Genomic DNA, 55016 nt, shown 5'->3' on the forward strand with positions numbered 1-55016 from the left:
CGACTTCTTCGATGGGCCGGAGTCCGCGCCGTGGGAGTTCGAGCGGCCGACAGGCCGCCGTAACATGCTCCGGCAGCGGTACGAGGATCTCGCGACGGACATCTATCGGGAGGCGCTGAAGGAGTCGACCACGGCCGTCTACGACATCCTCCGGGTGATCGCAGAACACGATGGAGCGAACTACGATACCCTCGTCGAGCGGACGGGGCTCGCGAGATCGACGGTGCGGTACCACGTTCGCCGACTCGCCGAAACTGGCGTTGTCTCTCGCGAGGGCAACCCCGTGATGGTGTTCTTCGTCTCCCGCGTCGTCCTCGAGCGAGCCCGCGAGATCCTCCGCGAAGTCCGCCCGGAGGATACGCCGGAAGACATGGACGAACGGGCTGACGGACGCCGTGAGCGCCGTGAGGAACAGCAGGAGACCAACGACCGGCAGACGGACACGGACGACGAGGAACCCGACGAGAGCACGCACACCGAGACCGAGATCGGCTTCGAGTACCTCGAGCGACTGAGCGCGTCGATCCATGACCTTGCCTCGCTCCGCGATCGCGGGCGGATCGACGATCGCGATGTGAGAGTCCGCGTCGACGAGCTGCCGCCACCGCTGCAGTAGGCCGTCGTCGGTCCGGTTTGCGTCGCCGAATAGCTGCAGCACGCGCGTTCTTTCCTTCGTTTCTTGGCTTCCTACCAGTGAGAATTACATTCCCGATCAGGACAGCCCCTTTTCGAACGGAATACCACTTACACCAAGGTGTTAACGACGACAGTCGGCGAGATTTGGGCCAGTTTCGCCGACTCGAGGGGACAAGAGAACCGGCGAGGTAGCGCTGAATACGCGAAAATTTGGCCGTTTCAGCGGTTGGCGCGGGTATCGGGGTTGCCGGGTACCCCTACGGTAGGTGCCCCTAAGGGGGCAGGGTAATTGCGCGGCGCGCAGAGCGCGCGCCGCGCTGGCGAAAAATTGAGCGGGGCGATATCAGACGTAATAGCGGTGCTACCCTACTTGTAGGATTGAGGGGGACCTCGTTAACCGTGATTGTCGAATATGCCTACAAGGGTTTATCAGTGAAGCCGCGGCCAACCATGTGCAGATGCGACACCCACAAGATGACCTACTGATCGTTTACGCACTATCACTCCTTGCTAGGGAGCATAAAGGAACCGAGAGAGAAGACCGAGCATTGAATCTCGCGGCCGAGATCGCAGATCAACACGGACTAGCAGTAAGTGATGCAATTCGTCAGCTCGAGTAGAGAGTGTTCCCAAGGTGACAGCGCCAAAAATTACAGCGCCCCACCCTGCCTCCGCACGCAGATCTCCAGTTGAAGCACACGAAACAAGGGTCTGGGCATCTACTCCTTCTCACATTTCGAAGCCATATCATATGTTAATAGATATTGATGCCCAAACTAATACTAGGAATACTGTCCAACGATGGCTACGTCCTTGAGCAGTAGTTTTGACCCACTGCTCTACGTCTTCTAACTCAAGAACACGTTCCACTTCAAAACGGTTTTGGAGGAGCTTATGGGTGTTTCCATTGACATCCACCACGAGTAGAGCAGTTTGGTCTGTACGGCTGGCTCCTCCGGGACCGAACCCAATACCTGAACTATTTGAATCATCACTAATTAGAGCTATTTCTACTAAGTCACGATCAACTGAAGTATTGGCTTGTATCGCTTTCTCAAGCTCTCGAAATCCTCGATCACCTGGATGAAGAACACCTGCTTGCATTTCATCATCTAAGTCGTCATCGTCTTCAGACAGAGATTTCAACTCTTCAATTCCCACTTCTGCTCTTTTCCGGTAAAACGAATGTCTTGGATATAAAATGGGAACCACCGCAATAACACCTGAAAGGACTATATTCACTATCTGAAGTATCTCCATCGGTACGAGCATTTCTCCGTATCACATTTCTATGAGTCCGGCGACATTGAAAAAGTCTCTCCGTCGCTATGGTACATAGAAGAACAGCCAATAACTGATACTTCCATAAACACCCATTGTTGCAAGATGGTGTGTGTTTCCTTGGAGGAACCGACTGAGCGATTGAGACCCATATGCTAGATACCAGAACCCAATAAGGTGCCGAACGGCCATAATCGCGGCCAGTAACAATAGACCACCTACTATAGGGAATCCAGTAAACGACAATATCAAGCTCACCGTACTGTATCCCACAGCGAGTATAATTCCGCTTCCGAAAAACATCCGAGCCATACTTGGGTGAGACCGTTCATCCTTGTCCATTTCCTTTACAAAATCATGAAGTGTGTTCCACTTCTCGATGTCCTTTTCAGGAATGACGCCTGGTTCCTTCAAAATAAAGTATGCGAGTTCAAAGTGAAAAGTTGCGAGTCTGGATAGTAACAGACCATGTAACGGATTATCGGTCTCTTCCTTTCCGTTCTGAACGGCCAATCCTTTCGTGAAAAACGCCGAACCCCACCAGATTCGATAGTCTCTAAAAATGAGTTCCTGTAACACTACGATGAGCAAGACCATCACTATCAGTACGGAGGAAACCATGATGGTTCCTGTCGCCCAATCCCCGACTGCACTAAGAACTGTGGTGCTAATCTGAAGAACGCATACGATTGTTAATAACTCAATCAGTCGTAGAGTACCGCTTAGGATTGTCTCTTCTTCGGCGAATTTTCCAATAACCCCCATTCTACGAACGAGAGTTAAAACAAGCAAAGAGAGAGCGAAGAGGGTAATTATCAAGGAGTGTTCTGTTTCTGAACTTATAGAAGTAAGAGTAGCTGTTGCGATTAAGGCTGTGAACGCTATCTCGAAATCAACGGACTCCGGTTGCTCTTTCTCAAATATTAAATCGACTAATCGGTTAGAATCCGCCATCTCTCAGAACATTCTATTCGGACGATATGAATCCCCGCGTTTGTTCTGTATTGGCGCAACTCCGTATTGTCGCTATTCCAATCGTGGAGAGAACTTCCGACATTTACTGAGACAAATCACATCCAGAATGATAGACACAAACGCTGTATTCAGCAAGTCGATCTCGACAGCCTTCAGAGAACCGAGTCTCACCCCGATATCTGTATTACCTGTACTCATTGATGCAGTGGGTTTCTGTTATCTTGATTAGAAAATCGAGTCGATCGAAATCTTCGCCTGTTTGGTTCCGCGGTGATCGCCACCACCGTGCCACCGGAGTAACGGGAGATCACTCAAGCGGACCATCTTATCGCGGAGAATCGTGCACCCGGAGCGCCCGTGCGGCCGGTAGACGACGAAGCAATACCAGCCGTCGCGACGCCGGAGTTTCTCGTGATACTCCCTGTAAACCTTCCAGTTACCGGGCTGACCGTCCGCGTGTTCGTGCATCGTGCTCTTGATCTCGACAGGTGTTCCATTCCCGAATCGCGCATCGTGCCAACTGGCTCGCTCGAGATCGAACCGACGTTTCTCAGCCATCCGTTTCTCGACGGCTGTCCCGAAATGGTTCGCCCGCTTCGAGCGGTTCACGCGGACCACGCGCGTCGAGCGCTGTTATATATACTCCTCCGCTGGCCTCGAGCAGCGTGCCCATCGCTCGCTTCGCTCCCGGTCGGGAGCGAGCGCGGTGGGCTGTGGGCTGTACCTATCCTAAAGGGGGGTCGGTTACGCTTTACAGCTTTCCACCCCGACGCAGTCATGCAATCACCCGCTCGACGGTGTCAACCCAGTCGCGCTTTTCGCCTCCTTCGTCGATATCGTTCCACCAATTCGAGACGGTAGCGTGACTGTAGGGGACGAATTCGGCGGTTTCGCGCGCGGACATCCCCTGTTCTCGGCAGACTTCCATCGTCCAGGCGGCGACCCGTTTCACCTCGTCTTCGGCGATTGCCGGACCGTCGTCCTTGCTCGAGGGAGCGGACCAGGACCAGTCGGCCTCGTCGTTGGTGTGTGGCTCGAAGTCCGCGGGCGGAATGCCGGTGAACGGCCGCGGGTCCACATCTTGGAGCTTCCCGCCGGAGATCCGCTCGGCGACGATCGCCTTCCCCTTGTCGTTGCGATCGGGCTTTTTGATGATCGTTCCGACCCGCCAGAGCATCGGATGGATCGACGACTCGTCGTGACCGATATAGATCAGCATCCCGTTGTACTTGCGGATCTTGAACACGAGCGGCCCCATCAGTTTCCGGACTTTCTGGCCGTCCTCGCCGGTTCCCGAGGCGTTCGTCGAGAACTCGTCACCGACGAACGCCTTCGGTCGCTGCGCGTTCTCGACCGGGTCGCCGTCCTGGCCAACCCACTCTTCGAGGAGGGGATAGTTAGGAATCCAGCCGTCCTCAACGTCACCGTTGTCGCGGACCCAGTCGTCGTTTCGCGGGAGGGTACGAATATTCGAGCCGACGAGGAGATCGCCGTCGACCCACCGATCGCGCAGTTGGAGGAGGAGGCACGCGAGGTTCGTTTTGCCAGCACCCATTTCTCCCAGCACGACGATCACTGGTGCGGGACCGGCGACGATCTCCTGCAGGCGGGTGATCGCCTTGATTCCGGAGAGATCGGCCTGTTGGCTCGGGTCGCCGATATAGTGTTTCAGCGTCAGCGTGTCCCCGTTCTCGAGGGCGTCACGGGCGGTGTGGCTCCCCTCGCCACGGAGGATGTCACGGTTCTTCTGGACGTCCATGTACGTCGCTGCTGCCTTTCCTTCCCAGCGGTCGGGATCGTGGTGGAGCGCGCGGACGGTCATCTGTCGGTCGATCTGTTCGTCGCGGACGAATCCCGAGTGTGGGAGCACTTCGTCGGGATCGCGTCCGAGGTTGTCGTCCTGGTACTCTCGAAAACCGCCGACCGTGTAGTTGTCCTGTTCGTCGCTCATCGGGCAGTTCCTCCGTCGGTTGGCGCTGGCTGTTCTGGCGCTGATTCGTCCGCTGTTACGGGTGTGCGCGGGCCGTGGTCCTCGGTGTAATCGTCGACGTACTGTGTGATGTCCTTGATCTCGTCGATGTCACTATCTTCGGCGTTTTGCTTGGCCGCATCGAAGCGTTCCTTCACGGCCGTGCGCGGATTCATCATCCCGCGTTCGTCGGCCTCTGCCTCCTCGTTGACCACGTCGCGCTGGATTTCGAGACCCATCTTCGAGATCCTACCTCGGAGTCGATTGTACTCGAGAAAGGCGTCGACTAGGTCGCCGTGAACGTCCTCGAGCATGGCTTTGATCGTGATGAGTTTCGAGTCAGCGAGTTGGCTGAAGTAGCAGCCGCGGACGACGAGCTGGTCGGTGTCTTCGTGGTAGGTGAACTCGCGGACTTCGAAGGCATCACCGTCGTTGCAGTGATACGGCGAGGGACCTTCGACGGTCTTCTCTTTCCAGACTTCGGGTGCGACGTAGAGCTTTCGGCGGGTGTCGTCGACGCCGTTGATGTGGTATACGGTCTCCATTCGTCGGTTTCGGAGCTTCCGAGCGCCGGTGACGAAGATCGCGATCAGCGGCGGCCCCAGGAGGATCGCCGCTGCGAACCAACCGAAGACGATCGGCGGGATGCCGGGGACCGACGGCCGAATCCAGAGGATCGCGACGCCGACCGAGAACAGTACGGCGAAGACGAGAAGCTGTGCTTCGGCGACGACGTAGGTGACGCGGTCCTTCCAGTTCGCGAACGTGCCGCTTGTGTCGCTCATGCCTCGACCACCCCGGTTTCTTCGGAGCGAACGACGTACCAAGCTCCGAGTGCTGCACAACTGACGGTCATGGCAACGCCGGAGAACAGCCCCGTTTCACCGCCGAAGTGACGGAACGGGTTCGACTCGGTCACGCCGGTCGAGACGATCGCGCCGGTGCCCTGCTCGAGGGACTTCCGTGTGGAGATCGCGACGGCGGCACCGTCGCGATCGGCGACGACGAAAGTGACCGTCTGGGTGCCCCGGTCGAGCTCACGTTCGGCGTAGTTGAAGCTCGTCGTTCCCTCGTCGAAGGCCCCCGCCTCGGTGAGCGAGATCGTGGTCGGTTTGTCGGCCTCGATCTCGAGGGAGAATCGGCCGGGTGCGTAACTCCAGTCGATAACTCTCGTCTGGTTGTCGATCGTCTGCACCGAGTCGTCCGGGGCCTGTGCGACCGTCTCGTTGGTGACGTTACCGTCTTGCGCGGCGACTGGCCCAACGCCCATGCCCATGCCCATCGCGAGCGCCACTGCTGCAACCGTGGCAACAATGAAAAACCGGCGCATGGTCAGTTCCCCATCCCCGGAATAGCGTCCGTCACGATGCCGACGACGGCAAGCACGACGACACCGATGATACTGAGTCCGAGCCACTGACCGCCGCCCTCGAGTCCGAATCCGTCGGGTAACAGCGGGCCAGGGCCGTTATTTCCGCTCTCCTCAATAACCACCTCGATCGTCTGTTCCCGAGCCTGTTTCTCACTCTCTCGATTCTCGCGGAAAATCTCCTGCGCATCTGAGGGATCCGTATCGCTAGTGACGACGTCCCGAGCTTCGAACGGAAGCACGTTGCCACCTCCGTTAGTTCCCTCAATCGTGAACGGCGTTGTCAAGTGAACGACCTCACCGACCATATTGCCGTCCGAGTCCTCGTACTCCAAAGCCATGTAGAAATCTCCGGGGTAGCTGTCAGGGAAGATCTGAGACCCGACAGGAAGCTCGTTGCCCTGAACCTCATCGGAGATCGACCATGCGAGCTTCCCGTCGACGGTCACCACACCGTCATCAGGCAGGTCCGTGGCGTTGTCAGTGCTGTTGTTATCGGTCGTGTTTCCGTCGGTCTCGTTGCCGCCGCCGTCGGGAGTCTCAACCTCCGACACGTCGAACGAAACACGGCCAGGCTCAACTGCCTCAGAGAGACCCAACGCTCGGAAGTACAGCGCCGCCTCTTGCCACGACTCAGCCTCAGCAACCACGTCCAACATCGCATCGGTAGACAGCATCTCAGCCACAGACAGATCGCCCGCCGAGATACCGTCATAATGGGTATCGAGCAGGGCATCGATCTCGTTCATCACACCATTGTAGCCGTCCCCAATCTCAGCGAGCACGTCAGCGTACTCATCAGCGTTCGCGATCGGCTGCCGACCATCCACGTGATCAAGATCGTAGTCGTCGGCGTTGACACCGTCGTAATCAGCAGGGTCAGGCTCCTCGATCCCGACGACGACGAAGTCGTACGACGAGCCCTCATAGTTGCTGGTGCCGGGAGTGTTGAACACGTTCCACTCGATTTCGTTATCGGTGGTCCCACCGGTCTGGTCCTTATACATGACGGGCACTGTTCTGCCGTCATGCAACTCCTCCTGCTGCTCCTGCAGGTCGCCATGGTTTTCGGGGTTGCTGTGGGTTTGACCGGTGTACGGGTTCCGGGTGTAGAGCACTCCAAGATCGATCGCAGACTGGATAATTCCCTCTGAGATGGAATTAACACGGGTCGCGATCGACTCCTGGGGCACAGCGAACCTTTCACCGATAGCATCCTCTGCAGCAACTCGAGCCTCCGAACGGCTCGCACCAGTTGCGACAGACTCGTACATCGTCATAATAGCCGTCTCCCGGACGGCATCCTGCAGATTCCGAGCATCGCGTTTGAGCGATGCCAGCAGTTCGGGGTCGCTAACCTCGTAGATCTCTTGCGCCTCGTTGTAGATCCGTAAATGATCCTCAAACGCAAGCGGGTCTTGCACGCCCTCGATGTCCGACCCGTGGTAGCGACCTGCGATGTAGCTTGCAGCAGCCAGCGCAGCGACACCCACCAAAAGGTGAGGAAACGCAGCCGCGCGGCCGATCGGCGAGTAACGGGGGACGATTCGGTCAACGGCCACCGGGGCCGCGACCATCGTCCCGCCCGCAATCGCCGCGCGCTTGAACAGCCCGCGCCGAGTCATGCTCGAGCCGGCCGCGTCCAACTCGGTGGGCTGTGGGCTTTGGGTCATTAGAGCACCCCCGCAGCGATCGCCGCGTCCCTGTACAACTCAGCGTCCATCCTGTCAGAAATTCCCAAATTCATGGTTTCACCTCGTTAGTCCCGCATCGTGTACACAGCCGTCCCGATCACCGCGAGACCGATCACGCCGAGGCCGACGAGCATCCCGTTGCCTTCGAGCCCGCCGCCGCCGACCACGCCGCCGAGGAACCCAGAACTGTCTTCGATCGACGCGGTGTCGACCGTCGCGGGTCCGGTGACGGTCACTCGGTACTCGTTGCCCAGCTCTAGACCAGAGTCCGTTTGGTTGAACTCGGCCTCGGTCGTGTTGCCCGGATCGGACGGGATGACGCCCTCGAAGGCGATCGTGGCGTTCGCGGGGTCTGCCGCGTACTCGGTCTCGTTGTAGAACACGACCGCCGCGGAGGTATTCGCGGGGTCGGTGATCGATTCGTTCCAGTCAACCGAGACGGTGATCGGCTCGGTGTCGTTGGTGAGCTTAACCGTCTCGTTCGTGGTGTACTCGCCAGTCTGTGCGCCACCGATTCCTGCGAGTCCCGCGGTCACCACCGCGGCGAGCAGTAGCACAAAGCCGATTCGTTTCACCGTCGACGAGTGGTCGTTCATATCCCGAACCACCTACTTGTAGGCGATGAGGTAGAAGCCGGCTCCGTTGAGAAAGACCATGAACCAGCCCAGCGGCCACGTCGACTCGAGGGTGACGGCGACGGCCGGCACGAGCGCCGAGAGGATGTTCAGGATGAACATCAGCAGCAGGACGACCGTTTCCATGTCGGTGTAGTCCTCGATGGTCGTCTGACCGTTCGTGACCCAGGCCGTGACGACCGTGACGATCGAGACGACGAAGCCGTAGGTAATCTCGGTGCCGTGCGATGAGTACAAGACGCCGGCAAAACCCGTGTTGAACGGCTCGTTCAGACTGAACGTACCAACCGCGGCGACGGAGAACGTCGCGAGTACGAACAGCGGAGCGAGCACGCTGTCGATCAAGTCAATTCCGTCTTCACGCCGTACCGCGTTCGGCACAGCGTTTTGTGGCAGGCTAAGTGCCATACGGCCGATCGTCAACCCCACCCGTCTAATATTTCAGCTATTTGGGTAGTCATTAAGTATAATAGGTAACGAGTTGCCCGCCGGATATGGCGATTCGAAAACTGCAGGAAGTCGGTGGCGGGTCGACTGGTGTGACCATCCCGAAAGACGATCTCGTCCTCGAGGAGGTACTCGACAAGGACGGGCAACTCGATGGGGACTATCATGCTCATGTCAACTACGAGGGCGAAGGAGAATGGACGCTGAAGCTCATCGAGTTTGATACCGACGAATGAGAAAATCCACCGAAACCGGGTCTTTGAGACTGACCCCTTGGGGTCGCACTCAGATGTATCGGGAGACCTCGATGTATGCACCCTGCCGTGGGCGATGGGCTCGTGAGGTGCATAGAATCGGGGCCGATCCGGCCAGTCTCCGCCGTGATCACGCTGGGCCCCCGACTCCCATTCATAAAGCATCGACCGGCCGCTCACCTGCGAGCGACGCGAATCGACCCCCAGTGCATACCCTCGCTTAAACCATGACCAAACGCACCAGCCTGAAGCTCACCGATGAACGCCAGCGAAAACTCGACCGCGCGAGCGCGATCGTCGCAGAAGACGAGTACGATGACCCACCGATGTCCGTCGTTATCGATGCTGCACTTACGCATTTAGTAGAGAGTAAGCAGAACATCGACGATGCCCGTGGCGAATTCGATCCCGAGACGATCCAAGCGATCGCAAATACGTCAGTTATCGGACTTCATTATCGGACATCGATTGAAAGTAAGTGGCGATGATAACAAGTCGATCATTCACCACTCTCATCTAAATGAGTGTGGAGTATATCGAATTTGTTCATTAGATCGTCTCTGGCACACGATAGTATATTCTTGATTTCAAACCTCAAATCTTGGTTATATTCAATAACATTCACTAATTCATTAATCTCGCTCTCATATTGAGGGTCGGATCTTAATTCAAGTAGAAATTCAGAATGTCTCTCAAATATATTTTCTGGGCTAATCTCGATTTCTCGTTGAGTATAAGATCCCTCTGGATATTCTTCAGTATATATTTTAGGTTCTAAATCAGGTTCGGACTGTGTAGCTTTCAATATTAAATTTGATAGTTCTTGGGAGAAATCATCAACAACCTTACCGGGGTTATCTGGATAGGCATCATTCCAATTTCGTCCACCAAAAGCTTGTTCTCGATCTATTTTCTCTCCTGCATCATCCAATTGAGATATAAATTCATCCCTCTCTTCATCAGGTAGTTCGTTGTAAAATTTGTTCGGAATCTCTTCAGAAATGTCGCTAACAAGTGAACTCCTTTTTTGAGTATACTCTCTCCAATTTTCGTCATACGATTCCAGCTTCCCGTATATCTCTGTCTCTGCCTCTAATTCGATATCTACAATTATATGTTCTGGAACAGTTGATGAAACCGAACTTGGTGAAATTTCGGGTATTGGTGTGAATTCTCCATCTGTTTCGATAGTGTACCTATCCTGATCACGAAGCTCCTCGATTAAGCTATCGAATCCATCAATAATTAATACAATGACCGCATCACGTCGCTGTTGCTTTTTTGTCTCCTGAACCATATCTTTGGATGAGCTTACAGACAAATACGTTAGAGTCACTAACACTATGGTTGCAGTTGCAGTCACAAAACTTGTGAGAGCCGGGATAAAGTCAACAAGAGCTACGGTATTGTATGAAATATAAAGAAAATAAGCAGTAATAGACCAGATAATGGATAGAATCAAAAAACAAAACCCCCACCCTATTTTCGCCGTGTCCATATGTCATAAACGAACTTCCGCCAGATAGTAATATGTATTCCCGACTTCTAATCACTAGTCGGTTTTCATCTCAAGAACTAATCTTCAAGATTATTTGCACTAAACTCACCATCAAGGTACGCGCAACCTTGGTCAGTGATCCACCAGACGTACGTTCGTCCCGCTTCCTTCGATCCGAGTAGGTTAGAGTCAGCAAGTGGATGTAATCGTTTCAGAATACCTGAGTTAGAGAATCCGAATTGATCTGCTGTTTCTGCTGTGGTTACTACTGGGTCTGGAGACTTTGCTACGAACTCCAAAATCTGCTTATCATCCACGGTTTCCTCCCGGCCTGCCATTGCCGATTTTGGCGTAACCCAGCCTCATATTATCATAGGGTTTATGGTCCCTATTTGGAAATTGGTTCATATATGGAAATTAATTTCCACATAAGAACTAAGTGGTTTCCATATAGAAACTGATTCAGCGGAAGTCAGACGGACCCACCGGTACCCGGTCAGGTCCTCGAGAGAAATGCGGACCCGGTGTTTGGGCACCGGCCCGCCTGGCTTCCGTATCCAGACTACGGAAGCATGCACTTGCACGACGCTACGGGGAATAAAGCCCCCGATCGACCGCATAGCGCGGCCCACGGCCCACAGCCCACGGCCGCCTCGAGTAGTTTCGGAATCAGTTTCGGAAATAACCAAACCGGACATCAGTGCCCGCGAGAAGGGTTAATTCATGGATTCCTGAATTTTCGGAAAAACGGAAATTGCGCACCGACGACTAAGGCAGTTGGAAAGAGACAGTACGACCGACCGACGGACAGCAGCCGTGCGCGCCCCCGGTCCTACACAGTGGCGCGCACGGTGAGTCCGCGGTCCCACTACAGTGAGACCATGCCCGAACTAGCACGCTACCACGGTAAGAGTACCGGCAGCTGTAACTGTACTAACACGCTCGAGGTGGTTCGATGAGCGACGAGTTCCTCGCCCTGGAGGCGCAACTCGAAGTTCTCGAGCGCCAGGCCGACGTGGCCGAACGGCAGACTGCGGCTCTCGAGGCGATCGCGACCGAGATGCGGTACCAGAACGCGGTCCTCGTCGAGATGGTCGCCTGCCTCGACGACCTCTCGGCTCGCGTCGACGAGCATCACATGCCGGACCACCAACCGCACGATCGGTCCGGCCCCGCGCTGCAGACGTGGATTCAGGACCGCCTTTTCGAGCGCGATCAGCTTGAGGACGAGCGCCCCGAGTTCTGCTGGGGCAACCCGGAGAACTGGGACGGTGGTGATCACGATGAGTGACGATCTCGAGCCGATCGCACCGCGCGAAGCGGTAGACATGTGGATCGATCGCCTCCAGTCCACGCGGGCCGACGAGACACTCAAGAGCTACCGCTACCGTCTGAAGCCGTTCCTCGAGTGGTGCGAGAAAGAAGGGATTGACAACCTGAACGATTTGACGAGCCGTGATGTCTTCCGATTCGACTCGACTCGTCGAGCTGATGGACTGAAGGTATCGACCCTGAACAACCAGATCGGGACGCTCAAGCAGTTCATTCAGTTCTGCGAGCGGATTGACGCTGTGGAACAGGGACTACCCGTAAAGGTCGAAGTACCACCCGTCGAACTGGCCGATCGGGTCAACGACGAGCTGCTACCTGCTGAGCGCGCCGAGGCGATTCGAGAGAAACTCCACCGCTACGAGCGCGCGTCACGACGGCAAGCCATGTTCGAACTGCTGTGGCACACTGGCTGCCGACTCGGTGGGCTTCGCGCGCTCGACCTCGGGGATTGTTTCTTCGACGAGTCCGACCTCGAGCGACTTCGCCATCAGGACGACATTGATTCGGAGGCGCTCGAGGCGGTCGAACTGCCGTTCGTGTATTTCCGGCACCGAGAGACGACGCCACTGAAGAACAAGCGCGAGGGCGAGCGGCCAGTGGCGATCGACCAGGAGGTCGCGGACCGCATTCAGGATTACATCGACGTGAACCGAGTCGAGAGGGTCGATCCGGACGACCGTCGGCCGCTATTCACGACGGAAAAGGGAGATCGCCCGCGAGTATCGAAGTCGAGTATCCGGCGGGAGATCTACATCATGACCCAGCCCTGTCAGTGGGGTGGTTGCCCGCACGGCCGTGATACGACGAACTGCGAAGCCCTGAAGCATGGGCGCGAGGCGCGATGTCCCTCGAGCCGATCGCCCCACCCGATTCGGACGGGATCGATCACGCACATGCGTGACGAGGGCTGGCCGCCGGAAGTCGTCGCGGAGAGAGTGAATGCAACCCCTGAGGTGATCAGGGAGCACTACGACCACCCCGACCCGATTCGGCGGATGCAGTCCCGTCGGGAATTTCTTACGGAGGATTCAGAATGATTCGAACGGCTGATCGGATCTACGTGCGCAAAAAGCGAATCGATGACCTCGGCGGTCCCACTCGAAACTATCCAAGTGTTCAACTCCTAGCGTCTCAACCCCCTGAGACGGCCGAAAATCCAATTCTCGCTTTCGGTATATTTCCGGATAGTGTATATGTTTCTCAGGGGTGGTCCGCGTGACGGTTGCGCCGTGGCCGTCAGTGGACTGCTCGACGTGCAAGCACTGCGGTGCTCACATCACTGACCGATTCCATCGAGTCTTCGGTGACGACGACGATCTCACCCTCGAGCAGTCATGTTCGATGTCGAGACTGAAATCGGTGCCATCACTAATTAGCTCTGCTATGTATTCGAGATCCACATGAATGAAATCGCCGCTCGGTAAGACTGCAAACGTATCAGGCGATCCTGTAGAACAAGCCACATATTTATGTGGATAGGATACCCAATGATATCCATGGCGTACAACCAGCAGAGCGTGTTCGGTGTTCCGTCAACGTGGGAGGAACTGAACGCCAATGCGATAGAGCTGCTCTTCACCGTGACGCTGCTTATCGGGGCGGCGTCTTTCGTTTTGATGGCCGGTGGAGACCCTGAAACGATGGCATTGGTCGCACTGACCGGGGTCACAGTCGTTCTTCTCGGGACGGCTCTGGTTCGATTCTCTGAGTATCTTCGAACGACTGAGTCGTCCTCCTTCTGAGGGGACAGGGACTCGAGCTACCACTGCAACGCGGCGGTAAGTCATTCTCCTGTACTGAACGCGGGTTTCACCTATACTTCGCGATTCAGTGGATCGTGGGTAAGATCCAGAACCCACACTCTATTATCCGGCGTCGAAAATGGAGTCGATCGAGATCTTCGCCTGTTCGGTCCCGCGGTGATCGCCACCACCGTGCCACCGGGGTAGCGGGAGATCGCTCGAGCGGACCATCTTATCACGGAGGATCGTGCAACCGGAGCGCCCATGTGGTTGGTAGACGACGAAACAGTACCAGCCGTCGTGCCGCTGGAGTTTCTCGTGATACTCGCGGTAGACCTTCCAGTTGCCGGGCTGGCCGTCCGCGTGCTCGAGCATCGTGCTCTTGATCTCAACAGGTGTTCCGTTCCCGAATCTTGCGTCGCGCCAGCTCGCCCGCTCGAGATCGAACCGACACTTTTCGGCCATCCGTTTCTCGACGGCGGTCCCGAAGTGGTTCGCTCGCTTCGAGCGGTTCACGTGGCCCACGCGCCTCGCGTGCTGTTATATCCACCGCTGGCCTCGAGGCGCGCGCCCATCGATCCTACTCGAAATTATCTAAGTGTTCAACTCTTAGCGTCTCAACACCCTGAGGCGGCCGAAAATCCAATCCCGGTTTTGGTATATTACCACACGGTCGACAGGCTATTCGGCGGTGGTCGGTGTGACGGTCGCACCGTGGTCGCCGGTCGATTAGTCGGCCACCTCACTATCCGTACGCGCGACTGCGCCGTGGCTCCGCCGCTGGCGTCGTCGCGGCTGACCCAGATTCGGAACCGTCCCTCGGATGCCCTAAAGGTAAGGCCGATGCGCGACGAGTTCGTCCCGGAAAGTCGGCTGTACGATGTCGAGCGTCGGACGCCCATCGTCCGTCCACCCAAACCGACCGACGAGGACGTTCGTCGTGCGCTCGAGAATCGAGAACAGGGGCGTTCGAGCCGACGGTGGGATCGACCGCGGTTCGAGCGTGACGACGCGGACGACACTCACTCGGAGGAGTACTCTTCTTCCCTGGCCACCGCTTCGGTGGCGACGAATCCTGCCAGCTTCTTCTTTGGATGGTCGTGGAGCAGGTGTTCTTCGAGCTGTTCGCCGTAGCCGATTTCGTCGTGACACACAGGGCACTCGAAGGCGGTTTTCGTTGCCATGGAGTGGTCAGAACTCTCGCAGGCAAAAAGCAATAGCTGGCAGTTTCACGCTCGAACGATCGAATTCGATCGGCAGTTCGGGCAACGGCGTACGTCCTGACGTCGGTTCGGGGTTGCACGCGAACGGAGGCAGCATCCCGCCGTGGGAGATGAGGTCGCGGGGTGTGGAGAATCAGCGCTGCCCCGACCGGCCCAAGCGTGGTCTCCACGGGAGGCCGGCCGCGTTCAGACGGGATCGACCGGTCGTTCTCCCGCGAGCGGGATCGGTCAGTTCGCGTCGGCGAGTTGCTCGAGCGTACCGACCACTCTGTAGAGCAGATACGTCACGGACAGTCCGACGCCGGTCTAGACCCACGAGAGCACGACCCCTCCGTCGTTCAGTTGGCCGCTGGCAACGAATCCGATACTCGTGAAGACGACCAGTATCCCGGCGACGACCTCTCTGCTCTCGAACTGCTGATCGGAGGGCATGCGCCCTATTACTCAATCATCCGTCATTATCGTTTCGAAAATTTCGGCGGCCGCCGTGAATCGTCGAGTCCGTGGTCCCGAATCACGGCGTCCCGGTGCGATCAGTACTGGTTTCGTTCCGTCTCGTATCCTCGCTCGAGCGTCGTGACGGCGTTGGTCGCGGCGGCCGCTTCGGTGGTTCCGAACCCGAGCGCGACCTGCCACCCGGCGGCGTCCGCGGTTCCGATGTAGTTGCCGAACGCGACGTCGATCGGGCCGTCGTTGGACTCGTTGCTGTCGAGCCAGCCGTCGCCGTTTCGGTCGCGCCAGTCCGGGTGGTCGTTCTCGTCCTCGCCGTAGACGTCCTCCCAGGCGCTCTTTTCGGTGCCGTCGGTGCGGCCGATGCGCCGTCCGTCGAAGGTCCGCTGGTCGCCCGCGCAGTGGCCGACGGCGACGTGCCACTGGCCGTCACGGGCGACGACGAGGTCGTATCCGTCGCGATCGGTGACCCAGGCCTCGTTGTCGCCGTCGCCGAGCACCGGATTCCACAGCGTGTAGATCGTCCGCTCGTTGTCGCCGAACGCCGTCTCGTAATCGTCACCGTAGATGTCCTCGTCGGGCCAGAAAAAGGAGATCTCGGTGTCGATCAGGACCGCCGGCCGATCGCGGACGACCAGCGCGCGCTGTTCCACGTCCCCGACGTAGTACGTGCCGCCGTAGAGCGATCGGCCGCCGAACGCGTCGATCTGGGCCCACCCGTCGATCACGACCTCGGGGCTGTCGGTCGCGCGCTCGACGGTGACGTTCCGCCCGTCGTCTCGCAGGTTCGCCGTGTTCTGTTCGCCGTCGTCCCAGACGAACGTGTGCAGGTCGGCGATCCGGAGCGACTCGTCGATGGCACCGATGTTCTCCAGAACCCCGCCCGTCGTGTCGCGGTGATCGTGTTGACGCGCCGTCACCCGTCCGCCGTACGGGCCCGTCGCCGTAACGGAGCCCGAATCCGCCGAGACAGTGTTCGCGCCCGCGACGACCCCGGCACCGAGGACTCCGCTGACGCTCGCTCTCAGCATCGACCGTCGAGTGAATCTCCGTGTCATCACGTAACCCAAGCCCGCCCAGAATAATAAAATATTTGATGTTTTTGCAATGAATGTTTGTTATGGTAATTGTTTATGGAGAACGTGTCGCGACCTGTCAGCGACGCCGATTCTCGAGTCGCTCCTCGGCTGTGAGCGCCGCGATTGCTGCGTTACTGCGCCCTGTCGTTACCGGGAGCATCGTTAGGATCATTTGAGAAATTCTATGAGGTGTTCTCTACCCCATCGACAATTAAAAATTCGTTCTAACACACATCATATTAGGACCTAAATATGAGATTATTTATAAATAAAGAAGTATTTATATGCAATTTTCCTTCTAACTACGACTCACATAAGTACTTATGAACTCGAACATTCTTCTGATAATCCTCGATAGTACCAGAGCGAGAAACACGAGTCTTCACGGGCACGACAACAGAACGACGCCATTTCTGGAGGAATTTGCGGAGTCTGCGACGGTGTACGAGCAAGCACGGGCACCGAGTATCCATAGCATCGCCAGTCACGTCAGTATATTCACTGGACACCACGTCGAAGAGCACCGATTGACCGAGCACGAATCGAATATCGATCCGAGCCACACGATCTGGGACTCCCTTTCGACGGAGTACGGGCATCGAACCGGTCTATTCACCCCGAACACGGTACTGACACACGCATCAAATCTGGCAGACTGCTTCGAAACGGTCGACGCAGCGTCCGTCACGGGAGACAAATCCACCTCGAGTGACCGACTGTTTACGGACGCATTCGACCCAGTCGACCGAGCAACCAGGGAGGGTATAGCGGGGAACCTCCGGCGTTGTGTCGAAGACGATTTCCCCGTTCGTTCCTTCGCGAACTGCGTCAATCGATTGTACCAGGATTACAAGGAAGGCGACGATTTCGATCGCCAGATCGAGCCCGCGTTCGGGTATGCAGATTCCTTTCTCGAGTGGAGCAGCGACTGCGACGGCCCGTGGGCCGCGTGTTTGAACTTCTTCGATTCGCACTATCCCTACTATCCGCTGGAAGAGTACGACAGATGGGGCGGTGACCGACTGCGCGAGCTACACGACAGCCTGTCCGGTGCGATCGCGCCGGAATTTCTCAGCGATCGTCCGTGGGGTGAACTGCGTGCCCTCGAGGCGCTGTACGACGGCGGAATCCTCCAGGCCGATCAGGCCGTGAAGTACATCGTCGAGGCGCTCGAGGAGCGAGGCGACCTCGACGACACCCTCGTCGTCGTCACCAGCGATCACGGCGAGGGGTTCGGTGAGCGGAGCCTCGTCGAACCGGGCGTTCGGATGGCCGATCACAGCTGGGGGATCCACGAGGTGCTCACTCACGTTCCGCTCGTCGTCAAGTATCCCGGGCAGCAGACGGCACGGCGCTACTCCGACGTGGTCAGCCTCACCGAATTCCCCGAGGCGGTTACAGCATCGATGAACGAGAACTGGATCGGCGATCCCTTCGTTACTGACGAGCCCGTGGTCGCCTCGACGTACCGTCTCCTCGAACGGCAGGCGGAGAAGCACGCCGACTGCGAGAATATCGATGCGCACCTCGGTCCGTGGCGAGCCGTCTACGAGCAGGGAACGGCGGACGTCGTGACGAAGTTCGTTCGGCGACAGGACTCGACGGCGACGATAGAGATCGAGACCGCGCAAGCGAGTACCCTGGTAGCGGCGGACGACGGCGGTCGGGTCCAAGAGGTCTTCGATACGTTCGAACCCGTTTCCCTAACCGACGACGAAGCGGTCGGGCAGGCCTCGGCGGCGGTGGAAGAGCGACTCGCCGACCTCGGGTATATGCGCTAGCGTTCGGTCCCGACCTCGAGCGTCCCCATGGAACGGGGACGGGGAGCCAACGGCCGGACGCTACCGGACGTGCTGGTCGGCGCGGGTGCGCCGCGACACGGGAGTCCCGTGTCCCGTCCGAGGACTGTTTTCGGGACGGTCCCGAGCCGGCTCAGAAGACGACGTCCCAGACGTGCTCGCAACGGTCGCACTCGAAGGTGATGCGCAGCCCGTGCTCGGTGATCCTGCGGTCGATCACCGCACAGGGGGCGGACAAACACGCCGGGCACGGAGTGTCGTCCATCTACTAGAGAGCGGGTCCGAGGGTGATAAGGTGCACTCGACAGCCGACTGTCGCGATCGCTCACCGCCGGGTTCGGCGGCGAGCCGAGCGCTCGAGCGGCCGGCGAGGACGCGAGGCCGCGGCGCTAGTCGCGCTCGAGGGTGCCGGGGACGACGGGGCAGCCGCAGGGGGAGGCGGTCCCCTCGCCGGGGCCGATCGCGGAGACGACCCAGACGGTGCGGCCGCACCGCGGACAGTCGGGGAGCGCGGACTCGAGGCAGTCCATCGGCCCGTCGGCGAGGTCGTCGGGGTCGCCGCGCTCGCCGCGCTCGGCCGCGGAGTCGCGGCTCCCGCTCGAGGCCCGCGACGCGTCGCCGTCGTTACTCATCGTGGCCTCCGGCGGGGGCTCGAGCGACGCCGATGGTCGGAGCCGCGGCTGGTGATTCGAGTTGATTCCACTGTCGTGCGGGACGTTTATATTTGGGTAGGATGTACGCGAACATGGCTTTCGTTCCCTTCTCGGGATTGGAAGCCAAGTCTCGGGTGGTTCCAGCACCCGGGGCGTTTCAACGCGCGCCCCCTCGCAACCGGTCGGAGACCGACTTCCGATTGCAGCATTCTCACGAATTACCTTATATCTAATGCTAACAGCCGATAAGATATCCGTCGCTGGCTGTAAACTGTCGAATCCAGAACCCGACAACTAACGTGTGATGTCGATTGGCTCGGAGAGAAACGACTCACCCTCCACTGTCCGCCAAAATCAGAGAGAATGCGGCAGTTATGCCGTCGTAGCTTCGCCGATCTCCACGCGGGCATCTGCTCTGTCGATCGTCGAACCGGACCCCGTCGGCACGCTGCCCTGATACGCGTAGACCGTGTACGTAACTCCCGACTGAAGGTTACCACTCGTGGAGAAATCCTCGCTGGCACCGGTGTTGGAGAGCGACGAACTCTTGGCGTCGATTTCGCCGGTGCCTGTATTCACGAACGCGACTCCGTCGACCTGATCGCCACCACCGGTCAGTTCGACGGTTATCGTCGAACTCTCGTCGCCTTCGACGTCAGCGCTCGCACTCAGCGTGTTACCGCCGATCGACATGTCCAGTACGAACGCCGCAATGACGGCCGCGAGAATCACGGTGATCGCGACCATCAAAATCACACCGATGACGGGTGACACTGCGCGCTCTTCTTCCGCCCCAATCAACTTCTGCCGAATCGATTTGCCATCTAGCATTGGTCTCACACACCGGCCGTTCGCGGTGAGAAATTCTCGAGCGGTCGTGTACCCCCCACCGAAGAGAGACAGTAGACCCGCTCGTCGGATCTGCTTTCTCGCCGTCGTTGCCTGATGCTATCAGCACAAGTCCGATGCCAGTACATATAGGTAAAACATAGTGTATTTTAGATGTTCAACGGAAGATTCAGACTCGAGAATCAGCGGCTGCTATCCCCCGTCCAACAGGTGCTTGAAGCATGCCGTCTTCCGATTAGCGACGAAATGTGGGTATTGGTTGGACGATTTCGAATCCGAGACTCATCCACAGGAGAGTAGATTGACTCTATCTATCCTTCTGCGCTTTTTCGCTAAAAATAGAAATGCGATCCGAAATCCGTCAGAGAGTTATTTACGTGAGCGTGAACTCTCCGACCTTCACTGATGCGTCAGCAGCGTCTAACGAGTCACCGCCACTGAGGTCAGTGTCAACGGCCCAAACCTCGTAATCGGTGTCCGTGAACTGACCGGCACCACTAAGGAAATCATCGTTGTCATTACTGCCAGTAACTGAGTGGACGGTGTAGGATGCTCCCGTGTTTGCCTCCTCAGTTGTGCCAGTTGGAGTACCACCGTCAGCATTTGCAACCGAACCAGATCCTGCTTCCACAAGCACGAGGTAGTCCGCGTTTCCACCGTCATTAACAGACAGCTCTACAGTGTCGGTTCCACTGGCAGAAACGTCGACCGACGCCTGCACGGTGTCGCCGCCCGGCGTCATGTCCAGCACGAACGCCGCGATGACGGCCGCGAGGATGACCGTGATGGCGACCATCAGAATGACGCCGATAACTGGTGAAACTGCGCGCTCCTATTCGCTTCCGATCAACTACGATCTGTATTGCTTCAAGTCCATGTTTACCACAGCACCGGACTGAACGGTCGGAAGGGATGCGAGGTGAGCCGGACCGCGCGCCGCGATCCGAAATCACTGCTCGCGCGTTGGGGATTGGGGGAATTACTGCCAACCCGACGCGCTTCCCGCCGTCCGTTGGTGCTTGTCTTTTCGACCTGACCGCACCCATATATAGGTAAAGGTTCGTGAGTTTCTTCTGAACTGATAAGGTTTTCAGAACTGAGAATCAGCGGATGCTATATGTCCTACAGCACCCACTTGAAGCCCCGCCCGCTTGCGGTTTGCCGTCTGCACGGGATACGTGTTACCCAATTGATCTCTTCGGCGGAATCCGTCGATGAACGGAGTGAACCGATACCCGACGCGCGCGACCTCGCGCGGTCCTCCCGCTGACGTGATCTCCCGCGGCGTGACCCCCCACCGAGTGCGACCTGCACCGGTCCCCGACGCGTCCCGCGTGAAGCGTGAGCCGCCCCGTCCCGCTCGCGTGTGGCTCGAGTCAGCCCGTCCCGCGATCCCGTCGACGGCCGACCCGCCCCACGATCCCGTCGACGCTCTCCGTAACTCGAGCAGTCGCCACCGCTCGACGCGCCCGCAGCGCTGTCTCGGTTCGGGTTCGGACCGGTGGCTGCAATCGGAGTGACTCGAGCGGAGGAAGGCACGTGTGAAGTGCGGAGAGAACGGAGCAAAGCGATCGAGACTCGACCGCTCACTTGTTCTGGATATCGATCTCGTGGTTGACGACGTTGAGGTAGGTGATCTGCGGGGCAGGTTCGTATCCCGACGGGATCACTTCGACCTCGTCGCTGTCGACTTCGACACTGTCGACGTTGTTCAGGTTGCTGTCGATGTTGACCGACTCCGCGATGATCGACCCGGTGAAATCCGGACTGCCCTGGAAGTCGACTTCCCCGCCCGCGGCGTACAACAGGCCGGTGAACGAGGGATTGCCGGGTGCGAAGAGCACGTCCGTGTCCGACGAGCCGTAGACCTGGATCGTCGTCTCGTCGCCGTTGCCGCCGCAGTCCGGCCCGATCGTCCCGCCGTTGTCCATGTTGATGTCACCGGTGACGTACACGCGGAGCGTGTTGTCGTCGCCGCAGTCGGAGACGGTGATCCCGTCGTCGTTGTCGTGCGTGTCGATGCTGCCGTTCACGACGAGCATCGCGTCCCCGTCCGAGAGATCGAACGAGAGCTGCTCGTTCTCGATCCCGTCCGTGTAGTACTTCCCGTCGTCCAACTCCTCGGTCGGGTCGGCCTGCACGTCCTCGACCTTGTCGAACTCCGCGCTGTCCGTATCGTCCAGGATGGCCTGGATCGTCCCGTCGAGCGACTGGAACTCGTTGGCCGCGACGTCGTCGAAGGGGTTGTGCTGATCCTTCCCCGTAATGCTGTCCTCGCCGTTCGGCAGGCTCACGCCGTCGGAGAACGCGTTATCCAGTTCGTCGTACCCGAGCCGAACGGTGACCGATCCGTCCGTTCCCTCGAAACAGCCCTCTTCGATGGACGAGTAGCCGGCCTGCTCCTCGAAGTACGTCTCCCACCCTCTGCAGTACTCGCTCTCGATCTCGACGTAGACCCGGTAGTTCTGCACGTGCGTGACGGCGTTTTCGGTCGCGGTCTCGTGGGTGACGAGCAGGTCGCCCGAGGAGAGGTCCTTCCCATCGGTCATCGTGGCCACCGGCAGCGTGAGCGTGTTCGTCTCGTGATCGTAGTTAAACGGCGGCTGCGAGACGACCTGTGTCTTCGTCCCCGTTTCGCGGAACACCGCACCCGCCTCGTACGCGACCGTCGTTCCGTCCTCGCTCGTGTATTCGATCGTACCGATCGTACCGTTCCCGACCGATTCGATCTCGCTCGCGTTTTCGACGGTGATGTTGTAGCTCCCCGTCGCCTCCCGCGCGATCGCGCCGCGCTCGCCGGCGTCGAGGGTCGTCGATTTCGGCGCGTCGGTGCTCGTTCGCGCCGACGAAATCGTCTTACTCAGCTCGACGAACGACTGCTGGACCCGCTGTTCCTCGATCTCCTGTTGACCGCTGTCCATCATCTCGTCCCCCACCACGAGTAGGCTGACCGACGCGGCGGCGACCACCCCGATCAGTAATATGAGCCCAAGTACCGGACTCACTCCCCGTTCCTTCATAGTATCCTAGCCCGCGCTATGCTGTAATAAAACACACTCATCTATCCTGATATTTATTCCAAAAATTAACGCAGCACCTGTTAGATGCCCGTCTTTTCCGCCGCGAACGGCTGCGGAGTGCGGCGGCCGATGGAACGCGTGTCGAGAGCGACGACCGAATCGGTCCGGGAGTAACCGTGAGCGTTCCGTCTCCGTCGGTGGCTCGGCGGTCCACCATCGTCTCGTCGCCGTACGGAACGTGACAGCGCATCGTCCGACCGCGACCCCGCCGTTCGAAGCGGTGCCAGTGCTGCCGACGAGCGAACCGAGAGCGATCGGAAAAACCCCGTGCGAGCGGGAGCCGCGATCCGTAGCCGCTTCCGCGCCGTGTCGTGGTCCGATCGGTGGGTGAACCGCCTCTGACAGCCCACTGGGGCGTACCGAACCCGGTAGACCGGCCAACCGTGGGCTGTTCACTAGTACCCAAAACGTGTATAAACCTATTGTGGATTTTCGAACGCCGTCGACCGGTCGCCCCCAGTCGATTTCGGACGAGCGGCCGGATCGTTTACCGTTTCGTTAATCCGAATTGTCTGACGCACGTCTTTCACACGGCAGTAAAGTATCGAGGGAGTTATTTAGCGGGTCGTGGGCGGCTAATCTATGTCGAACTCGGTTCCGATTAGTATCGAAGTTGTACGGGGGGTGGCGGCACACGAGGGCGTCGATCCGCTCGATCTCGAGCCGCCGTTGCACGAGGTCGTGGATACGGACGCGCTCGAGGCGCTGGTTCGGTCGACCCGCGACTCGGGCGTGACGGTCGAGTTCACGTACTGTGGTGCGCGAGTTCGCATCGACGAGTCGGGGGCGGTCGAGGTGACGCCACCGTCGTCGGACTCGGAGGGGTCGGCCGCGGTCGAGTGAGCCGCAGTGCTCGAGTCGGCCCGAGCCGTCGGCCGGCGTCCCGGTCGCGGATCGCCGCATCCGGAGCCGACGGTCCGCGCGCCGCGGAGATCGTCCCGGGCGGCCGCGAAAACCGCGGTCCCGGTGCGGTATCGCCAGCCCAGCGGTCGGCCGACCGCGAGCGGAGCGAGGCGGAATCGGCCGGTCGCCGGTCCGCTCCGCGAACTCCCGCCCGCCGGCGCGTAGCGCGGGACGGACCGTCGCGTTCACTTTCACCCCGCTGTCCAAACCCTCTTACGCGCCGGCGGCCGAGACGACGGTAATGGACGGGAACGAGCGCCTCGAGTTGCCGGTCGCCGACGACGACCTCCCCTTCGATCCGGACGCGGTCACGATCGCGGACGGCGACGCGTTCGCCCTCCTCGAGCCGGCGGTCCAGGAGTGGTGGCTCGAGGAGTTCGGCGAGTTCGTTCCCGAGAACGGGGGCTTTTTCACGCCGCCACAGCGGGGTGCGATCCCGAAGATCCACGACGGAACGAACACGCTGATCTGCGCGCCGACGGGGAGCGGCAAGACTCAGGCCAGCTTCTGTGCGATCATCGACGAACTCTACCGGCGCGATCGCGGATCGGCGGCCGTCGACGAGGCGGCCGAATCGGGATCGGCGTCGGAACCGGAACCGAACTCCGCGGGCGGCCTCGAGAACTCGGTCTACTGTCTCTACGTCTCGCCGCTGAAGTCCCTCGCCAACGACATTCACCGCAACCTCGAGGTGCCCCTCGAGGGGATCGAGTCGATCGTCGACGAGCGGCCGGACGAGGAGATGGGCGAGATCCGCCACGCCATCCGCCACGGCGACACGGCCTCGAGCGACCGGCAGAAGATGCTCGAGGAGACGCCCCACATCCTGAACACGACGCCCGAGACCCTCGCGATACTCCTCAACTCGCCCAAGTTCCGCGAGAAGCTCCGTACCGTCGAGTACGTCATCGTCGACGAGATCCACTCGCTGGCGGCGGGCAAGCGGGGCACCCACCTCGCGGTCAGCCTCGAGCGACTCGAGGCGATGGCCGAGGGCGATATCACCCGAATCGGCTGTTCGGCGACGATCGAGCCCCTCTCTCGCGTCGCGGAGTTTCTGGTCGGCTGCGAGACGCCGCGGGTCCCGAGCGACGCGGACGGTGACGAGCGCGAGCCGCGAGACGGCGCGGCGTCCGGCGGCGAGCCCCGCGACTACGAGATCGTCGACGCCCGCTTCGCTCGCGAGTTCGACGTTCGGCTCGAGTGTCCGACCGACGACCTGATCAACACGCCCCGCGGGGTCGTTCAGGACCGGTTCTATCGGATGCTCCACGAGCACGTCCAGCGCCACACGAACACGCTGGTGTTCACCAACACGCGCTCGGGCGCGGAGCGAGTCCTCCACAACCTCCGGGAACGGTTCGACGCCTACGACGAGGACAACTCGGGCTGCCACCACGGGAGTCTCTCGAAGGACGTCCGGCAGGACATCGAGGGTCGCCTGAAAGACGGCGATCTCGACGTCGTCACGTCCTCGACCAGTCTCGAACTCGGGATCGACATGCCCCACGTCGACCTCGTCGTCCAGGTCGGCTCGCCAAAGTCCGTCGCGGCCCTGCTCCAGCGGATCGGCCGCGCGGGCCACCGCGTCGGGCAGACCGTGACCGGCCGCGTGATCGCGCTGGATCGGGACGAACTCCTCGAGTGTGCGGTCATGCTCAAGAAAGCGCAGGATGGGTTCGTCGACTCGGTCTCGATTCCCGAGAACGCACAGGACGTCGCCGCCCAGCACGTCTACGGGATGGCGATCGCCGAGATCCGCCCCGAGGCCGAACTGAAGGCGATCCTCCGGCGGGCCTACCCCTACCGAAACTACGGCGAGGACGAGTACGAGTCGCTCATGCGGTATCTCACGGCCGAGTACGCCGGCCTGGAGGAGAAGAACGTCTACGCGAAGGTCTGGCGCGACGAGAACGACCCGCCCGACGGGCAGCACCACCACGAGGCGTTCCCGGTCGGCGAACCCCTGATCGGCAAGCGCGGGCGGCTCGCGCGGGTCATCTACATGACCAACATCGGGACGATCCCCGACTCGTTCACCTGCGACGTCAAGACCCGCGCGAGCGACGACTGGGTCGGTCAGCTCGACGAGTCCTACCTCGACACGCTCGAGAAGGGGGACGTCTTCGTCCTCGGCGGCGACCACTTCGAGTACCGCTACCGGCGCGGCTCGAAGGTCTACGTCGACCGCACGAGCGCGCGCCCGACGGTCCCGTCGTGGTACTCGGAGCGGCTCCCGCTCTCGTACGATCTCGGGTGCGAGATCCTCGCGTTCCAGGGCCAACTCCTCGAGCGCTACGCGGCCGGCGGGCCGCCGCGGGTCCGCGCGTGGCTCCGCGAGTTCCCGCTGGACGACGACAGCGTCCGGGCCATCGCTCGCCTGTTCGACCACCAGTGTCGGTACGCCGGCGCGGCGAGCGTGAGCACGACCGATCGGCTCGCGATCGAGGTCGTCCGGGACCGCGAGGAGTACGAGCGACACTACTACGTCCACTCGGCGTACGGCCGCAAGGTCAACGACGGCCTCTCGCGGCTGCTCGCCTACCGCTGCGCGCAGGAGGCGACGGCGAACGTCCGCGTCGCCGTCGCGGACAACGGCTTCGTCCTCTCGATGCCGCTGAACCGGAAAGTCGACATCGAGGGGATCGTCGCCGACCTCGAGGCCGATCAGGTCCGCGGGGACCTCCGGGCGGCCCTCTCGGGTACCGACCTGCTCCAGCGCTACTTCCGGATCAACGCGACCCGGTCGCTGATGATCCTCAAGCGGTACAAGGGCTACGAGAAGTCCGCGAGCGAACAGCAGGTCTCGAGCGAAATGCTGCTGGGCTTCGCCGAGGAACTCGACGAGTTCGCCGTGATCGAGGAGACCTACCGCGAGATCCTCGAGGACAAGTTGAACGTGGCCGAGATCGAGGGCATCGTCGACGCGATCGACGCCGGCGACCTCGCCGTCTCCCGGCGGCTCCTCGACTCGCCGACGCCGCGGGCGTTCGGGCTCGCCACGCTGTCGGCCAGCGACGTCGTGCTGGCCGAAGACGAGAGCGCCGCGCTGCAGTCGTTCCACGAGCGCGTCCTCGACGAGATCGGCGAGGAATCGCTGGCGGGGCTGACGGCGGGATCGGAGGACGAATAGCAGCGCCCCAGGCGGGTTTCGGTCCGATGAGAGACGGCCGCCCGGCACCGTTGCTATTCTATCAGCATCGATAGTTAACATCGGTAGCCCTCTCCCAAACTGACTTTGTGTTGGAAACTGAAATGGTGGTGTGTCACCGATGAATATACGTGAACATCCCCCACGGAACGGACGCGATCGACAGCACCACTCCGCCGTCGACTCGATCGGTCGGACACCGACAGTCGCGACGATCGGGGGGGTCTGAATGGTCGATCACGAGACCTGGAGCGAGCGCCAGTCGGCGACGACGGTAGCGGTCGACGGCCACGACCTCGAGGTCGCCTATCACGAGGACGGTCCCGGCGACAGCGACGAGCCGCCGGTCGTCTTCGTCCACGGTATCCCGACCTGGTCGTTCCTCTGGCGGGGCGTCGTGCCGACGATCGCCGAGGACCGGCGCACCATCGCGCCAGACATGGTCGGCTACGGCAACTCCGCGATGCACGACGGCTTCGACCGCTCGATTCGCGCGCAGGAAGCGATGCTCGAGGCGCTGCTCGACGATCTCGACGTCGACCGCGTCGCGCTCGTGGCCCACGACATCGGCGGCGGCGTCGCGCTGCGCTTCGCCGCGCACAACCCCGAGATGGTCGAGCGCCTCGTCCTGTCGAACGCGGTCTGTTACGACTCCTGGCCGGTCGAGTTCGTCTCGAACCTCGGGCTGCCGAAAACCGCCGCCCTCGAGCGCGACGACCTCGAGGAGCGACTCGACGCGGCGTTCGTCGAGGGTGCCTACGGCGAGGCCGACCCCGCGTTCGTCGCGGGAATGAAAGCGCCGTGGCTGACCGACGAGGGACACGTCTCGCTGGTCCGCGACGCCGTCGCGACGAACACGAACCACACGACCGAGATCGACTACGGGGCGATCTCCGCCGAGACGCTGCTGCTGTGGGGCGAAGACGACGTCATGCAGCCGTACGAGTACGCCGAGCGACTGGCCGACGAGCTCTCGAGCGCCGAGCTCGCGCCGCTGTCGGAGGCCTACCACTGGGTTCCGGAGGATCGATCGGACGCCTACGCCGACCGGCTCCGGGAGTTCCTCGCCGGAACGGAAACATAAAATCATGGCCGTGACGACATTCACGATAGTATGAGCGGTGACCCACCGAACTGGGAGTTCAAGGACCGCGACATCGCGATCCTCAGCGAGCTCTCGAACGACCCGCAGCTGTCCTCGCGGGAACTCACACAGGTCCTCGAGCGAGAGTACGGGATCGACGTCTCCCACGTGACCGTCAGCGAGTCGATCCGCCGGATGCGCGACGAGGGCGTCTTCCGCGAGGCGATTATCCCCAACGAGGAGTACTACATCTTCGCGCTGTTCGAGTTCAAGTTCAATCCCGAGCACTTCGCCGACCGCTGGCGCGACGCGATGGAGTACATCAAGGCGGACAAACACACCCTGTTCTTCTTCCTCTCCGACGGGGAGTACCAGTGGAAAACGGTGATGATGTTTCGCGACCGCCAGGAGATCTCCAAGTGGATCCACGACTGCTACCGGGACCACGGGAAGGTCCTCATGAACATCCGGAACTCGGCGGTCCACAACGTCCTCAAGTTCCAGACCGATCCGCAGATCTTCGGCGACCTCGACGACGAACGCAACGAGCGGTAACCGCTCGCTGCGGCACGTTCTACGTGACGAGCGTCAGCATCTCACAGGAGAGCGCGGTCTCGTCCTCGTCGGTCACGAGCCGCGTCTCGTAGCGGACGACCCCGTTCCCGACGGGGTGGTCTTTCGGCTCTTTCGCGACCAGCTTCGACTCCGCGTGAACCGACGTTCCCATCGTGACCGGCGTCGTGAACCGAAGCGAGTCGACGCCGTAGAACGCGACCACGTCCGGCCGCTCGTGGCGGTACTGCCAGAGCAGCCCCGACGCGATCGCGAAGAGCAGGGCACCGTGGGCGATCGGCTCGCCGAAATCAGTCTCGGCCGTGTGTTCCTCGCTCAGGTGGAGCGGGTTGAAGTCGCCGCTGACCCCCGCGAAGTTTCGCACGTCCGCCTCGGTGACCGTCCGCGAGTGGGTGACCACTTCGTGGCCGACCTCGAGGTCGTCGAACGCCAGCGACACGGTCACTCACCCCCGATGCCGTCGCGGAACAGTCGGTAGGTGGTGCGACCCACGGCGGCCTCGCCGTCGGCACCCTCGACGGAGACCTCGGTGACGCCAGTCGAGCCGCCCGCTCGGAGCACCTCGGCTTCGGCTCGCAGATCGCCGGTCGCCGGTCGCAGATAGGAGACGTTGAGGTCGGTCGTCGTCAGGAACGCATCGGCGGGGTTCTCGAACGTCGTCCGCAGGGCGAACGCGCTCGAGGTATCGATCAGCGTCGCGACGATACCGCCGTGGACCGGATCGTGTCCGTCGTTGCCGACCGGGTTCTCGAAGTCCTCGTCCTGTTCGATGACGAGGACCGCGCGCCCGTCCTCGAGGCATTCGACCTCGATGTCGAGCCACGACAGGTAGCCGTGGCGCTGGACGAACGACTCCCACTCCGGCCATCCCGACGCGTCCACCGGCCCCTCGGTCATCTCACTCGCCCTCGAACTCGGGCTCGCGGTCCTCGGCGAACGCGGCGGTGCCTTCCAGCACGTCGTCGGTGCTCGACAGGAGGCCGAAGCCCTGGCTCTCCATGGCGAGTGCGGCTTCCATGCTCGCATCCTCGCCCTCGTTCATGACCTTCTTGGCGACCTTGAGGCCGATCGGCGGCCCCGAACGCAGGTCGTCGACGAACTCGTCGACCGTCTCGTCGAACTCGTCGCGATCGACCGAGCGGTTGATCAGGCCCCACTCCTCGGCGCGGTCGGCGTCGATGTGGTTGCCGCGGAAGACCAGTTCCTTCGCGCGGGTCTCGCCGAGGATGCGAGTGAGTCGCTGCGTGCCGCCGCCGCCGGGGATCAGGCCGAGGTTGATCTCGGGCGCGCCGAAGGCGGAGCGCTCGGTCGCGACCCGCAGGTCACAGGCCAGCGCGAGTTCCAGGCCGCCGCCGAGACAGAAGCCGTCGATCTTCGCGAGGACCGGTCGCGGGAAGTCGTTGACCGTCTCGAAGCCCGGCGTGACGTCCATCAGGTCGGCCGGGTCCGCGTCGGCGAATCCGGAGATGTCCGCACCCGCGCTGAACGCGCGGTCGCCCGACCCCTCGATCGTCGCGACCCGAACCTCGTCGGTGTCGATCGAGGAGAACAGGTCGTCGATCTCCGCGAGCAGGTCCTCCGAGAGCGCGTTCATCCGGGACGGCCGGTCGAGTTCGACCTGCAGGACGCCGTCCTCGAGGTCGTAGTTCAGGTCGTGATAGGGACCGAGGCTGTCGTCGTCGTAGTCGTAGAAGCCAGCGCCGGCGTCCTCGCCGGTCTTCCCCTCCTCGACGAGCTGTTCGAGGTACGGGTGCGGTTCGAACCGGTCGGCACCGGTTTCCTCGTACAGGGTCTCGAGCTTCTCGAGGACGGTGTCAAGGCCGATCTTGTCGGCGCGTCGGCAGATGCCCTCGGGGAAGCCCAGACCGAGCTGGACGCCAGTGTCGACTTCCTCGGGTTTGGCGACGTCTTCGCCGACGAGGAAGGCGGCGCGGTTGATCATGCGGGCCTCGACGCGGAGCCAGTCGAAGTCGCCCGCGTCCTCGGGTTCGTAGTCCGCGCCGTCGCCGTCTTCGTAGTCGTAGAAGCCTTTGCCGGTCTTCTGGCCGAGATCGCCGGCTTCGACCTTCTCTTCCGTGATCGGCGGGATGGGGCTGTCACCCTCCTTGCGGACGTGGTAGCCGACGTCGATGCCGGTGAGATCACCGAGTTCGAACGGCCCCATCGGGTAGCCCCGCTCGTGGGCCATGGTGGCGTCAGCCTCGCGGATCGTCGCCTCGTCGTTCGAAACCATGAACGCTGGTTCGCCGCCGAAGGGACCCACGATCGTGTTGACGACGAAGCCGCGGACGTCCTTGCGGACGTAGATCGGCGTCTTGCCGATCGACTCGACCCACTCGTAGCCGGCCTCGGCCGCCTCGTCGCTGGTATCCTCGCCGTAGATGACCTCGACGAGGTCCATCTTCACTGGCGGATTGAAGAAGTGGAGGCCGAGCACGCGCTCGGGCGTGTCGACCGCTTCCGCGATGTCGGTGATCGGCAGACTCGAGGTGTTGGTCGCCAGCAACGTGTCGCCGCTGGTGTACTCCTCGAGGTCGCCGAAGATCTCGTGTTTCAACTCGAGGTCCTCGGGCGCGGCCTCGATCACGAGGTCGGCGTCGACGACGGCCTCCTCGAGATCGGTCGTCGTCTCGATCCGCGAGAGGACCTCGTCGGCCGACTCGTCGATCATCTCCTTCTCCTCGAGTTTCTGGAGGCTCCACTCGATCGACTCGTAGCCGTCGTCGACGAACTCGTCTTTGATGTCGCGCATCGTGACGTCGTAGCCGGCCATGGCCGTTACTTCCGTAATTCCGTGTCCCATGTTCCCCGCGCCGAGAACGGCAACGCGGTCAATGCTTTCGAGTGACATGGTCGTGGCATCGGCGGGAAATGTCTTAATTCCACCGACACCGGCTTTCCATTGTTAAGAGTTGATCCGAGTCGATAACAACCGTACGTCTTTGCCTGCCCCCGAGGAACCTCTGTAATGTGACTTCGCGTTTTCGACGCTCGCCGTTGCCGTCCGCCGTTTCGGTCGAGACGACCCGCCGATCGCCCGAGTCGCTGAACCGAGCGGTTCCGGATTTCCAGCGTGTCGCCTCGGACGCCGTCAACGCCCGTGCAACAGCGAAATTAGGCGCTACGCACCCCTGTGATCAGCGTGGGCCGATTACAGCGGCTCGTCGCCCTCGATGATCCGCTTCGCCCGCGCGGCCAGCGCCGGGACGCGGTCTTCCATCTTCGGATACATCGGGTCGTCGCTGTTCCCCTCGAGGTAGCGCCGGAAGAACATCTCGCCGAGGCCGGCGAGTTTGTAGACGGCGAGCGCGCGGTAGAACCGCTCGTGTTCGAACGCGTAGCCGGTCCGGTCCTCCCAGCGATCGACCAGTTCGCGGCGGGTCGGGTACCCCTCCCGTTCCATGAATCTGGTGACCAGTTCGGGGATCTCCGGATCGGGGTCTTTCGCGTCCCGCCAGTACGACAGCATCCAGCCCAGGTCGGCCCGCGGGTCGCCGAGCGTGGCCATCTCCCAGTCGAAGACGCCGACGAGCTCCGGCGGCGTTCCGGGGCCGAACATGACGTTGTCCAGCTTGTAGTCTCCGTGGACGAGCGTGTGGGGATGTTCCTCGGGGACGTTGTCCCGGAGCCAGTCGCCGACCTCGTGGAGGTCCGGTATCTCGCGTTCGTCCTCGGTGACCTCGAACGCCCACGAGAGCTGTTTCCCCCAGCGGTCGACCTGCCGCTGCGTGTAGCCCGCGGGGCGGCCGAACTCGCCGAGCCCGATCGCCTCGTACTCGAGATCGTGGATCTTCGCCAGATTGTCGACGAGCTCCTCGCCGATCCGCCGCCGGTGTTCGGGTTCGGCGAACCGCTCCGGCTCGCGCTCCCGGAGCACGTCGCCCTCGAGTTGCTCCATCACGTAGAAGTCGCTACCGATGACGTCGTGGTCCTCGCAGGCGAGAACCGGGGTCGGGACCGGGACGTCGGTGTCCGCCACCGCGTTCGTCACGCGGTACTCGCGGATGACGTCGTGGGCCGTGTCGGCGGTCTCGCCCGGCGGCGGTCGCCGGATGACGAGCTCGCGGTCCCCCCAGGTGACGAACAGCGTCTCGTTGGAGTGGCCCTCCTGGTGGCGAGCGATGTCGTAGTCGTCGACGTCGCCGAGGTGTTCCGTCAGGTACGCGACCAGGGCGTCCTCGTCGACGAGACGCTCGTAGTAGTTCTCGCTCATGGGAATCGATAGGTGCTACTCCCGGTCGCGCGGGCCGATACGAACTCGTCTCTCCCGTTTCGCTTCTCGATAGGCATTGTCGTGTGCGCATATCTCTCCCCTTAACGAAAATAGTTACGCCACGAACTATCTTTTACAATGTTTGTGAGTTGCAAGTTACCGAACTGCACGCTCGCGTCGGAAACGAGCCCATCTGCGTCGGCGCGGACGGGCGGAGTCGGTCCCGCGAGCGGCCGAAGCGGGGCGTCCGTCGGGGAGACGCGCCTCGAGATCACTCCTCGTCGACGATGTCGAGGATCTCCCCGGGAGCGTCGATTCGATAGGCCACTGCGGGGCCGTCGTCGGCACCGAATGCGACTCCGTGCAGACCCGCGTCGTCCGCCCCCTTCACGTCGTGATCGTAGCGGTCACCGATCATCAGCGACCGCCCGGGGTCGACGCCCGCCTTCTCGAGGGCCGTCTCGAACATGGCCGGATCGGGCTTCGTCCGACCGACTTCCTCGGAGGTGGTGATCGAGTCGAACTGTTCGCGGACGCCGAACCGCTCGAGCATCGTCCGCCCCTCGGCGTCGTCGACGTCGCTGATGACGCCGACGTGGAGGTCGCGATCGGCGAGGCGGTCGATCGTTTCGACGACTCCCGGGACCGGTTCGATCGACGATCGGACGACCTCGTCGAACCGGGGTTGCCACTCGTCTCGCGGGATCTCTTCGCCGACGATGGCCTCGACCCCGCGGTGATAGCCGTCACGCGCGGACCGAAACTCGGTGCCGTCGCGCTCGCGGAAGTAGTCTCCGACCGTCGTTCGCCAGGTGTCGATCGCCTCCTCGACCGTCGCGTCGACCCCGTGGCGCTCGCAGAGGTCCGCGACGAACTCGCCGTGCGCGCTCTGGACCGAGTCGAGCGCGAGGATGACGCCGCCGATGTCCCAGAAGACGGCCTCCCACTCGTCGGTACTGCCGGGGGCCGCGTCGCTCCCGTTCACCTGTCGGCCCTCCGGACCGTCGACCGGTCGATCTCGTCGAGGCTCGCACACCCGGACAGCCCGACCGTCAGGTCGAGATCGGCGAGCAGGTTCTCGAGGACGGCCCGAACGCCGTCCTCGCCGCCGATACCGAGGCCGAACGCGTAGGGGCGACCCAGCAGGACCGCGTCGGCACCGAGCGCGACCGCCCGGACGACGTCGCTCCCGCGGCGGATGCCGCTGTCGAAGAGGACGGGGACCTCCCGGTCGGCGGCGGTCGTCTCGTCGACCGCGTCGACGACGTCCGGCAGCGCGTCCAGCGCCGGAATCGCGCCGTCGACCTGCCGGCCGCCGTGATTCGAGACGACCAGTCCGTCGACGCCGCGCTCGACCGCCTCGCGGGCGTCGTCGGGGTGGAGCACGCCTTTGACGACGATCGGGAGATCGGTCCGGGCCTCGAGCCACTCGAGGTCGTCCCAGGTCAGCGACGCGTCGCCGAAACACTCCTGCCAGGAGGCGATCGCGGTCTCCAGGTTCTCCCACGGGTCGGCCCCGTCGAGCCGATCGCGGAAGGCGGGATCATCGAAGTAGTTCGTCAGGCCCTGCGCCTCGAGGAAGGGCAGATAGCCGAGTTCGATGTCGCGTTCCCGCCACCCCATCTTGGGGGTGTCGAGCGTGACGACGACGGCCTCGTAGCCCGCGTCCTCGGCTCGCTCGAGGAAGCTGGCGGCGACCGACCGGTCGGCGCTCCAGTAGAGCTGGAACCAGCCGGGGTTCGCGCCGAGTTCGTCCGCCACTTCCTCGAGCGAGTACGAGGAGACGGAGCTACAGATCATCGGGACGGAGCATTCGCCGGCCGCGCGGGCGACGGCCAGTTCGGCCTCCTCGTGGAGGATCGACTGGACGCCGACGGGCGCGAGCAGGACGGGCGATGGGTACTCGTGGCCGAAGAGGTCGACCGACAGATCGCGCTCGGAGACGTCCCGCATCATCCGGGGGACGATCTGCCACTCGTCGAAGGCGAGGTCGTTCGCGTCGACCGTCGACTCCGAGCCCGCGCCGCCCGCGACGTAGGCGAACGCCTCCTCGCTGAGTTCGTCGCGGGCGCGGTTCACGAGGTCCTCGTAGGAGACGGGAAACTCGGGTGGCTCGTCCTCGAGCATGCCGCTGAGATAGACCTCGGCCTGTCGATCCGGTCCGTAGTCGGGCGTATCTGCTGTCATGGTTGGTGTGCGGTGACGGCGGATCCGCTGCCGTCGGCTGACTGTCTGTGGCAGGGATTGCCACTCACTTAACGGTACGGTATTCACACCCATCTTTATTAACAGTTGCTACGAATATAGGCCTGGATCTAACAATGGTAATGAATCAGCGTTCGGTTGCAGGAACCGCGACGAGTGATCGCGTATGAGTACCGACCAGTTCAGCGTCGACGGCGACGTCGCCATCATCACGGGGTCCTCGAGCGGGATCGGGAAGTCGATCGCGGAGCGGTTCGCCGACGACGGCGTCGACGTCGTCGTCTGCTCGCGCGAACAGGCGAACGTCGATCCGGTCGCGGCGGCGATCAACGAGAGCGACAGCCCCGGGCGGGCGCTGGCGGTCGAGTGCGACGTCACCGACCGCGAGGCCGTCGAGGCGCTCGTCGAGGCGACCGTCGAGGAGTTCGGCGGGCTCGACGTCCTGGTCAACAACGCCGGCGCGTCGTTCATGGCCGACTTCGACGACATCTCGCCGAACGGCTGGAAGACGATCGTCGACATCAACATCAACGGCACCTATCACTGCACGCACGCCGCCGCAGAGCATCTCAAAGACGGCGGCGGCTCGGTCGTCAATCTCGCCAGCGTGGCCGGGCAGCGCGGCTCGCCGCTGATGAGTCCCTACGGGGCGGCCAAAGCCGCGGTGATCAACCTGACGACGACGCTCTCCTACGAGTGGGCCCACGACGACGTCCGGGTCAACTGCATCGCGCCGGGCTTCGTCGCCACGCCGGGCGTCGAGAGCCAGATGGGCGTCTCCGCCGACAATATCGAGCGCGACGACGTCGCCCGCCGGATCGGAACCGTCGAGGAGATCGCCGACGTCACACAGTTCCTCGCCAGCCCCGCGTCCTCGTACCTCGTCGGCGAGACGATCACGGCGCAGGGTGTCCCGCAGATCGACGAAGAACACGAGGTCTGATCGACCGTGGCCGGGCGGCGGACGCGATCGTGCAACGCCCTCAACGAAGGCGGCTTCGGTATCGCCGTCGCTCGAGCCCGGGGATAAACGATACGCAGTCCGCCGCCGGTTCCCATACACCCAAAAGGGCGGGTTTCGTCTGTGTATGACGATGACTGACAGAGACGTTCACCTGCCGGTCGCCGCACAGCCGACGATCGACGCGATCGTCGACTACGCACAGACCGCCGAGGACGGCGGCTACGACTGCGCGTGGCTCCCCGAGACCTGGGGTCGCGACGGCGTCACCGTCCTCTCGGCGATGGCCGAACGGACCGAGACGATCGACGTCGGCTCGAGCATTCTCAACACCTACTCGCGAACGCCGGCCGTGCTGGGGCAGACGGCGGCGACGCTGCAGGAGCTTTCCGAGGGCCGGTTCCGGCTGGGGCTCGGCCCGAGCGGCCCCGTCGTGATCGAGAACTGGCACGGCGTCGAGTTCGGCAACCCGCTCAGACGCACCCGCGAAACGGTCGAGATCGTCCGCCAGGTGCTCTCGGGGGAGACCGTCGACTACGACGGCACGGACTTCGACCTCTCGGGCTTTCGCCTGCGCTGTGACCCGCCGGAGACGATGCCGCCGATCGAGGTCACCGGGATGGGTCCCAAAGCCGTCGAACTGGCAGGCCGCTTCGCCGACGGCTGGCACGGCATCATGCTCACCCCCGACGGGATGGAAGAGCGCATTGGGGACATCGAGCGCGGTGCCGACCTCGGCGACCGCGACCCGTCGGACGTGCAGGTCACCGCCGGCGTCACCTGCTGTGCGCTCGAGGACCCCGACGAGGCCCGCGCACTCACCCGCCAGCACATCGGCTTCTACATCGGCGGCATGGGCACGTTCTACCGCGACGCCCTCGAGCGACAGGGGTACGACGAGGCCACGGAGATCTACGACGCCTGGCAGGACGGCGACCGCGAGCGGGCTCTCGAACTGGTCGACGACGCCATCCTCGACGATCTCTGTGCCGTCGGCGATCCCGAGACGGCCCGCGAACAACTCGAGCGCTACGAGGCGGTCGACGGCCTCGACGCCATCGCGGTCAGCTTCCCGCGCGGTGCCGACGAGGAGCAGGTTCGGCAGACGATGGAAGCGGTCGCGCCCGACGCCTGAACGGATTCCGGAACGGGGCTTTGGGAGTGGTCTCCCGCGTGCAGTCGCTACGGGATCGCTATCGAGTTCGGACGAAGGAGTCGACCGCTGCCGATACTACTGCCGGTGCTTCGGCGGGGCCGCCGTGGCTCACGCCGTCGAACTCGACGAGGCGACTGTGCGGGAGCACGTCGTGGATGGCGCGGGCACTCTCGCGGAGAAAGTCGGGGCCGTCGGTGCCGGTCAATACGAGTACAGGGGCGGCAACGTCGAGACTGTCCGGTAGTCGATACTGCTCGACGGCGCGGTTCATCCGAACGACCGCTTCGGCGAGTTCTACACACGCCGGCCAGACCGGCCACGCTTCCAACCACGCCTCGAGGTCGTCGATTCCGTCTGGGTGGAGGACCTGCTCGATATAGCGTTTTACCGCCTCGCGCCGTTCACCTGCCTCGATGAGCGACTGCATCCGGTCCGCGAGGTCGGCGTCCGCTCGATAGTCGTCGGGAAGGATCGCCGGTTCGTACGCGACGACCGCCTCTGTCGGGACGTTCGTCGCAGCCTCGATCGCGGTAAGTGCGCCGTAGGAGTGACCGAACAGGATCGGTTCGCCATCGACGGCGTCGACGAGCGTTTGCACGTATTCGACTTCGCGATCCAGTACGTCGTCGGCGCTGATCTCGACTCGATCGTCGAGGCACGTTCCGAATCCCGGTCGTTGCGGGATGATCGTGGTGTATTCGTCCAGGTGTGGCACGACTGGAGTCCAGTACTCTCCGGGAGCCATGCCTCCGTGCAGGAGGATCAGCGGCGGGCCGTCGCCGTGGCGTTCGTACGGTACCTCGATGCCGCCTCGGGACTGTGTCGTCTGCATGTATTGCCGTGGTCGAGGTGGACTGGGCTAAGCAGTTCTCTCAGCGATGGGGTCTTTTATATAGGCAAGGGAGATACGGACGCCCAGAAGTCGAGACCGGCCGTTTCAATGCATGTGAATATTGTAGCGTAGTTCATAGATCGTCGACCTAGAGAAAATCACCGACTGTATGGTCGTCTTCTCCGCCGGGTCCAAAGTGATCCTCTCCGACGACCAACACGACTCGATTCTCTTCTCGAACGTCGCGACGATGCCCGTGACGAGCTCGTCACGACGTCAGACAGCGACTGAGCACTCCTCTCCCAGAAGCAGATCTCCTATGTCTGCAACCGAACAGCCCTCGGCATCGGAACTCTTCTCGGGTTCTGGCACATCTGGCACCAGAACTGGTGGTACCTTCCTGATCTTCGGCGTTCCGTTCCCCGTCTACTTCTGGCTCCTCCACATCACTGACGCCCCGTAGATTGCGATACCTAATCAGCAGTCAAATCGCAATATAAATTTGTTCGACTACTTACTCGTCATACGATTCTGCAAGGGTTTTCCCCATCCGATACTTTTTCCAGAGAAGATCGTTACAAATAATAATGGTGAATCCGAGGCCAACGGATAGGACTGATTCTTTGAATAACTCGTGTCCTGGTAGAAACTCTGCTACTATGAGTATAGGAAGCATTATTATTGCAATCCAAAAAGTCTGATACTCTGTTGGAGGGATACCAAGTACGTGCCGGATATACAATCCTGGTATCGCTATACTGGAGGCCAACAAGAGGTATATGACGTATTTCATAGTGTTTTAAATAAATTGTTTGTATTTGAAAGCTCCTATTCAGTCAACCTCAGGTCGTGCAATTGGGAACAGGAATCGCTGTCGGGACTCCAGCATCTGATGGCCCACCAGTGGGACAGAAGAAGTAGACATCGGTGGGATTACAGACACCATCTATATCACTGATCGCTGCGTCAAGAATCGCAACAAGAGCACATGCGCCCTCAATTGCAGCTGGGATAGCAAAGGAAATCGCACCAGCACCACCAGTGGCAATCGTTAGTCCGGTAGCACCGATAACGGCAGCAGCAGCAATGTAAGCACAAGCTTTGCCCGTATCGATTGTTACGCAGTGGGTGAAGCCGTTGTTTTCCATCGTCTGATTGAGCCCCGCAGGTGGCTCATTACCATCGACCGGACTAAGGACCTCACCTATACCATATATGTCTTCACCGAGGTCGACTGCGTCCTCGACCTTGTCGTTGTTCTTGACGAACTCTGCAGTCTCCTCCCACATGCCCGTCGCGCCGTCGACGATACTCTCCCCAGCATCGATGATCGTATCGATCGGGTCGTCCGGGATCGGATCGATCGGAAGCCAATCTCCGAACGGCATCGGGCCCTGGGAACTGGGGTCGTGGGAGGTCGTATACCCAGGCTTCGTCTCGACGATCTGGCTGTCCGTATACACGTGACCAGCGTATACCCCGTGCTTGTTCACGACGGCTTTCAGCTTGATCTCGTTCGTATTGGCGGGCTGGAACGCCTTCAGCTCGACCGACGCGTTCGGCCTTCCGGGATTCTGTGTCGGAACGATCATCCCCGTGCCACCGACACCAGTCGGTGTCTCTTTCCTAGCAACCTGGAAGACGGATACCTGATCGAACTGGGGCTGGAATCCCGCTTTAGTGAGCACTTCCGAAATCTTCTGATACTGCTGGGAGGACTTGACTGTCCCTACGAAATCGTGGGTGTTCTTTCGAGCGAGTGAGCCCTGAGCAAAGGCCACTGATCCGAGACCGACACTAGCAGCAGAACGGAGGAACCTCCGCTTCGTTGATTCGATATTGGATGTATTCGAGGTCTTTTTCATCATTTCGATCCATTCAAGAAAGAATGTGATGGCCATAAATAGTTACGAAAACTAATTGTTTATGACTGTTACCGGAAGACATTTTTGAAATATCCGCCAAATTTAAATTGTCTTTCATTAATAATACCAACTACCCTCTGGCAGAAGAACTAGCTACTCCGACGTGATCGATTCGAATTTCTCGTCAGTTGGATGAGCGTCGATCTTCTCTTCATCGTAGAACGAAAGATGCTCGGGCCCACCCTTCCCATCGTAGCGAACAAACGCTCTACACTTTTTCCTGCCTGCAGAAGATCAGTGAAGTGACTACCCGAAAGTTCTCTTACAACCAAATCACGACTACCGTGGATAGAGGCGATCCATCGTCCGTGCCGGTCTCGAGGACACTGGCAGCTGAGTCTATCTTATTTCGTCGATGATGGGATCATCTAGATCGCATGTCAACTCCCGTATACAGGGTGATATGACGGACGTTTTTTCGACACGACCATTTGCACTGCGGGAAACGATGCAGTATGGGACTCCTCGCAGCGTTCGACATCCACTGCGATGCGCTTCCACTCGTCGGGGTTGCGAGGGCAGCGCCCGAGGCGACGATCCTCCTCGAGTTGCAGTTCAATCACGGTGACCGGCCGCTGTTCATGATCACTGTGACGGGCGGTTCACAGACGGCGGTTGAAGCGGCGTTGACCGACGCGGTCGACGTCGAAGAGTGGGCGTTGATCGGGGAAGCCGACTCCACGCGACGGTATCAGGCGGTACCGGCGCTCAGTTTAGCGGAACAGCTCGGCGATTACATCGACGACCTCGCCGGACTCGAAGCGCTCGCCACCGTCGACGCCGCCATCGAACGGATCGAGGTGAACAGGGACGGATGGCGGCAGTCGGGATGGTTCGCCGATCGAGCGGCGTTCACCGAATTCTCGACGTTCTGGCAACGGAACGCCGGATTTCGATTGCGCCGCCTCACTCGCGATGGCGCGTCCGAACCGCCCGGCGACGGCCTCTCCGATCGCCAACGCGAGGCGCTCAGGACGGCCTACGAGATGGGCTACTTCGACATTCCGCGGCGGACGTCCCTGAACGCGATCGCGGCGGAGTTGGACATCTCGGCGTCCTCGGTGTCGGAGCGACTTCGCCGCGCTCACCTGCAACTCATCGAGGAAACGGTCGCGACGACGTGGCCGCCCCTTCCCGACTAATGGACGACTATCGGTGCGAGCACCGCAGACAGTCTCTCGCGCTTTTCCCCTCGAGCGACGCGTTCTCCGACAGCTACAAACCGCGCTTCGTCCCAGTTCGTGGTATGCCCGGCAAGGTGAGCCCGGACGACCTGCTCACGCACGTCTTCGAGCGGACGGGAGCGGCCGAGACGGACGAGACGGTGATACAGGGTCCCGCTGACGGCGAGGACGCCGCTGCGATCGACTGGCCCGACGGTGACGGGACGCTCGTGGTCAGTTCCGACCCGATCTCGCTGGCCGCGTCGCAGGTCGGGACGCTCGGCGTGTACGTCGCCTCCAACGACGTGGCCGTCTCGGGAGCGGACCCGCGCTGGCTGACGGCCGTCGTCTTACTCCCCGGCGACGACGGGGCCGGCGGCGACGCCGCCGACACGCTGCTCGAGGAGATCTCTCACGACCTCGACGCCGCCGCACGCGAGATCGGGGCGTCGATCGTCGGCGGCCACTCGGAGTACGTCGACCAGCTCGAGCGGCCGCTGCTCTCGCTGACGGCGATGGGCGCGACCGACCGGTTCGTTCCGACCGGCGGGGCCGAGCCCGGCGACGCCGTGCTCCTCACGAAGGCCGCGGGGGTCGAGGGATCGGCCATCCTCGCGGCCGACTTCGGCGACGAACTCGCGGTCGGTGCGGCGACCCGCGAGCGCGCCGAGGGGTTTCTCGACGAAATCAGCGTCGTTCCCGAGGCTCGGATCGTCCGCGAGCACGCGACGGCGATGCACGACCCCACGGAGGGCGGGGTCGCGGCCGGCCTGCTCGAGGTCGCACGCGCGTCGACCGTCCGACTCGAGGTGGACCGCGACGCCGTGCCGGTCCGCGAGGAGACGCGAGCGCTGTGCGACGCGGCGGGCGTCGATCCGCTGCGAATCTTCGGCTCCGGGGCGCTGCTGGCGACCGTCCCCGGCGACGCGGTCGACGACTGTCTCGCGGCGCTCGCGGACGCGGGACTCGAGGCCGCGTCGATCGGTACCGTTCGGGACCTCGGCGGCGGCGAGCCCGAACTCCGCCTCGACGGGGAGTCGATCACCGAGCCGATCGAGGACGACCTCTATCCGCTCTGGGAGCGGGCGGACAGCGAGGGCTGATCCGGATCGGCGTCCGACCGGGAGGGGTCTCGTCTGTGCGAATTCGTGGCACGGACTTATTGACCGGGACGTGCTCCTAGCGTCATGGCGACAATCGCGTACGAGAGCCCCGATGGAACCGCGTCGGAGAAAATCGCTGCCGAGAACATCACCGACTCGGGAAAGGTCCAGGGCGTCCGGCTTCGACTCGAGGACGGGAGTTTCATTCACGTGCCGTACACCCGGCTCTACTGGATTCGGATGAGCGAGGACGAGGGGCGAGTGGACTACTCGTCGGCGTAGTCGGTCTCGGGCCCCAGATCGGCCGCGTTCAGGGCGTCATCACCACTTTGATGCAGTCGTCCTCCTTGTTGTTGAACGTCTCGTACATCTCCGGGCCGTCCTCGAGCGACACCTGATGGGTGATGACGAACGACGGGTCGATCTCGCCGTCCTCGATCGTCTCCAGCAGCGGGTTGAGGTAGCGCTGGACGTGTGTCTGGCCGGTCTTGATCGTCAGCGCCTTGTTCATCACCGACCCGAACGGGAGGTTGTCCGATCGCCCGATGTAGACGCCGGGGACCGAGAGCGTGCCGCCCTTTCGGCAGCACGTGATCGCCTGCCGGAGTACGTGCGGCCGGTCGTCCTCGAGTCGCGCCTCCTGTTTCGCCTTTTCGGCGACGCCGGTGACGCCCGTGCCGTGTGCCTCCGTCCCGACCGCGTCGATACACCGATCCGGGCCGCGGTTCCCGGTCATCGCCATCAACCGGTCGTAGACGTCGTCCTCCTCGAAGTGGATGGTTTCCGCGTTTCCGTGGCGTCGCGCCATCTCCAGCCGTTCGGGGATTCGGTCGATGGCGATCACGCGGTCTGCCCCGAGCATCCACGCGCTCTGGATGGCGAACTGTCCGACCGGACCACAGCCCCAGACGGCGACCGTGTCGGTCTCCTCGATATCGGCGTTTTCGGCGGCCATGTATCCCGTCGGGAAGATATCCGAGAGGAAGAGAACCTGCTCGTCGGGCAGGTCGGAATCGATCGCGATCGGCCCGACGTCGGCGTAGGGGACTCGCAGGTACTCCGCCTGCCCGCCGGCGTAGCCGCCCAGCATGTGCGAAAATCCTAACAGGCCGGCCGGCGAGTGCCCCATCACCTCGCTGGCGATCTCGGCGTTCGGATTCGAGTTGTCACAGAGCGAGTAGAGCTCGTTTTCGCAGAACCAGCACGAGCCACAGCTGACCGTGAAGGGGACGACGACGCGGTCGCCGACCTCGAGGGTCTCGACGTCGCTTCCCACCTCGATCACCTCGCCCATCGGCTCGTGGCCGAGCACGTCGCCCTCTCGCATCCCGGGCATGTAGCCGTTGTAGAGGTGAAGGTCGGAGCCGCAGATGGCGGTCGCCGTGACCTCGATTATCGCGTCGGTCGGATTGATGATCTCCGGCTCGGGAACGTCGTCGACACGGACGTCTTTCTCGCCGTGCCAGGTGAGCGCTCTCATCGGTTCCTCCGTCGGCTATCGATTCGTCTCGGGGTGGTGAACGACCCTTCGGTGCTCTCGCTCATTGCAAAATCCAGTAGTAACGCACGCTCAAGCCCGCACTAAACGTGGGCCCTGCGTCTGCAACGCTACATGCCGTCGCCGCTACATGTCGAGGAACGCTATCCGACTGATCAATGTAACTCGCGTACGCGACCGCCGAGTTCGCGACGAAGACGACGGGCGCAGTGACCGTCATCGAGACGGCGGTGCGATCGCACACTCGAGAGCCGGTTTCCGCGTCCCCTCGTCGGGACTAGGAAAACCCTGCAGGGACTACGGGAGTTACCGCCAGACCGTCGCTGAAGCGAGGAGGTAACCGTTCCCGTCGCCGTCGTGGTAGATGACGAAGAGTCGGGACCCTTCCGGGACGTCGTCGATGACGGCCGTCTCATCTGTCGTAACGGATTCGACAGCAAACGGGTCCGAGATCGATCTCCCGTCGAGGTGGATGGCGATGCGGTCGCCCTCGAGCGAGTCGCCGCCGGTGTGAGTGAGTTCGACGGTCGGGTCGGTCTCGGTGCCGTACTCGAAGGTGAACGAGACGTCCGGGACCCCCTCTCGTTCGGTGCGTCGGCCGCGGGAAATCCCGACTATCGTCGGCTCGCTTTCGGGGTCTTCGTACGTCTCGCGGTCCGTATCGGTAACGACGACGTTGTTCGTTTCGCGTTCCGGCGTGACCGCGAAGTGAGACACGTCGTCGTGCAGTTCGTCGAACGTGATTCGACGCTCGCCCGTCGACTCGCGGTTTTCGAAGGTGAGTGCGTTCCAGTCGGCGTACTCGACGAACGGGTCGTTCGCGAAGACGTGGTACGTGAAGACGCCGTCGTCGAATTCCGGCGCGATGAAGGCCGTCATCACGTCGGTAGAGAGATCACGCCTCACCTGTAGCGTATCGGTCGACGCAAAGGTGCCGTCGGACAGCGCGAAAAGGGAGAACTCGGTTTCCGGATCGGAGTACGTGATCCGTCTCCGATTCTCGTCGACCGTCGCGCCGTCGTCGATGAACGCGAGATAGTTCACCCCGGCGCCGTCCGCGACTGCGTCGGCCAGCGGATCCGCGTCTTTGTCGTCCGATTCGGCGTCGTTCGGTCCGTCGTCGTCCGGTTCGGCGTCGTCGTCTGATCCGAAGAACGCACCGGTACAGCCGGCGAGCGCACCCGAAAGGGCACACCCGGTCGCGGCGACCGTTCGTCGTCTCGTCCGGTCGATCATCTCATGGAGATCACAAGAAGATCGTAAAATTAGTTCCGGAAACTCCCTGACCGAACGCCCGGTCGCGCTACGCACTCGCCCACTCGAGCATCCGCTCGTAGACTGGATCGGACGCGAGCGCCGTCGAGTCACCGACCAGCACCAGCGCGCGCTTGGGTCGGGTCAGCGCGACGTTGATCCGGCGGTAGTCCTCGAAGATCGGTCCCTCGAGCGAGCCGGTGGCGGTGAAGGAGACGACGATGACCTCCTGGCTCGAGCCCTGGAAGCGGTCGACGGTGTCGACGGCGACGTCGTCGGGGACGTGGTTCGAGATCTCCGACACCTGGGCCCGGAAGGGAGCGATGACGCCGATGTCGGTGCGGTCGAGCCCGGCGGCCTCGTAGGACTCGATCAGCTCCGCGATCCGCGCGGCCTCGTCGCTGTCGGTGTACCGACTCGGGTCGCCGTCGACGTCGACGAACGAGACCGGGTCCCGCAGCGACTCGGGGAGCGCGTCGCGGGAGACGCCCTCGAGATCGTCCAGATCGCGGGCCGCAACCGCGGGCGTCGCCGGCCGGAGCCGCCCGTCGTAGAACTCGTTCGACGCGAAGACCTGGATACGCTGGTTCATCCGGTACTGCCGGTCGAGCATCACGCCGGCCTCGGGGTGACAGTCGACGAGCCGCTCGAACAGCGACTCGGTGAGGTCGTTCTCCGCCCGAACGACCGGCGGGAGCTGCTCGTGGTCGCCCACGAGGACGAATCGCTCGGCCAGGTTGATCGCCGCACAGGTTCCGGGTTCGGTCAGCTGTGCGGCTTCGTCGACCAGCGCCGCGTCGAACGACTGCTCTTTCATCACCCGCGAGCCGCAGGTTGACGTCGTCGCCGCCACTACCTGCGCGTTCTGCAGTTCGGCGACGCGGTCCTCGGGATCGCCCGCTCGCTCGAGCCGGTACGGTTCCATGTCGTCGCGGATGCCGCTCTCGGAGCCGACGCGGACGACCCGGTCGGTATCGACGACGCCGTCCAACTGCTCGAGCAGGGCCTCGAGCGCGTTGTCCACGGCGCGGTTAGTAAAGGCCGACAGCAGGACGCGCTCGCCGCGCTCGACCATCGCGCGGATAGCTCGAGCGATGGTGTAGGTCTTCCCGGTCCCCGGCGGGCCGTGGATCAGTGCGCAGTCCCGCGCGCCGACGGCTTTCGTCACGGCCTCGTTCTGGCGGTCGTTGTTGTCGATGAACGTCTCGTCGATCTCCTCGAACTCGGGGTCCGCACGCCCGAACAGGATGTCCTTCCGCCGTTCGTCGCCTTTCAGGAGCGCGTCGTGCATCGCGACGAGCAAGCGGTCGGTCGTCAGTTCGGAGGGGTAGACGTCGAGCCGGGTGACCTCGACCGGCTCGTCCGCCGTCAGGACGACCTCGTCGTCGAGCCGCTCGATCATCGCGAGCTCCGACTCGCCGCGAACCGGATGGCCGTCGCTCGCCAGCACCAGATCCCCCTCGCGAAGCTTCGACGTCGCACCGCCGGTCCGACGGGCGTGCAGTTCCCAGCGACCGCCCTCGAGCGGCCGTTTCTCGACGAATTCGAGGTCGATCAGCGCGCGGTCGTCGTCGGCCCGCTCCGCGGCCGTCTGTTCCCAGAGCTTGGCGTACTCGCGGTGAACCTCCCGGCGCTCCTCCTCGATCGCCCGGTAGAATCGGTCGAAGTACTCGAGTTCCTCGTCCGGTAACGACTGGCCGATCTGGCCGGCCTTCGACTCCTGATCCAGCCGGCCGGAGACGACCATGCAGGTGTCCTGCTCGAAGCAGTACTCGCACTTCGCGTCGGCCTCGTAGCCGGTCGGGATATCGCCCGCCATCTCGGTCGCCGCGATCTCGTTGCGCAAGCGGACGACGTACTTCAGGAGCCCCTCGCCCATCGTGAACTCCTTCGCGGGGGTGAGATCGCCGGTCTCCTCGTTGCGGTCCAGCGCCGAGTTCTTCGTGTAGAGGAGGGTGCCGATATCGACGTCGCCGCCGTGTTCCTCGAGCAGAAGGGCGTAACAGGCGGCCTGCACTTTGTCCTTGAACCGCGGCTCCTTTTTCAGGTTCTTCCCCGTCTTGAGCTCGACCGGCGCGCCTCGGCGAACGGCGTCGGCCCGGCCGCGGATGCCGAACGTCTCGCTGATGAGGAGCTGTTCCGACCGCCAGCTGTCGTCCTCGGTCAATCGACCCTGCTCGAGCCAGCCTTCGATCGCCGTCGCGTTCTCCCGGATCTCCTCGGTGACGGCCTCGGGCGTCTCGCCGAGCAGGCCGAGCTGGAGGCCCCGTTCCTCGACCCGGGCCTCGATCGATTCCTCGAGGTCGCGGCCGCGCAGCAGGTCGCCGAAGACCTCGTGGACGAGGGTCCCCTTCACGACGGGGTAGTTCAGCGGTACCCCGGAGAGCTTGTTCAGGTAGTAGAGTCGGGGACACTCGACCCAGTTCCGGATCGACGTCACGCTCACGAGGAAGGAGGGCTCGACAACGACGTAGGACTCCCCCGTCGTCGCGTACTGCGTCTCACCCCGATACTCCTCTTCTTTCGCGTTCGTCACGAGCAGTTCCATCCCCGGCTCGAGGAGCGCCGCGGATTCGGTCCACTTGTTCCAGAGGGTCACCGTCGTCGTCTCGCGGCCGTCCGCGACGGCCACCGTCCCGCCGTCGCCTCGAGCGGTCGACGCGTCGTCGGCCGGCCGAAGCGGCACTTCCGCGAGCTCGCTCTCGCCGTAGCTCGTCGACACCGACCGCACCTCGACCTCGCCCGCGACGGTTCCGCGTACGTGCACAGCTACCGTCAACGGCCGAGCGATCAAAAACGCTATCGGTCGAGGCGGCGCGTCCGTTGGCCGGTCGTCCGGGCCGGCCCACTCGGTCTACAGGCTGCCGTTAGCGACGGTAAACGATTGTTACGGACGGTTGCACCCGATTCGAGCCGCTGCCCCGGTTGGAACGGACGCGGCGCTTTTGAGAGCGCGAGGCGTACGCTCGATACTATGAGTGACCCAAACGGCCACGATCGTCGCACGAGCGACGACTCCGAGCCCGGCGCGGACGCCGGGTTCGGGGCGAACGAGGGGCCGACTAACCGGCGGGAATCGGCGTCGGCCGACATCGACTCCGGGACCGGCGTCGGCGACGGGGCGCACTCCGGCGACCGCGATCCCCGCGACGAGTCGACCCAGATCGCGAACGAGGAGCGCCGCCGCAAGACGTCGGTCGTCAGCCTGCTCGTCGCCGCCTTCGGTGCGTGGCTCGCCCTCTCGGTACTCGTCTTCGAGACCGCGGCGGCGCCGCTGTGGAACAACGTCCTCGTCGGACTCGTCGTCTTCGCCGCCGCCGGCTACAACTACTACCGGCTGACGAACGACGTGCCGCTCAGCACCGGTATCGCGTCCCTGGTCGCCGTCCTCGGAATCTGGTTGATCGTCTCGGCCGCCCTCCTCGAGATGGTCGGCAGCCTCTTCTGGAGCACGCTCGCCACCGGGCTCTTGATCGCCGGACTGGCGGGATACAACGCTTACGAGGCCCGCGAGGCCCGGACCGTCGCGACCGAACCGGGACCGCGCGCCTAGACCCGTTCGGGGCCGTACTCGGCCTCGAGCCGGTGGACGCGGTGTTCGGCCGCGTGATGGCCCATCGCGACGACCGAAAAGCCGACCATGATGACGGCGAAGGTGATCGAGACGGCCGGCGAGACGCCGTTGACGTAACTATTGCATACCTGGCCGAGCGCCAGCGCGAGTGGTGCGAGCGTGAGAAGCGAACTCTTGACGGGCGTCGCGCGAAACAGTTCGACGAACGAGAGTGAGTGACGACCGGACATGGGGAAACCGACGGTTACCGTCACTGTGGGTGGAGCCATCGTATTCCTTTTGGTTCACGCGCGGCGAATCGGCCGGTACACAGGCCGACAGTCGTCTCGCGGCGTCTTTCGGTGCAACCGATACGTTCATTCTGCCAGCGGCCCAACCGCCCCCTATGCGGATTCGCGAGTGGCAGGACGTACTCGAGGACGTCACGGAGCGGGACGCCGACCCGGAGGACTGGCGCGCAGTCGCCGGTGACCGCGCCGGCGGCGTCGGGGAAGACATGTATCTCGCGCATCCCCGGGCCGGCGTCTTCTTCCTGAAAACGTACGCGAAGAACCCCTTCGAAGTGCGGGGCGTCGGCACGCAGGTCGCCCGCAACCTCGACGACGAGATCGGTTCGTTCATGCCCGAACGGGACTCGGGCGGCCGATTCGCGGTCCAGTCGCCGCCCGACGACGAGGAGCAGGCCGAGACGGTCGGAAAGCGACTCGAGACCGTTCTCGAGACCCACGCGGACGCGCCGACCCGCCCCCAGGACCTCTTCGACGACGTCATGGAGGCCCTCGAGAGCCCCGCGTTCGGGCCCATGGAGTACGACCAGTACGACCGACCCGACGAACTCGAGGACCTCTCCGAGCGGTTCGAGGAGGCTGACGAACTGCTGAACGCGGAACTCGAGGACCTGATCGAAACCGACGAGGTCGACCGCGGGTTCATGTGAGCAAGCGAGCGGTCGTAATTCAACGCGAAGCGGACAGCACGAAGGCCGTTCAGTACGGATCGTATTCTGCGACGGATAGCACGGACTGTACGTCGTCTTTCCAGAAGTGTTTCTCCGCGGTGGCAAACGTCGCCCCGTGTTCACGGGCGACTGCTGCGATGAGTGCGTCCGGGTGATCCGCCGGAACGCCTCGACTCAGCAGTTCGCTCTGCAACGATGCGGCTTCGTTCGCAGTCTGTTCGGTCACCTCGAGGACGTCCATCGACGCCGTGACAGCCTGCCGAATCGTCTCAGTCGAACCGTCGATATAGCCGTGAACTGCCCCCATGTGCGCCTCGTACAGAACGATGGCCGGTACTGCCCACGCCTCGTGTTCGTACTGTTGCAGAAACCGACGAGCGTCGTCGGTTCCATCGAGGTAGTCGCTGAGAAGGTTGTTGTCGAGTACGAGCATCTACTCCAATTCCTCTAGTCGCTCCGTCGCTCCCGATCGCAGCTCCTCGCGTATTCGATTCATCCCCGTCCGTGTCTCCCTGTCAGTATCCGAGAGCGCTCCGAATCCGATCCATTCGTCGTGCTCCGTGAGTCGCATGATTACGTCTTCGTAACTCTCACCCTCGCGTTTGTGCAGGTCTAACCGATCTTTCGCTTCGTCGGAAACGCGAATCGACGTATCGCCCATGCATACGCATATGCATGCGTATGCAAAACGATTTTCGGTCGAAATCTTTCGCAGTCACTTGCGTCGTCCCTGCGTCTGCGTCCGGTGATTCTTTGAACGCGGGCTTCGAGCGTAGAGCCATGTCACCGAGCGCGAGCGCCGACTCCGTCGTCCGCGACTACTACGACGCACTCCGCGACGGGGACCCCCTCACACCCTACTTTCTCGAGGCCGAGTCGACCGTCAAGTTCGGTCTCAGCGAGTCCCTGTTCGGGGCCGACGACGTCGCCGCGGCCCTCGAGGAACAGACCGAAACGACCGCGGACTGGGCCGTCGAGAGCCGTCGCCTCGTCGTCGACGAACGAGACGCGTTCGCGACGTTCGCCGACGACGTCGCGATGGCCTGGACGAACGTGGACGGCGGCGAGCGATACCGGTTCGACAGCCGCTGGAGCGGCACGCTGGTCGAACGCGAGTCGAACGAGGGGGCGAGCGACTGGCGGTTCGCCGTGATGCACGTCAGTGCCCCGCACGAGCTATGAGCCGCGGACCGGCCCGCGGCCCGTCGCGCTCGAGGCGGGAGACGGACGCGGCCGATCGGCTCAAAGCCGCGTTCGTCCTGCTGGTCGGGCTGTCGGGCGGGCTGATCGCGGTCCAGAGCGACGCCTCGCTACCGGTGATCGTCGCGGCGATCGTCGGCGGTGCCGTCGCCGGTGGCGCGTTACTCTGGTATTTGATCCGGATAACGACCGATTGAGTCCCGTCGGCTGTATGGATTCCCCAGGTTCTCGGGTTCCGTCGCCAATCGATCCGTCGAGCGGGCGACGGTTCTCGAGAAACGACCGACCTAGCGATCGACGCGCTGGACCCATCGCCCCGGCGCGTCGAGTTCGTCGTGCGTGGGGAGGTTCTCCGGTCCCTCCCAGACCAGACTCGCCGTCTCGAGGTCGCGGACGGCGACGACGTGTTCGAAGAAGTTCTTGCCGCGCTCGTACTGGCGCTCCTTGAGGCCGAGTCCGAGCAGGCGACGGAACAGCGTCTGGAGCGGTCCCCGACCCTGTCGCCGCTCGTCGAGCTTGCGGCGCAGGTCCTCGTACTCGTCGTCGAAGGCGTGGTCCATCAGGAGTTCGGCGTACCCCTCGACGACGGTCATCGCCGCGTCGAGATCGCGGAACGCCTCCCGATCGAACGATCCCTTCGAGAGCGTCGCGATCCCCTCCTCCATGCGGGTCTCGAGGTGCTCCGAGAGCCAGGGCGCGGCCCCGAACTCGGCGGCGTGGGTCACCTCGTGGAAGGCGATCCAGCGGCGGAACCGATCGGCGTCGACGTCGAGTTTCGCCGCGGCCTCGAGGATGTTCGGCCGGACGAAGTACAGCGCGTGGTCGTCGGCCGGGGCGTCGGCCAGCAACAGCGGGTCGTACTGTCCGAGGACGTTCCGCCCGAGAAACGAGAGGAGGACGGTCATCGTCCCCGTGTTGATCGTCCGGGCGACGCCGGGGAACGCCCCGGTGTGGGTCTCGAGCGTACTCATGACGCGCTCGAAGGTGGCGACGTTGGCGTCGATCCAGTGGTGGCGGTTCTGGATCTCGACGGTCTCGGGGACGTCGAACTCGGTCCCCGAAACGGTTCGCACGGCCGCCCGAGCGTCCCGGACGTCGCGAGCGTAGGCGTCGCGCTCGCCGGACTCGAGCTCGAGCGACCCGGGATCGGTCGCCGCCTTGGCGGCGTCGGCGGCCGACCGCCAGTCGATCGCATCGTCACCGGACGCCCCGGCAACGGCCCGGGCGCTACGATAGAGGTTCACGAACGTCGGTAGGGGGGGCAGGCGCAAAAGCGTTCGGCCCGGTGGCGGTCGGTGCGATGGCGGTCGCCGATCGCCAGCCGGCGATCAGTTGACGATGACGTCGGGCTCTTCCTCGGTCTCGAACCTGGACTCCTCGTCCTCGCCCCGGAACTTCTTTGCGGCGGCGGCGATGCCGACGAGAACGACGAGCGCGACCAGCGCACCGACGGCGCTTTTCCCCTTGCCGCCCGATTCGTCGTCGGCCGCGCCCGCTTCGCGCTCGGCGTCCTGTTCCTGTTCCCGTTCCGTCGTCGATTCGGGACTGCCGATCGGCAGCGCGTTGCCGATGGAGCCGAGCCCGAACTGCGGCTCGTCGATGTGCAACTCTACGAGGGTGAATTTCTTGTCTCCCATGAGCGGACGCTCAACGAGTGTACACTTAGCCGTTTGGTTAGGTCTACGTCAGCGAGGTGTGTCCGGAACCGCGCGTCGTCGGCCGGTTTCGTTCGTCCCCGTGACCGCGGAACCGAGGGCGACCTCGCCGATTCGGCCGCGTTCGTTCGCGGCCCGACCGCTGAACGACGGGTCACTGCCTCGAGCGACGGTTTTGCTGTAATCGCGCCGATCCCGGCCCGAGTCCGAGAAACGGGGCGTCTCCCGCGGCGGGTGGCACGACCGACGTGTGTGCAGGCGACACATATCACCCGATAGGCGGAGGTACGAGGCTACCTCCGCTGAAACCGGCCGTGACGGAACCGGGACCGGTACGATTAAGTGTCCATCACCTGCGGTGTTGCGTATGAGTGGACGACCGCTGGACGTCCTCGAGGCGTCGCTCGGCGAACGCGTCACGGTACGGCTCAAGAGTGGCGACGAGTACGTCGGCGAACTCGCCGGCTACGATCAACATATGAATCTGGTGCTCGAGGACGTGACGATTCCCGTAGAGGGCGGGCTCGACGACGAAGCGCCGGTCGAAGACACAACCATTATACGCGGCGACAACGTCGTTTCGATCACTCCATGACTGGTGCAGGAACCCCGAGCCAAGGAAAGAAGAACAAGACGACCCACACCAAGTGTCGTCGCTGCGGAGAGAAATCCTATCATACGAAGAAGAAAGAGTGCTCGTCGTGTGGCTTCGGCAAGTCCGCCAAACGCCGCGACTACGAGTGGCAGTCGAAATCCGGCGACAACTGATCTCTTCGGTCTCCTGTTCGATTCTGTCGTTCGATACGTTTCGACCGTAGCGACTCGGCTCCCGCTCGAGCATCGTTCCGACGCCGCGACCGGTCCGACCGTCCGACCGATCCGGTGTCCCGCTCCCGGAGTCGGCCGCCGATGAACAGCCCTTAGTTCGACGCCGCGAAGGGTCGCGTATGGAAACCACAGACGCGTTCGCCGGCCTCGAGTGTGTCGCCTGCGGGGCCACCGTCGACACCGCCGAGTCGCATCGGTGTCCGGACTGCGGCGGGTCGCTCGAGCCGACCTACGAGTACGACGCGATCGATCTCGATCGCGAGACGCTCGCCGCCCGCCCGTTCGACTCCCAGTGGCGCTACGCCGAACTGCTACCGTTCACCCGCGAGTCGGCGGTGACGACGGGCGAAGGGGCGACGCCGCTGGTCGACTGTCCCGATCTGGCGGCCGAACTCGGCGTCGAGCGCGTACTGATCAAAGACGAGGGCCGGAACCCGACGGGTTCGAGCACGGACCGCGGCGCGTCGGTGGCCGTGACCGCGGCCGCCCAGCACGGCGCGACCGACGTCGCGCTCCCCTCGACCGGGAACGGCGGACAGGCCGTCGCGGCCTACGCGGCGCGCGCGGGGCTGGAATCGCACGCGTATCTCCCGTCCCGCTCCGGCTTCACGACCAAGGCGATGGTCAACGTCCACGGTGGCGACATGAACGTCGTCGGCGGTCGGTTCGACGACGCCGCCGGGGCCTTCGAGGAGGGGCTCGCCGAACACGACGACTGGTACTCCCTCGCCGCGTTCGCCACGCCCTACCGTCACGAGGGCGCGAAGACGGTGTTCTACGAACTCGCCGAACAGCTCGAGTGGACCGTCCCCGACGCGATCTGTTACCCGACCGGGGCGGGAACGGGCATCGTCGGGCTCGCCAAGGCCGCACGGGAGTTCCGGGAACTCGGTCTGACCGACGACCTGCCGGCACTCTACGCCGCGCAGGCGTCGGGCTGTGCGCCGATCGTCGAGGCTGCCGACGACGGTCGCGACGAACACGAGCCGATCGACCACCCCGACACGATCTGTGGCGAACTCGAGATTCCGGACCCCGCGGCGAGTCCGCGGGTTCTCGACGCGATCCGCGAGACCGACGGGGGTGCGGTCGCGACCGACGATCCAGACATCCTCGAGTCCGCCGTCCGCGTCGCGCAGGCCGAAGGGCTCGAGATGATTCCGAGCGCCGCGGCGGCCGCGAGCGGCGCGTGGGAACTCGCCGAACGAGGAACGTTCGACGGCGACGAGACGATCGTCATCGTCAACACCGGCTCCGGGAACAAGGAGGCGGACGTGTTGCGCAGCCACCTGATGGGGCAAGGCGTTTGATCCGGTCCCGCGCCACGCGCGATCCCGCGCAGTAGCGGGTGGTATCGCCCGAGTCAGCCGATCTAACCGATAGCAGCGGTTGGGCCGCCGGAAATGGCCGAACTCTTTCACCGACAAAGTCTTGACTGCAAGACGAGTAGACAGAACGAGTACCAATGTGTGAACATTCACCAGAGTGTTCGAACGGGGTCACGTGCCAGCTCGTCCTCGAGAACGGGGACACCGGCCTCGAGACCGCCGAATACTACTGCAAGGCACACCTCGTGCTGCGGATCTGGGAAGTCGAGAACGACAGCTCGATGCGGGCTGTCAGCGCCGAGCAGCTGTAACCCGGGCCGCGATCACCGAACACCCGACCCCCGCTCGAGATGCCGAGACCCGCTACGTGACACTCGATCGCTCGCGATCGGGGCCGGATCGACGCCGGCTCGTCCCGGCCCGCTGCGCTGGGCTGCGAGACGGCCGGCAGATCGGGTCCAAGAGCCGACTCGAGCGCGTGCACCTC

61 protein-coding genes and 1 pseudogene are annotated in these 55016 nt (G+C 62.4%); 26 read left to right on the top strand and 36 right to left on the bottom strand.

Annotated features, from left to right (window positions below):
- Positions 1-616: winged helix-turn-helix domain-containing protein (locus BMX07_RS21350; RefSeq protein ID WP_139210983.1), on the top strand; the 616-nt coding region annotated here is incomplete at its 5' end.
- A 767-nt stretch (positions 617-1383) separates the two neighbouring features.
- Here the strand turns inward: BMX07_RS21350 and BMX07_RS24000 are convergent.
- From BMX07_RS24000 to BMX07_RS21390, 9 genes are all read right to left on the bottom strand, one after another.
- Positions 1384-1896, bottom strand: a complete 513-nt coding sequence (locus tag BMX07_RS24000; protein WP_139210984.1) for a hypothetical protein — start codon at positions 1894-1896, stop codon at positions 1384-1386.
- Positions 1897-1962: 66 nt separating this feature from the next.
- Positions 1963-2871: a hypothetical protein gene (locus BMX07_RS21355; protein ID WP_139210985.1), complete on the bottom strand. Its 909-nt coding sequence runs from the start codon at positions 2869-2871 to the stop codon at positions 1963-1965.
- A 246-nt stretch (positions 2872-3117) separates the two neighbouring features.
- Entirely contained in the window at positions 3118-3501 is a 384-nt protein-coding gene (locus BMX07_RS25340) for a PD-(D/E)XK family putative nuclease (RefSeq protein WP_090622847.1), read from the bottom strand.
- Positions 3502-3667: 166 nt separating this feature from the next.
- Entirely contained in the window at positions 3668-4843 is a 1176-nt protein-coding gene (locus BMX07_RS21365) for a hypothetical protein (protein WP_090622173.1), read from the bottom strand.
- Entirely contained in the window at positions 4840-5646 is an 807-nt protein-coding gene (locus BMX07_RS21370) for a hypothetical protein (protein ID WP_090622176.1), read from the bottom strand. The genes BMX07_RS21365 and BMX07_RS21370 overlap by 4 nt, the downstream gene beginning before the upstream one ends.
- On the bottom strand, positions 5643-6191 hold the full coding sequence (locus BMX07_RS21375; RefSeq protein ID WP_090622178.1) for a DUF8063 family protein: 549 nt from the start codon (positions 6189-6191) through the stop codon (positions 5643-5645). Before BMX07_RS21375 ends, BMX07_RS21370 begins: the two co-directional genes overlap by 4 nt.
- Before the next feature lie 2 nt (positions 6192-6193).
- Positions 6194-7903, bottom strand: coding sequence for an Env/VP5 family phage fusion protein (locus BMX07_RS21380; protein WP_090622181.1), 1710 nt, complete (start codon positions 7901-7903; stop codon positions 6194-6196).
- A gap of 86 nt (positions 7904-7989) precedes the next feature.
- Positions 7990-8520 carry a hypothetical protein gene (locus BMX07_RS21385; RefSeq protein ID WP_090622853.1) on the bottom strand — a complete coding sequence of 177 codons (531 nt, stop codon included), beginning with the start codon at positions 8518-8520 and terminating at the stop codon, positions 7990-7992.
- Between the two features lie 12 nt (positions 8521-8532).
- Positions 8533-8967: a DUF8023 family protein gene (locus tag BMX07_RS21390; protein WP_090622182.1), complete on the bottom strand. Its 435-nt coding sequence runs from the start codon at positions 8965-8967 to the stop codon at positions 8533-8535.
- An 86-nt stretch (positions 8968-9053) separates the two neighbouring features.
- Between BMX07_RS21390 and BMX07_RS21395 the strand changes: the two genes are divergently transcribed.
- Positions 9054-9242, top strand: a complete 189-nt coding sequence (locus BMX07_RS21395; RefSeq protein ID WP_090622185.1) for a DUF8053 family protein — start codon at positions 9054-9056, stop codon at positions 9240-9242.
- Positions 9243-9487: 245 nt separating this feature from the next.
- Complete coding sequence (locus tag BMX07_RS21400; protein WP_090622187.1) at positions 9488-9748, top strand: DUF7386 family protein; 261 nt, start codon at positions 9488-9490, stop codon at positions 9746-9748.
- A gap of 11 nt (positions 9749-9759) precedes the next feature.
- Here BMX07_RS21400 and BMX07_RS24005 read toward each other — a convergent pair whose 3' ends face one another.
- Positions 9760-10758 (bottom strand): hypothetical protein, encoded by a 999-nt coding sequence (locus tag BMX07_RS24005; protein ID WP_139210986.1) that lies wholly within the window; start codon positions 10756-10758, stop codon positions 9760-9762.
- 955 nt (positions 10759-11713) lie between these two features.
- On the opposite strand from BMX07_RS24005, the gene BMX07_RS21410 reads away from it, so the two are divergent.
- From BMX07_RS21410 to BMX07_RS21425, 4 genes and pseudogenes are all read left to right on the top strand, one after another.
- A complete protein-coding gene (locus BMX07_RS21410) occupies positions 11714-12049 on the top strand; it encodes a hypothetical protein (RefSeq protein ID WP_090622196.1) in 336 nt (111 codons plus the stop codon).
- Positions 12042-13127, top strand: a complete 1086-nt coding sequence (locus BMX07_RS21415; RefSeq protein WP_090622200.1) for a tyrosine-type recombinase/integrase — start codon at positions 12042-12044, stop codon at positions 13125-13127. Before BMX07_RS21410 ends, BMX07_RS21415 begins: the two co-directional genes overlap by 8 nt.
- A 169-nt stretch (positions 13128-13296) precedes the next feature.
- Positions 13297-13407 (top strand): annotated as a pseudogene (locus BMX07_RS25815) (DUF7563 family protein); the annotation flags it as partial.
- A gap of 179 nt (positions 13408-13586) precedes the next feature.
- Entirely contained in the window at positions 13587-13832 is a 246-nt protein-coding gene (locus BMX07_RS21425; protein ID WP_090622857.1) for a hypothetical protein, read from the top strand.
- Between the two features lie 123 nt (positions 13833-13955).
- Here the strand turns inward: BMX07_RS21425 and BMX07_RS21430 are convergent, their stop codons facing one another.
- The 4 genes from BMX07_RS21430 to BMX07_RS21445 form a co-directional block, all read right to left on the bottom strand.
- On the bottom strand, positions 13956-14348 hold the full coding sequence (locus BMX07_RS21430; protein WP_090622862.1) for a PD-(D/E)XK family putative nuclease: 393 nt from the start codon (positions 14346-14348) through the stop codon (positions 13956-13958).
- Positions 14349-14854: 506 nt separating this feature from the next.
- Complete coding sequence (locus BMX07_RS24765) at positions 14855-15016, bottom strand: hypothetical protein (RefSeq protein ID WP_175480239.1); 162 nt, start codon at positions 15014-15016, stop codon at positions 14855-14857.
- A 345-nt stretch (positions 15017-15361) separates the two neighbouring features.
- Positions 15362-15487: a hypothetical protein gene (locus tag BMX07_RS25515; RefSeq protein WP_281246989.1), complete on the bottom strand. Its 126-nt coding sequence runs from the start codon at positions 15485-15487 to the stop codon at positions 15362-15364.
- Between the two features lie 101 nt (positions 15488-15588).
- On the bottom strand, positions 15589-16563 hold the full coding sequence (locus BMX07_RS21445) for a hypothetical protein (RefSeq protein WP_090622213.1): 975 nt from the start codon (positions 16561-16563) through the stop codon (positions 15589-15591).
- A 344-nt stretch (positions 16564-16907) separates the two neighbouring features.
- Here BMX07_RS21445 and BMX07_RS21450 point away from each other — a divergent pair, with 344 nt between their 5' ends.
- Entirely contained in the window at positions 16908-18365 is a 1458-nt protein-coding gene (locus BMX07_RS21450) for a sulfatase-like hydrolase/transferase (RefSeq protein ID WP_090622216.1), read from the top strand.
- Between the two features lie 151 nt (positions 18366-18516).
- Here BMX07_RS21450 and BMX07_RS25520 read toward each other — a convergent pair whose 3' ends face one another.
- From BMX07_RS25520 to BMX07_RS21470, 5 genes are all read right to left on the bottom strand, one after another.
- A complete protein-coding gene (locus BMX07_RS25520) occupies positions 18517-18648 on the bottom strand; it encodes a hypothetical protein (protein ID WP_281246990.1) in 132 nt (43 codons plus the stop codon).
- A 124-nt stretch (positions 18649-18772) separates the two neighbouring features.
- Positions 18773-19015, bottom strand: a complete 243-nt coding sequence (locus BMX07_RS21455; protein WP_090622220.1) for a hypothetical protein — start codon at positions 19013-19015, stop codon at positions 18773-18775.
- A 393-nt stretch (positions 19016-19408) separates the two neighbouring features.
- Positions 19409-19783 (bottom strand): type IV pilin N-terminal domain-containing protein, encoded by a 375-nt coding sequence (locus tag BMX07_RS21460; RefSeq protein WP_245742187.1) that lies wholly within the window; start codon positions 19781-19783, stop codon positions 19409-19411.
- 475 nt (positions 19784-20258) lie between these two features.
- A complete protein-coding gene (locus BMX07_RS21465) occupies positions 20259-20681 on the bottom strand; it encodes a type IV pilin domain-containing protein (protein WP_245742188.1) in 423 nt (140 codons plus the stop codon).
- Between the two features lie 790 nt (positions 20682-21471).
- Complete coding sequence (locus BMX07_RS21470) at positions 21472-22905, bottom strand: DUF7289 family protein (protein ID WP_139210987.1); 1434 nt, start codon at positions 22903-22905, stop codon at positions 21472-21474.
- 642 nt (positions 22906-23547) lie between these two features.
- Between BMX07_RS21470 and BMX07_RS21475 the strand changes: the two genes are divergently transcribed.
- The 4 genes from BMX07_RS21475 (at position 23548) to BMX07_RS21495 (ending at position 28658) form a co-directional block, all read left to right on the top strand.
- Positions 23548-23808 carry a HalOD1 output domain-containing protein gene (locus BMX07_RS21475; RefSeq protein WP_090622232.1) on the top strand — a complete coding sequence of 87 codons (261 nt, stop codon included), beginning with the start codon at positions 23548-23550 and terminating at the stop codon, positions 23806-23808.
- A gap of 301 nt (positions 23809-24109) precedes the next feature.
- Positions 24110-27001, top strand: coding sequence for an ATP-dependent helicase (locus BMX07_RS21485; protein WP_090622238.1), 2892 nt, complete (start codon positions 24110-24112; stop codon positions 26999-27001).
- Positions 27002-27248: 247 nt separating this feature from the next.
- Positions 27249-28103 (top strand): alpha/beta fold hydrolase, encoded by an 855-nt coding sequence (locus BMX07_RS21490; RefSeq protein WP_090622242.1) that lies wholly within the window; start codon positions 27249-27251, stop codon positions 28101-28103.
- A 30-nt stretch (positions 28104-28133) separates the two neighbouring features.
- Positions 28134-28658, top strand: coding sequence for an Lrp/AsnC family transcriptional regulator (locus BMX07_RS21495; protein ID WP_090622244.1), 525 nt, complete (start codon positions 28134-28136; stop codon positions 28656-28658).
- 19 nt (positions 28659-28677) lie between these two features.
- Here the strand turns inward: BMX07_RS21495 and BMX07_RS21500 are convergent, their stop codons facing one another.
- The 6 genes from BMX07_RS21500 to BMX07_RS21525 form a co-directional block, all read right to left on the bottom strand.
- Entirely contained in the window at positions 28678-29121 is a 444-nt protein-coding gene (locus BMX07_RS21500; protein ID WP_175480240.1) for a MaoC/PaaZ C-terminal domain-containing protein, read from the bottom strand.
- Entirely contained in the window at positions 29118-29573 is a 456-nt protein-coding gene (locus BMX07_RS21505) for a PaaI family thioesterase (protein WP_090622247.1), read from the bottom strand. The genes BMX07_RS21500 and BMX07_RS21505 overlap by 4 nt, the downstream gene beginning before the upstream one ends.
- A gap of 1 nt (position 29574) precedes the next feature.
- Entirely contained in the window at positions 29575-31527 is a 1953-nt protein-coding gene (locus BMX07_RS21510) for a 3-hydroxyacyl-CoA dehydrogenase/enoyl-CoA hydratase family protein (protein WP_090622251.1), read from the bottom strand.
- A 300-nt stretch (positions 31528-31827) separates the two neighbouring features.
- The gene (locus tag BMX07_RS21515) at positions 31828-32889 is read right to left on the bottom strand and encodes a phosphotransferase family protein (RefSeq protein ID WP_090622255.1); all 1062 of its coding nucleotides are present in this window, start codon (positions 32887-32889) and stop codon (positions 31828-31830) included.
- Positions 32890-33160: 271 nt separating this feature from the next.
- Positions 33161-33874, bottom strand: coding sequence for an HAD family hydrolase (locus BMX07_RS21520; RefSeq protein ID WP_090622260.1), 714 nt, complete (start codon positions 33872-33874; stop codon positions 33161-33163).
- Entirely contained in the window at positions 33871-35076 is a 1206-nt protein-coding gene (locus tag BMX07_RS21525) for an alpha-hydroxy-acid oxidizing protein (protein WP_090622264.1), read from the bottom strand. The genes BMX07_RS21520 and BMX07_RS21525 overlap by 4 nt, the downstream gene beginning before the upstream one ends.
- 184 nt (positions 35077-35260) lie before the next feature.
- Here BMX07_RS21525 and BMX07_RS21530 point away from each other — a divergent pair, with 184 nt between their 5' ends.
- Together BMX07_RS21530 and BMX07_RS21535 are read left to right on the top strand one after the other, a co-directional pair.
- Positions 35261-36037, top strand: a complete 777-nt coding sequence (locus tag BMX07_RS21530; protein ID WP_090622268.1) for an SDR family NAD(P)-dependent oxidoreductase — start codon at positions 35261-35263, stop codon at positions 36035-36037.
- A gap of 151 nt (positions 36038-36188) precedes the next feature.
- On the top strand, positions 36189-37190 hold the full coding sequence (locus BMX07_RS21535; protein WP_090622869.1) for a TIGR04024 family LLM class F420-dependent oxidoreductase: 1002 nt from the start codon (positions 36189-36191) through the stop codon (positions 37188-37190).
- 58 nt (positions 37191-37248) lie between these two features.
- On the opposite strand, the gene BMX07_RS21540 is transcribed toward BMX07_RS21535, so the two are convergent.
- Positions 37249-38043 (bottom strand): alpha/beta fold hydrolase, encoded by a 795-nt coding sequence (locus BMX07_RS21540; protein WP_090622272.1) that lies wholly within the window; start codon positions 38041-38043, stop codon positions 37249-37251.
- 169 nt (positions 38044-38212) lie between these two features.
- On the opposite strand from BMX07_RS21540, the gene BMX07_RS21545 reads away from it, so the two are divergent.
- Entirely contained in the window at positions 38213-38506 is a 294-nt protein-coding gene (locus tag BMX07_RS21545; protein ID WP_090622276.1) for a hypothetical protein, read from the top strand.
- A 51-nt stretch (positions 38507-38557) separates the two neighbouring features.
- Here BMX07_RS21545 and BMX07_RS24010 read toward each other — a convergent pair whose 3' ends face one another.
- Positions 38558-38836 (bottom strand): hypothetical protein, encoded by a 279-nt coding sequence (locus BMX07_RS24010; protein ID WP_139210988.1) that lies wholly within the window; start codon positions 38834-38836, stop codon positions 38558-38560.
- A 49-nt stretch (positions 38837-38885) separates the two neighbouring features.
- Positions 38886-39944 (bottom strand): hypothetical protein, encoded by a 1059-nt coding sequence (locus BMX07_RS21550; RefSeq protein ID WP_090622280.1) that lies wholly within the window; start codon positions 39942-39944, stop codon positions 38886-38888.
- 479 nt (positions 39945-40423) lie between these two features.
- Between BMX07_RS21550 and BMX07_RS21555 the strand changes: the two genes are divergently transcribed.
- The 3 genes from BMX07_RS21555 to BMX07_RS21565 all read left to right on the top strand — a co-directional run bounded on the left by BMX07_RS21555 (position 40424) and on the right by BMX07_RS21565 (position 42516).
- The gene (locus tag BMX07_RS21555) at positions 40424-41110 is read left to right on the top strand and encodes a helix-turn-helix domain-containing protein (RefSeq protein ID WP_090622284.1); all 687 of its coding nucleotides are present in this window, start codon (positions 40424-40426) and stop codon (positions 41108-41110) included.
- Between the two features lie 104 nt (positions 41111-41214).
- A complete protein-coding gene (locus tag BMX07_RS21560) occupies positions 41215-42234 on the top strand; it encodes an AIR synthase family protein (protein ID WP_090622873.1) in 1020 nt (339 codons plus the stop codon).
- An 84-nt stretch (positions 42235-42318) separates the two neighbouring features.
- A complete protein-coding gene (locus BMX07_RS21565) occupies positions 42319-42516 on the top strand; it encodes a hypothetical protein (protein WP_090622287.1) in 198 nt (65 codons plus the stop codon).
- A gap of 28 nt (positions 42517-42544) precedes the next feature.
- Here BMX07_RS21565 and BMX07_RS21570 read toward each other — a convergent pair whose 3' ends face one another.
- The 3 genes from BMX07_RS21570 to BMX07_RS21580 all read right to left on the bottom strand — a co-directional run bounded on the left by BMX07_RS21570 (position 42545) and on the right by BMX07_RS21580 (position 47753).
- Entirely contained in the window at positions 42545-43714 is a 1170-nt protein-coding gene (locus BMX07_RS21570) for a zinc-dependent alcohol dehydrogenase (RefSeq protein WP_090622291.1), read from the bottom strand.
- Between the two features lie 324 nt (positions 43715-44038).
- Entirely contained in the window at positions 44039-44968 is a 930-nt protein-coding gene (locus tag BMX07_RS21575; protein WP_090622295.1) for a type IV pilin N-terminal domain-containing protein, read from the bottom strand.
- 67 nt (positions 44969-45035) lie between these two features.
- A complete protein-coding gene (locus BMX07_RS21580; protein ID WP_090622298.1) occupies positions 45036-47753 on the bottom strand; it encodes an AAA domain-containing protein in 2718 nt (905 codons plus the stop codon).
- Between the two features lie 207 nt (positions 47754-47960).
- On the opposite strand from BMX07_RS21580, the gene BMX07_RS21585 reads away from it, so the two are divergent.
- Positions 47961-48539, top strand: a complete 579-nt coding sequence (locus BMX07_RS21585) for an SPW repeat domain-containing protein (protein ID WP_090622301.1) — start codon at positions 47961-47963, stop codon at positions 48537-48539.
- Here the strand turns inward: BMX07_RS21585 and BMX07_RS21590 are convergent.
- Positions 48536-48790 (bottom strand): hypothetical protein, encoded by a 255-nt coding sequence (locus tag BMX07_RS21590; RefSeq protein ID WP_090622305.1) that lies wholly within the window; start codon positions 48788-48790, stop codon positions 48536-48538. The genes BMX07_RS21585 and BMX07_RS21590 overlap by 4 nt on opposite strands.
- Before the next feature lie 155 nt (positions 48791-48945).
- Here BMX07_RS21590 and BMX07_RS21595 point away from each other — a divergent pair, with 155 nt between their 5' ends.
- Positions 48946-49497 (top strand): hypothetical protein, encoded by a 552-nt coding sequence (locus BMX07_RS21595; protein WP_090622309.1) that lies wholly within the window; start codon positions 48946-48948, stop codon positions 49495-49497.
- Positions 49498-49546: 49 nt separating this feature from the next.
- Here BMX07_RS21595 and BMX07_RS21600 read toward each other — a convergent pair whose 3' ends face one another.
- Positions 49547-49951 (bottom strand): PIN domain-containing protein, encoded by a 405-nt coding sequence (locus tag BMX07_RS21600; protein ID WP_090622313.1) that lies wholly within the window; start codon positions 49949-49951, stop codon positions 49547-49549.
- Positions 49952-50179 (bottom strand): DUF7557 family protein, encoded by a 228-nt coding sequence (locus BMX07_RS21605; RefSeq protein WP_090622317.1) that lies wholly within the window; start codon positions 50177-50179, stop codon positions 49952-49954.
- A gap of 119 nt (positions 50180-50298) precedes the next feature.
- On the opposite strand from BMX07_RS21605, the gene BMX07_RS21610 reads away from it, so the two are divergent.
- Together BMX07_RS21610 and BMX07_RS21615 are read left to right on the top strand one after the other, a co-directional pair.
- A complete protein-coding gene (locus BMX07_RS21610) occupies positions 50299-50700 on the top strand; it encodes a nuclear transport factor 2 family protein (RefSeq protein WP_090622321.1) in 402 nt (133 codons plus the stop codon).
- Entirely contained in the window at positions 50697-50915 is a 219-nt protein-coding gene (locus tag BMX07_RS21615) for a hypothetical protein (RefSeq protein ID WP_090622324.1), read from the top strand. The genes BMX07_RS21610 and BMX07_RS21615 overlap by 4 nt, the downstream gene beginning before the upstream one ends.
- 90 nt (positions 50916-51005) lie before the next feature.
- Here the strand turns inward: BMX07_RS21615 and BMX07_RS21620 are convergent, their stop codons facing one another.
- The gene (locus BMX07_RS21620) at positions 51006-51962 is read right to left on the bottom strand and encodes a zinc-dependent metalloprotease (protein WP_090622328.1); all 957 of its coding nucleotides are present in this window, start codon (positions 51960-51962) and stop codon (positions 51006-51008) included.
- A gap of 84 nt (positions 51963-52046) precedes the next feature.
- On the bottom strand, positions 52047-52355 hold the full coding sequence (locus BMX07_RS21625; protein WP_090622332.1) for a hypothetical protein: 309 nt from the start codon (positions 52353-52355) through the stop codon (positions 52047-52049).
- Positions 52356-52740: 385 nt separating this feature from the next.
- On the opposite strand from BMX07_RS21625, the gene BMX07_RS21635 reads away from it, so the two are divergent.
- The 4 genes from BMX07_RS21635 to BMX07_RS24770 all read left to right on the top strand — a co-directional run bounded on the left by BMX07_RS21635 (position 52741) and on the right by BMX07_RS24770 (position 54840).
- Positions 52741-52968, top strand: a complete 228-nt coding sequence (locus BMX07_RS21635) for an LSM domain-containing protein (protein ID WP_090622342.1) — start codon at positions 52741-52743, stop codon at positions 52966-52968.
- Positions 52965-53141 (top strand): 50S ribosomal protein L37e, encoded by a 177-nt coding sequence (locus BMX07_RS21640; protein WP_090622346.1) that lies wholly within the window; start codon positions 52965-52967, stop codon positions 53139-53141. The genes BMX07_RS21635 and BMX07_RS21640 overlap by 4 nt, the downstream gene beginning before the upstream one ends.
- A 179-nt stretch (positions 53142-53320) precedes the next feature.
- Complete coding sequence (locus BMX07_RS21645; protein ID WP_090622350.1) at positions 53321-54511, top strand: threonine synthase; 1191 nt, start codon at positions 53321-53323, stop codon at positions 54509-54511.
- Positions 54512-54666: 155 nt separating this feature from the next.
- On the top strand, positions 54667-54840 hold the full coding sequence (locus tag BMX07_RS24770; RefSeq protein ID WP_175480241.1) for a hypothetical protein: 174 nt from the start codon (positions 54667-54669) through the stop codon (positions 54838-54840).
- The last annotated feature ends 176 nt before the right edge of the window (positions 54841-55016 follow it).

It is taken from the genome of Natrinema salaciae, from assembly GCF_900110865.1.
Lineage (GTDB): Archaea > Halobacteriota > Halobacteria > Halobacteriales > Natrialbaceae > Natrinema > Natrinema salaciae.

Coding starts and splice junctions, on each gene's coding strand:
- BMX07_RS24000 (WP_139210984.1), bottom strand. CDS start 1,896: ATGGAGATACTTCAGATAGTGAATATAGTCCTTTCAGGTGTTATTGCG.
- BMX07_RS21355 (WP_139210985.1), bottom strand. CDS start 2,871: ATGGCGGATTCTAACCGATTAGTCGATTTAATATTTGAGAAAGAGCAA.
- BMX07_RS21365 (WP_090622173.1), bottom strand. CDS start 4,843: ATGAGCGACGAACAGGACAACTACACGGTCGGCGGTTTTCGAGAGTAC.
- BMX07_RS21370 (WP_090622176.1), bottom strand. CDS start 5,646: ATGAGCGACACAAGCGGCACGTTCGCGAACTGGAAGGACCGCGTCACC.
- BMX07_RS21375 (WP_090622178.1), bottom strand. CDS start 6,191: ATGCGCCGGTTTTTCATTGTTGCCACGGTTGCAGCAGTGGCGCTCGCG.
- BMX07_RS21380 (WP_090622181.1), bottom strand. CDS start 7,903: ATGACCCAAAGCCCACAGCCCACCGAGTTGGACGCGGCCGGCTCGAGC.
- BMX07_RS21385 (WP_090622853.1), bottom strand. CDS start 8,520: ATGAACGACCACTCGTCGACGGTGAAACGAATCGGCTTTGTGCTACTG.
- BMX07_RS21390 (WP_090622182.1), bottom strand. CDS start 8,967: ATGGCACTTAGCCTGCCACAAAACGCTGTGCCGAACGCGGTACGGCGT.
- BMX07_RS21395 (WP_090622185.1), top strand. CDS start 9,054: ATGGCGATTCGAAAACTGCAGGAAGTCGGTGGCGGGTCGACTGGTGTG.
- BMX07_RS21400 (WP_090622187.1), top strand. CDS start 9,488: ATGACCAAACGCACCAGCCTGAAGCTCACCGATGAACGCCAGCGAAAA.
- BMX07_RS24005 (WP_139210986.1), bottom strand. CDS start 10,758: ATGGACACGGCGAAAATAGGGTGGGGGTTTTGTTTTTTGATTCTATCC.
- BMX07_RS21410 (WP_090622196.1), top strand. CDS start 11,714: ATGAGCGACGAGTTCCTCGCCCTGGAGGCGCAACTCGAAGTTCTCGAG.
- BMX07_RS21415 (WP_090622200.1), top strand. CDS start 12,042: ATGAGTGACGATCTCGAGCCGATCGCACCGCGCGAAGCGGTAGACATG.
- BMX07_RS21425 (WP_090622857.1), top strand. CDS start 13,587: ATGGCGTACAACCAGCAGAGCGTGTTCGGTGTTCCGTCAACGTGGGAG.
- BMX07_RS24765 (WP_175480239.1), bottom strand. CDS start 15,016: ATGGCAACGAAAACCGCCTTCGAGTGCCCTGTGTGTCACGACGAAATC.
- BMX07_RS25515 (WP_281246989.1), bottom strand. CDS start 15,487: ATGCCCTCCGATCAGCAGTTCGAGAGCAGAGAGGTCGTCGCCGGGATA.
- BMX07_RS21445 (WP_090622213.1), bottom strand. CDS start 16,563: ATGACACGGAGATTCACTCGACGGTCGATGCTGAGAGCGAGCGTCAGC.
- BMX07_RS21450 (WP_090622216.1), top strand. CDS start 16,908: ATGAACTCGAACATTCTTCTGATAATCCTCGATAGTACCAGAGCGAGA.
- BMX07_RS25520 (WP_281246990.1), bottom strand. CDS start 18,648: ATGGACGACACTCCGTGCCCGGCGTGTTTGTCCGCCCCCTGTGCGGTG.
- BMX07_RS21455 (WP_090622220.1), bottom strand. CDS start 19,015: ATGAGTAACGACGGCGACGCGTCGCGGGCCTCGAGCGGGAGCCGCGAC.
- BMX07_RS21460 (WP_245742187.1), bottom strand. CDS start 19,783: ATGGTCGCGATCACCGTGATTCTCGCGGCCGTCATTGCGGCGTTCGTA.
- BMX07_RS21465 (WP_245742188.1), bottom strand. CDS start 20,681: ATGGTCGCCATCACGGTCATCCTCGCGGCCGTCATCGCGGCGTTCGTG.
- BMX07_RS21470 (WP_139210987.1), bottom strand. CDS start 22,905: ATGAAGGAACGGGGAGTGAGTCCGGTACTTGGGCTCATATTACTGATC.
- BMX07_RS21475 (WP_090622232.1), top strand. CDS start 23,548: ATGTCGAACTCGGTTCCGATTAGTATCGAAGTTGTACGGGGGGTGGCG.
- BMX07_RS21485 (WP_090622238.1), top strand. CDS start 24,110: ATGGACGGGAACGAGCGCCTCGAGTTGCCGGTCGCCGACGACGACCTC.
- BMX07_RS21490 (WP_090622242.1), top strand. CDS start 27,249: ATGGTCGATCACGAGACCTGGAGCGAGCGCCAGTCGGCGACGACGGTA.
- BMX07_RS21495 (WP_090622244.1), top strand. CDS start 28,134: ATGAGCGGTGACCCACCGAACTGGGAGTTCAAGGACCGCGACATCGCG.
- BMX07_RS21505 (WP_090622247.1), bottom strand. CDS start 29,573: ATGACCGAGGGGCCGGTGGACGCGTCGGGATGGCCGGAGTGGGAGTCG.
- BMX07_RS21510 (WP_090622251.1), bottom strand. CDS start 31,527: ATGTCACTCGAAAGCATTGACCGCGTTGCCGTTCTCGGCGCGGGGAAC.
- BMX07_RS21515 (WP_090622255.1), bottom strand. CDS start 32,889: ATGAGCGAGAACTACTACGAGCGTCTCGTCGACGAGGACGCCCTGGTC.
- BMX07_RS21525 (WP_090622264.1), bottom strand. CDS start 35,076: ATGACAGCAGATACGCCCGACTACGGACCGGATCGACAGGCCGAGGTC.
- BMX07_RS21530 (WP_090622268.1), top strand. CDS start 35,261: ATGAGTACCGACCAGTTCAGCGTCGACGGCGACGTCGCCATCATCACG.
- BMX07_RS21535 (WP_090622869.1), top strand. CDS start 36,189: ATGACTGACAGAGACGTTCACCTGCCGGTCGCCGCACAGCCGACGATC.
- BMX07_RS21540 (WP_090622272.1), bottom strand. CDS start 38,043: ATGCAGACGACACAGTCCCGAGGCGGCATCGAGGTACCGTACGAACGC.
- BMX07_RS21545 (WP_090622276.1), top strand. CDS start 38,213: ATGGTCGTCTTCTCCGCCGGGTCCAAAGTGATCCTCTCCGACGACCAA.
- BMX07_RS24010 (WP_139210988.1), bottom strand. CDS start 38,836: ATGAAATACGTCATATACCTCTTGTTGGCCTCCAGTATAGCGATACCA.
- BMX07_RS21550 (WP_090622280.1), bottom strand. CDS start 39,944: ATGGCCATCACATTCTTTCTTGAATGGATCGAAATGATGAAAAAGACC.
- BMX07_RS21555 (WP_090622284.1), top strand. CDS start 40,424: ATGGGACTCCTCGCAGCGTTCGACATCCACTGCGATGCGCTTCCACTC.
- BMX07_RS21560 (WP_090622873.1), top strand. CDS start 41,215: ATGCCCGGCAAGGTGAGCCCGGACGACCTGCTCACGCACGTCTTCGAG.
- BMX07_RS21565 (WP_090622287.1), top strand. CDS start 42,319: ATGGCGACAATCGCGTACGAGAGCCCCGATGGAACCGCGTCGGAGAAA.
- BMX07_RS21570 (WP_090622291.1), bottom strand. CDS start 43,714: ATGAGAGCGCTCACCTGGCACGGCGAGAAAGACGTCCGTGTCGACGAC.
- BMX07_RS21575 (WP_090622295.1), bottom strand. CDS start 44,968: ATGATCGACCGGACGAGACGACGAACGGTCGCCGCGACCGGGTGTGCC.
- BMX07_RS21585 (WP_090622301.1), top strand. CDS start 47,961: ATGAGTGACCCAAACGGCCACGATCGTCGCACGAGCGACGACTCCGAG.
- BMX07_RS21590 (WP_090622305.1), bottom strand. CDS start 48,790: ATGTCCGGTCGTCACTCACTCTCGTTCGTCGAACTGTTTCGCGCGACG.
- BMX07_RS21595 (WP_090622309.1), top strand. CDS start 48,946: ATGCGGATTCGCGAGTGGCAGGACGTACTCGAGGACGTCACGGAGCGG.
- BMX07_RS21600 (WP_090622313.1), bottom strand. CDS start 49,951: ATGCTCGTACTCGACAACAACCTTCTCAGCGACTACCTCGATGGAACC.
- BMX07_RS21605 (WP_090622317.1), bottom strand. CDS start 50,179: ATGGGCGATACGTCGATTCGCGTTTCCGACGAAGCGAAAGATCGGTTA.
- BMX07_RS21610 (WP_090622321.1), top strand. CDS start 50,299: ATGTCACCGAGCGCGAGCGCCGACTCCGTCGTCCGCGACTACTACGAC.
- BMX07_RS21615 (WP_090622324.1), top strand. CDS start 50,697: ATGAGCCGCGGACCGGCCCGCGGCCCGTCGCGCTCGAGGCGGGAGACG.
- BMX07_RS21625 (WP_090622332.1), bottom strand. CDS start 52,355: ATGGGAGACAAGAAATTCACCCTCGTAGAGTTGCACATCGACGAGCCG.
- BMX07_RS21635 (WP_090622342.1), top strand. CDS start 52,741: ATGAGTGGACGACCGCTGGACGTCCTCGAGGCGTCGCTCGGCGAACGC.
- BMX07_RS21640 (WP_090622346.1), top strand. CDS start 52,965: ATGACTGGTGCAGGAACCCCGAGCCAAGGAAAGAAGAACAAGACGACC.
- BMX07_RS21645 (WP_090622350.1), top strand. CDS start 53,321: ATGGAAACCACAGACGCGTTCGCCGGCCTCGAGTGTGTCGCCTGCGGG.
- BMX07_RS24770 (WP_175480241.1), top strand. CDS start 54,667: ATGTGTGAACATTCACCAGAGTGTTCGAACGGGGTCACGTGCCAGCTC.